Here is a 57,671-nt window from a genome sequence, read left to right on the forward strand (position 1 = left end):
GGCAGCGAGCCGAGGCCGGCGATCTGCAGGCTGGTCCGCAGCGGTACCCGGTCGAGAAGATCCTCGGTCGCCGAGGCCAGCCCCCGTTCCACCAGCGAGGCCGGCATGACGGCGTGCACCAGGGCGCGCAATTCGGCCGCCGCCGTGTCGATGCCGCGGCGCAGGTCCACGGCCTGGCCCCGGACCGGATCGGTCGGGTCGAGGCCGATGGCGAGTTGCTGGGCCCGCATCGCGAGCAGGACGAGTTGCACCTGGATGCCGTCGTGCAGGTCCTGAGCGATGCGTTTGCGCTCCCGATCGGCCGTCTCCACCAGCCGCTCTCGGGACCGTCGGAGCGACTGTTCGGACGTGCGCAGCGCCGCGGTCAGCCGCTCCCGGTCGACCCCGAGCGCGACCACCCGACCGGCGGCCGCGACCAGTTCCGGGTCGGCGATGAGTTCGGCGTCGTAGACGATCGCGCCGATCGGCTGGCCGGACAGCTCGATCGGCACCGACGATCGCGGCTCGCCCGGCCCGGGCAGCTCGGCCGGTCCGCCGGCCGCGTCGACGTAGCGGCTTTCCTCGGGCACCCAGAAGACCAGCTCCAGCGAGCCGTCGCCGAGCACCGACGCCAGGGCGATCGACAGGTCGGACCGGTCCCCGGGCGCGCCCAGCCACGTCGCCAACTCCTCCAGTTCGCCGGTCCGGGCGAACCCACCGCGCAGGACGGCCAGCGCGAATGCGACCGGAATCGCCGCCACCACGACGATCTGGCTGGTTGCCAGGAATACCGGGTCGAGATCGAGCCACGGCCGCAGCACCGCGGACGACAGCGGGATGTACAGGACGGCGAGAATGCCGTAACCGAACAGCGGGATCAGCACCCGCCGCTGGTACGGCAGCGCCCGGCGCAGCCGGCCGATCAGGATCACGGCCGTCGCGATCATCACGGTCGCCCCGGCGACTTGCTGAACGGCCCGGCCGGTGGCCAGCAGATCGGGCCGGTCCGCGACGAACACCGGTAGGGCGACATCCACCGCGTTGAACGCGTAGAGCGGGACCTGCAGCACGAACACCACGAGATAGCCCGCGACGACGGTGATCCGGGACGCCCGGCCGCGGATCCGGCCGGCAGGGAACGCGTGCAACAGGTGCACGGTCACCGCCAGCGGCGCGGTGGCGAACACCGCACCGACCGCCGCGACCGCGGGAATGACGCTGCTGGACGCCTCACCCAGCACCAGCGTCAGGCACCCGAGTACCAGCAGGGCGCCGATCCCGTTGGACGGCCGGCGCCACCAGGCGAGCACGCCGGCCAGCAGCCAGATCCAGCTCGCGGCGCTGAAGAGCAGGTACGCCCAGGGCGGGTTGGACCGTTCGGTGATCAGCGCGACCAGCAGCAGGGCACTACCGCCCAGCACGGCGGCGGCCAGGATCAGCAACGACCGGCGCAGCGAGCGGGCCAGCGCGGACCGGATCGTCACCGGCTCGGGCATTGTCGGCTCCCCCGGCCCGTCAGGCCGGCGAGGAGGTGCCGGCGAGGTACTTCAGCACCGCTTGCACCCGGCGGTGGCCGTCGTCGTGGGCGGGCAGCCCGAGGGCGTCGTAGATGCGCGAGGTGTGCTGCACCACGGCCTTGTCGGTGATCACCAGCTCGGCGGCGATGTACCCGTTGCTGCGGCCCTCGGCAACCAGCTTGAGCACCTCGTGCTGGCGCGGGGTCAGCCGGCCGATGATGCCGTCGTCCAGCCGGGCCCGGTCGACCATGATGGCCACGACCTCGGGATCGATCACCGCTCCCCCGGCGGCGATCCGGCGCAGATCATCACAGAACGTCTCCACATCCGCGATCCGCTGCTTGAGCAGATAGCCGATTCCCTGGCGCTTCTCGGCCAGCAGCTCGATCGCGTAGCGACGCTGCACGTGCTGGGACAGGACCACGACGGCAATGCCCGGATGGTCGTGGACGATTCTCAACGCGGCCACCATGCCCTCGTCGGTGTGCGTCGGCGGCATCCGCACATCGGTGATCACCAGGTCCGGTTCGTGCTGCCGGGTCAGCTCCAGCAGGCCGGTGGCATCGGCGGCGGCACCGGCGACCTCGATGCCGGCACTGTCGAGCACGAGCACGAGACCCCGGCGCAGCAGCGCCTCGTCCTCGCCGATCACCACCCGCATGCCTGCCACCCTTCCGCTTCCCGGCCGGTCCCGCCCGGTTGGGTGCGCGGGTCGGATGTCATCGCATTGTCGCCCCCGGGCCGACCGGCGGGTATGGGCCCAGGTCGCCAGCCCGGATTGGCGACCTGGGCCTATACCCCCGGGGCTGTGCCGGGCGGCAGCATTCAGGGGCCGCACGACCGATCGCGAGGAAGACCGATGATCCGACGACTGCGCCCGCTGGCCGCCGTGCTCGGCGCCGCCCTGCTGCTGTCCGCCTGCACGGGCGGGTCCCCGGCCGCCTCCACGGGCAGCTCGTCCGGGGCGCCGTCCGGGGCCGCGGCGACCGGTTCGGAGTCCGGCTCGGGTGCCGGTTCGGTCGCCGCGTCCGGCACCGCGGACCCGCTGCCGGCGCCGCCCGGCAACCCGGCCGGTCTGCCGGGGGTGCCGACCGACGACGCGCACATCGCCCGCGCCATCGATCAGGTCGACGCCATCGCCCAGGACGCGATGGACCGCAGCGGCCTCCCGGGCATGGCGGTGGCCGTGGTGCACGGCGGGAAGATCGTGTTCGCCAAGGGCTACGGCGTCCGCGAGGTCGGCCGGCCGGGTGCGGTCGACGCCGACACATCGTTCCAGCTCGCGTCGGTGTCCAAGCCGATCGGCGCCACGGTGGTGGCGGCCGAGGTCGGCAAGGGCACGGTCGACTGGACCACCCCGGTCGTCGACCACCTGTCCGGCTTCACCCTGGCCGACCCCGGCGTGACGCAGAACGTCACCATCGCCGACCTGTACGCGCACCGCTCCGGCCTGCCCAACCACGCCGGGGACGACCTGGAGGACCTGGGTTACGACCAGCAGCAGATCTTCGACCGGCTCAAGTACCTGCCGCTCAACCCGCTGCGCGCGGTCTACAACTACACCAACTTCGGCATGACGGCCGGGGCCGAATCGGTCGCCGCGGCGGCCGGCACCGCCTGGTCGACGCTGTCGAGCCGCGACCTGTACGCGCCTCTGGGGATGAGCACCACCAGCTCCGATTTTGCCGCCTTCCAGGCCAACCCGAACCACGCCGTCCTGCACGCGCCGATCGACGGCGGTGGCTATGCGGCCACCTACGTCCGGGACCCGGACAACCAGTCGCCGGCCGGCGGCGTGAGCGGCTCGGCCACCGACGTCGCCAAGTGGATGGCGCTGGTCCTGGCCGGCGGGAAGGCTCCCGACGGTACCCAGCTGGTGGACGACGCGGCCCTGCGCACGGCCCTCACCCCGGTCATCCGCAGCGCGGACGGCAGCCCGACGCCGGAGCAGATCGACGCGCGGGCGGGCTTCTACGGCGAGGGCATCGGCGTCAGCAACGACGCGACGGGCCGGGTCCGGTTGACCCACTCGGGCGCGTTCTCCTCGGGGGCCGGCACGACCGTCATGATGATTCCCGCGCTCGACCTCGGCATCGTGGTGCTGACCAACGGGACCGCCAACGGCACCGCCGAGAGCGTCACCGCCTCGTTCGCCGACGTCGCCGAATACGGAGCCGTGCAGTACGACTGGCTGACCGCTTTCCAGAACGCGTTCGTCGCGATCAACGCGCCGCAGGGCGAACTGGTCGGCCAGACGCCGCCGGCCGCCGCGGCGCCGGCCGCCGCGACCTCGGCCTATGTCGGCACCTACCAGAACGACTATTTCGGGCCCATCACCATCGGCGAGTCCGGCGGCGGCCTGGTCCTGACCGCCGGCCCCAAGCAGGTGCAGTATCAGCTGACCCATTGGGACGGGCCGACGTTCACGTTCGACCCGGTCGGCAACCGGGGCACCGAACCGGGCGGTGAGAATGTCGCCGACGGCAGCATCTCCGAGGTCACCTTCACGATGACCGGTGACTCCGCCTCGTCGGTCACGGTCGAGCAGTGGAACAAGAACGGGCTCGGCACGTTCACCCGCTGAGCCACCCGCGCCGATCCGGGCCGCGCCGATCCAGGTCCGCTCGACCCCGTCCGGCGGCCGGACGCGGGAGACTCGGATCGGCGTCCGCGTCCGGGCCGAACCCCGATCAGGTGTGGCAGTGGTCGCCGGATCCCGGTTGCGGCGGCACGTCCAGCGAGGGATTCCGGTCGAAGAAGCCGAACGGCTTGAGCCAGAACGAGATCGTGTCCACCGGCATGATCGGCCAGTCCTCGACCCGGGTGATGTGGTGAATCCCGAACACATACCAGAGCACGACGTCGGTGTTCACCAACGGCTCGTCGTCGGCGATCCATTTCGTCAGGCCGTCGTCGGTCTCGCTCTGCGTCGGATACGTTCCGGCCGGCCACTTCTCCTCGTCGTGATTGGCCGTCACCCACAGCGTGTGGCCCATCACGGGCGCCCGCAGGTACTGCGCCGTCGACGGATCCATCATCACCGGGAACGCCGCGCCGGGAACCAGTTTGTAGGCCACCGGGGTACCGAAGGCGTTGGTCTTGTTGGGATTGACCACCTTCCAGCCGCGCTGCCGCTCGTAGTTGAAGTCGCGGGCGGACTGCGACTCCGACTCGATGACGGTCGCCTCGGTCACCAACGACAACCCGTACGGGTTGTCCGGTCCGACCGGCAACGCGTACGAGTCGCTCTCCACCACGCTGTTCTGCTGCCCGTCGACGTCCAGGTCGAGCCGGGCGACCAGGAAGTGCTGGTGGAACGGGGCGTAGGTGCGGTGATCGACCAGGGTGCCGGTCCGCGGCGTGGGGTCACCCTCCGGAATCGGCGTGGTGACCATGATCCCGGTGGCCCGGACCTCGCACTCGATGTTGCCGTCCTGGTAGAACCGCCAGTAGACCAGGTACTCGTAGTTGGCCACCGTCGCGTGGATGGATACGACCATCCGCCGGGCCCGACGCACCTCGGCCCGGCCGTTGATCGAGTCGACGTGCTTCCACAGGACCGCGTTGTCCTCCTCATGCAGGCAGATCGCGTTCTTGATCGTCGATGGCTCGCCCAGACTGTCGGTGAGAACGGCGTCCACGTAGCGGATCTCACCCAGACAGTCGCAGCCGAGCTCCAGCGACTGGGTCATGTAGCCGATGCCCCACTCGCCGATGTCGTAGGCGGTGCGGCGGTAGTGGTCGAAACTGGCATCCCGGTACGGCACGATCATCTCGGCGAACGACATCCGGTAGGCGATGTCCCGCACCGTCCCGTGGTCGTCGTAGGTGACCTGATGGATGACCGGGCCCTCCCGGTAGTTGAAGGCCAGCCGGAACGACCAGTTCTGCCACGTGATGACGTTTCCGTCGACCTCGAACGACGGGCCGTCCGGCTGGACGATGTCCAGCGGCTTGATGTCCTCCCGCAGCGTCTGGCCCGGCACCAGGGCCGGCTCGTACTCACCCATCACCGGGGCCGGCGCGGCGACGACGTCGGCCCGGTCGATCTCCAGCAGCTCCATCGTGTTCATGTCCACGATCAGCTTCATCCCGGACACCGGGTTCGCGTAGGGGTTGCCGGTCGGCGTCGACCGCACCCAGATGTCGGCCCAGCCGAGGCGCTTGTCCCGGTACTTCTCCGGCATCAGCGCCTTGCCGTAGGTCCAGACGTCGATCAGCACCAGATCCAGATCGGTCAACCCACGCTCGGCCAGAGCCGCGACGACCTCCGGGTTCGCCTTCATCGCGACCTCGCAGTCGTGCCACTCATCCGGGGTGAAGTTCGGGGTCACCCCCGGGATATGCGTGCAGGAGACGACCCGATCGTCGGCCGAACCGGACTCGGCGAGCTCGACGATCGCCTCGTACGTCTTGTTGTCCGATCGATCCCACATCACCGACAACGACCGGCGCACGATCGGGTCGCCCTCGCGCCACGCCAGCACGTCGGCCTTGGCCGGTTCGTCCAGGGTGATGGAGGCAAACCGTCGCGTCGGGGTCAGGTCGCCGGCTGCGCGCAGCGCCTCGGTCGTGCGACGGAACTCCTCGGCGCTGAGCGAGTCCAGGGGATGACGGGACACTGACCACTCCTCCGTACGTCGGATCGATAATCGCCGAACGGCGCGGCCACAGATCTGACGCCGACCGGACGCGTTGACCGTAGCCTTTGCCGTTCGATCCGGCAGCCGGACCTCTCCGCTATCGGATCGGCCGGCACACGGCGGGGCCTCTTGCACCACTCCGACCCGCCGGAGAGGATGCTGAGATAATCCGGTGCCGATCCGCGGGCGACCATGCCCGGTTCTCGACGGGAGTCTCGCGTTGCCCACTCCGCTGAAGGTGACCCAACAGTTCGACGCTCCGGCGGCGGACGTTTTCGCCCTGTTCAACGACCCCGATTTCATCAAGGGTCGGCTGGACGACTCCGGCGCGCTGGACCCCGAGGTCGTTCAGGTGGTCAGCACCGACACCGGCGTCACGATCGTGACCCGGCAGGCGATCCCGGCCTCCGCGCTGCCGTCGATGGTCGCGTCGATGATCCAGGGCGACCCGTCCACCGAGCGCACCGAGAACTGGCGGCCCGACGGCGACGGCTACACCGCAGACTTCTCGGTCACCGTTCAGGGCGCTCCGGCGTCCTTGAAGGGCACGATGTCCCTGACCAACGCGGGCTCCGGCTCCACGCTCAGCGTGGTCGGCTCGGCCGCCGTACCCATTCCGATCTTCGGCGCCAAGATCGAGGGCGTCATCGCTTCACAGATCTCCGAGCTACTGGCCAGCGAGGAGGCCTACATCAAGTCCCGGTTGGCGGGCTGACCCGACGCCCGGCCACTGGTGTCCGAGCGCGACCGGCCTGGCAGCATGGACCGACGTGTCCGATGACCGTCGTTTCGTCCTGACCCTGAGCTGCCCCGACCGCACCGGCATCGTCGCCCGGATCACCACCTTCCTGGCCGACATCGGCGGCTGGATCACCGAGGCGGCCTACCACTCGGACGAGGAGTCCGGCCGGTTCTTCACCCGGCAGGAGATCCGGGCCGCCTCGGTGGCGTTCCCGGTCGGCGAATTGCGCCGGCGATTCGGTGCAGTGGCCGGTGAGCTGGCCGCGGACAGCTGGCAGGTGGTGGACAGCGCCGACCGCAAGCGCATCGTGCTGATGGTCTCGCGGGAGGGGCACTGCCTCTACGAGTTGCTGTCCCGGTGGCATTCCGGCGAACTACCCGTCGACATCGGCGTGGTCATCGGCAACCGGACCGATCTGGAGCCGGTGGCCCGGCTCTTCGGTCTGCCCTTCCGGCACATCCCGGTGCCCACCGACGAAGCCGGGAAGGCCGCGGCGTTCGAGCAGGTCCGGGCGGAGGTGGAGCGGCACGATCCCGACGCGATCGTGCTGGCCCGCTACATGCAGGTGATCCCGCCGTGGCTGTGCCAGGCCTGGGACGGCCGGCTGATCAACATCCACCACGGGTTCCTGCCCTCGTTCCGCGGCGCCCGGCCCTACCACCAGGCCTACGTGCGCGGCGTGAAGATGATCGGCGCCACCTGCCACTACGTGACGCCGGAGCTGGACGCGGGGCCCATCATCGACCAGGACGTGATCCGGGTGGACCACGCCGACTCGCCGGCCCACCTGGTGCGGCTCGGCCGGGACATCGAGAAGTCCGTCCTCGCCCGCGGGCTCACCTATCACCTCGAGGACCGCGTTCTCCGGGATGGGATGCGCACCGTCGTCTTCACCTGACCGCGCGGATCAACAAGGCCGGCGCGGATCAACTCACCGGCTTTGTGACGGGCGAGGCGCGAGTCGACGATGTCGGCCGCGCCGCGATGTGGACAGCTCGGGCTGCATGGTGGGGACACCCGCGCGGATCAACTGACGCGGAATGTGACGGATGGGACGGAAGTCGACTAGTTCAGCCGCGCCTGCGAAGTTGATCCGCGCGGCGGGGGTGGTCGGGGGTACCGGCAGGTAAATCCGCGCGGCCGGGGGGGGTGGTCGGGGGTACCGGGTAGGCAAGTCCGCGCGGCACGAGGGGCGGTCGACGGGGCTGGGAATGCCGGCCGAGCCGATCACGTTGCCCCGCATGGACGAGCGGGCGACGATGGACCGGCAGACTGCCGGGGACGGGCGAGCGGCCCGGCCGGCATCGCGACGAACCGACGAGACGACACGGAGCAACGCAATGGGCAGCGAACCAGGCGAGCTGTACGAGCTGCACCTGGAGCGGGACGAAATCGAGGCGCTGCACAACCCGGTGCTGATCGTCGCGCTGGACGGTTACATCGACGCCGGGTCCGGAGTGCGGCTCGCGGTGGAGCATCTGATGTCCACCCTGCCGAACACGGTGATCGGCACGTTCGACGTGGACCAGCTGATCGACTACCGGGCGCGCCGGCCGATCCTGACCTACCAGCAGAATGCGTTCACCGACTACCAGCAGCCGGAGCTTCAGATGCGGGCGCTGACCGACGCCGATGGCACCGCCTTCCTGCTGCTGTCCGGCCCGGAGCCCGACGGCCAGTGGGAGCGGTTCATCGCCGCGGTGGGGCAGATCGCCGATCGGTTCGCGGTCCGCCTGACCGTCGGCCTGATGGCGATTCCGATGGGCGTGCCGCACACCCGACCCACCGGGATGTCTTCGCATGCCACTCGCAAGGGACTGCTGCCCGAACAGGAGGACTGGATGGGCGTCATCCAGGTCCCCGGTCACGCGGTCGGTCTGCTCGAGTACCGGTTCGGTCGGGCCGGCCGGGATGCGATCGGATTCGCCGCCCACGTGCCGCACTACATCGCCCGCTCCGACTACCCGGAGACCGCCCGGACGCTGGTCCAGGCCACCGCCGACGCCACCGGCCTGCTGCTGCCGACCACCGGGCTGGACGAGGCCGCTGCCAAGGTGCGCACCGAACTGGCCAAGCAGATCGAGGAGAGCGCCGAAGTCGCCGAGGTCGTCAAGGCGCTGGAGCAGCAGTACGACGCTTACGCCGCGGCCACCGGGCAGAGCCTGTTGGCCCACTCGGCGCCGCTCCCCACCGCGGACGAACTGGGCGCCCAGTTCGAGGCATTCCTGGCCGACCGGGAGCCGCCCGCTCCCTGAGACCCCGCCACCAGCCGCACCCGGGCGGGTCGCCGGCGCCGCCCCACGGCCCCGACCACCTGCGGCTTCGGCGTACTGTGCGGCCTTGTGGTGCACGAGAATCCCACCTTGTCGTTGCCGGTCAAGGAACACGGCCCGGTCCGGGCGATCGGCCTGCGCATCTTCGTCGCGGTGATGTGTGTGGTGATCACCACGGTCGTGGTCTACGTCGAACGGGCGGACTACCGCGATCTCGAGGGCCAGATCGACACCTGGCTGGACGCGCTCTACTACGCGACCGTGACCCTGTCCACGACCGGCTACGGCGACATCACCCCGGTCACCGAAACGGCCCGGCTCACCAACATCGTCGTCATCACCCCCTTGCGGTTCATCTTCCTGATCGTCCTGGTCGGTACCACCATCGAGGTGCTCACCGAACGGAGCCGGCAGCAGTTCCGCACGAGTCGCTGGAGAAAGCGCGTGAAGAAGCACACGGTCGTCATCGGCTACGGCATGAAGGGCCGGTCGGCGGTCGGAGCGCTGATCGACCAGGGGTACCCGGCCGACCACATAGTGGTGGTGGACAGCGACGGCGCCAACATCAAGGCCGCCACCGGCGACGGATGCGTCGGCGTGCTCGGCGACGCCCGCCGTGAGGAGGTGCTGCGGCAGGCCGCGGTCCCCAGCGCCACCCAGGTGATCGTCGCCGCCGACCGGGACGACACCAGCGTGCTGGTCACCCTGACCTGCCGACGGCTGGCCCCGAACGCGACGATCGCCGCCGCCGCCCGCGAGGAGCAGAACATCGAGGTGCTCCGGCAGGGCGGGGCCGACGTGGTGATTCCCACCGCGGAATCGGCGGGCCGGATGCTGGGCCTGTCGATCTTCGCACCGAACGCCGGCGAGGTCATCGAAGATCTGCTGGAACCCGTGGCCGGCCTGCAGATCACCGAGCGGGAGGTGCGCCCCGAGGATGTCGGCCTGGCGCCCGCCCGGTTGCAGGCCCGCGGCGAGATCGTGCTGACGGTGATCCGCAACGGGGTCTCGCATCGTTTCGACTCGGGCGGCGTCAAGGTGTTCCAGCCGGGCGACCGGATCGTGGTGATCAAGGCGAACGCCGAGCACCCGGACTCGTCGTCGACCCGGTCGCCGCGAACCCGGCGCGCGTCCGAACCGGACATGACGGGCATCGGCGATCGTTCCCGGCTGCCACCCGGTTCCGAACCACGGGACGCTGCACCGCCGCCCATCCGCCCCGCCGTGCGGGACCTGCGCTGAGCGCGCCCGACCCAGACCGCGACCCGACCGCAATCGGACAGGAACGATGTGACGATGCCCGCTGACGACACCCCGATCGATTCCGACGTCGAATCGACGTCGGAATCGTCGATGGCCGAGGCCGCCCGCGAGGTCGCCGCGAACCCGGGCGTGCAGGACGCGCTGCAGTCGGTCGTCGACCTGGCGATGGCGTCCTGCGAATGCTTCGGGGCCAGCGTCACCCTGGTCCGGACCACCGGCGGCGCGGAGACCACGGCGACGTCGGGCGAGCTCATCGAGCAGGCCGACAACCTGCAGTACGAGTTCGACGAGGGTCCCTGCCTGCGGGCGGCCGAGCAGGGCGGCGCCTACCTCATCGTGGACACCGAGACCGACCCGCGCTGGCCGACCTGGGGTCCGGCGGTGGCGGCGATGGGGCTGCACAGCGTGCTGAGCATCCACCTGTTCACCGATGCCCGGGTGCTCGGTGCGCTGAATCTGTACTACAAGGGCATCGAGGAGTTCGCCGACGACGAGGTGGAGACCGCGAAGGTGGTCGCCGCGCATGCCTCGGTCGCGCTCGCCCGGCTTCGCTCGGAACGGGACCTGTGGCGGGCCATCGACTCACGACACCTGATCGGCCAGGCCCAGGGCATCCTCATGGAGCGATACCGTCTCACCCCCGAGAAGGCATTCGCCGTGCTTCGCCGGCACTCGCAGGAGCACAACATCAAGCTCCACGAGGTCGCCGCGACCCTGGTCCGCACCGGTCAGCTGCCCGACCGACCGGTCACCGCGAACTGATCCGGATCACCGGACCAGGCCGCCATCGGGTCGCCGATCCGGCCGCCACCCGGCCGGCCGGAGGCGCCGCCGCGGGCGCGGCGGCGGCCCCGGGGCAGCGTGCGCGGACGAACGGCGCGCCGCACAGGCGGCCCGTCGCCTACCGCTCCAGGCAGGACCGCAGCTTGTCGGTGATGACCCGCAGCCAGCGGGACACCTGCATCTGGCTGACGCCGATCTCCCGGCCGATCCTCGATTGGGACCACCCGTTGTCGAACCGCATGTGCACGACGTCCCGTTCCCGGTCGGTCAGCGCGTCGAGCAGCCGCTCCACCGTCGCGCGGTCCTCGACCCGCCCGATCTCGCGATCTTCCTCACCCCAGGACAGGGCCAGCGCGAGGCCGGGACCCTGTTCCTCGTCCAACGACCGCGGACGGCAGCAGGCCGACGCGGCGCGGGCCTCACCGATGTCCTCCGCCTTGGCGCCGGTGGCCGCGGCCAGCTCGGCATCGCTGGGCGCGCTGCCGTCCCGGTGCCGGTACAACTGCTCGGCCTCCGAGATGGCCGCCCGCAACTCCTGGATCCGCCGCGGCGGACGGACCAGCCACGAGTGATCGCGGAAGTAACGCTTGATCTCACCGACGATCGTCGGGACGGCGAACTGCAGGAAGTCCTCGCTGCGACCGGGCTGCCACCGCTGCACGGCCTTGACCAGGCCGAGGCAGGCGAGTTGCTCCAGATCGCCGCGTTCGACGCCACGGCCGGCGTACCGGCCGGCCAGCGACCGGGCGACCGGCAGGTATTCGGTCACCACCTGCTCCCGGCACCGCTGCAACTCGACCGGGTCCGTGCAGGTGGACGTGTACTCCAGAAGGGCACGGACGCGTTGGGCCCGCTCGCCGGTAGGCGCCGACGCGATGGTGTGCCCGGAGGACGGTCGGCTCGGCGCCGCAGGGGCAGACGAGGTGAGCGGTGCCGTGGGCAGGGTGAGAGGTTCGAAGACAGCGGTCACAAGGAACTCCTGAGAATTGCAGGACATTCCTGGCGCCTCTGCTGGACCAGTAACCCCATGACATCACAGCTCGCCGATGGTTTCAACGCGGGAACGGGTTAACGGGCGGAAACTCTTCGTGATCGGCCGGCCGGACGTCGGCCGGGTGACGCGCTACCGTGTGGCCGCCCGGTCGGGGAGGATCCACCGGGCTCGGCGCCGGCGACAGGAGGACGGATGGCCCAGCACGACCAACCGATCGGGGGATCGGCCCGCACCATCGTGCTGATGCGGCATGCCGCGGCGGGCGGGGCCGCTCGGGATCACGACCGGCCGCTCACCCCCGACGGCGTGCGCGCCGCGACCGAAGCCGGGCGCTGGCTGCGGTCCAACCTGCCCCCGATCGACCTGACGATCTGCTCCACCGCCACCCGTACCCGGCAGACCCGGTCCGCGGCCGGCGTCGCCGGCGACGTCCGGTACTCCGAGGAGCTTTACGGCGGTGGGGTCGACGACATCCTCGCCGAGGTCGCCGCGATTCCGGAGTCGGTGACGACGCTGTTGGTCGTGGGTCACGCGCCCACCATTCCGTCGACCGCGTGGGAGCTGGTCACCCAGTCCCGGCTCAGCACCGGCGAGGCGCCCGAGGCGGACGGCGACGACCTGCGCCACTTCGCCGCCGGCACCTTCGCGGTGCTCACCAGTGCGGCGCAGTGGGCCGACCTGGCCCAGGTCGGGGCGTCGCTCCGCACCGTCCGCCACCCGTCGCGCTGACCGGTCGGGCGCGTCGGTCGGCGACCCGGGACGCCCTCACCCCGGGCCGGGTGTGGGCGGGTCCGGTGCGGCCGGGTCCGCTGCGGACGGGTCCGGTGCGGCCGGAACGGGCGGGTGCGGCAGTCAGCCGGCGACGCGGGCATCCCGGAACTCGGTCAGCACGGCCGTGAACTCGTCGAACAACGCCGGCCCGGCCACCAGCAGCCCCGGCTGCCCGGCGATCGGCGGCGTGCGGATCGCCAACGCACCCGCCTCCTGGGCGATCAGGCCACCCGCCGCGATGTCCCAAGCCTTGACGCCCTCCTCGAAATAGGCGTCGACCGACCCGGAGGCCACCGCACACAGGTCGAGCGCGGCCGAGCCGATGCGCCGGATATCGCGGATCCGGGGCAGCAGCGCAGCGACCAGCGCTCCTTGCCGGCGGCGGTTCTCCGGGTCGTAGCCGAACCCGGTGGCGACCAGCGCATGCCCCATCGGGACCGGGTCCCGCACCTTCAGCGGCCGCCCGTCGACACTCGCCCCGACGCCCCGGATGGCGTGAAAGGTCCGTTTGGTCAGCGGGTTGTGCACCACGCCGACGATCGGGCCGTCCGCGTCCTCCGCGGCGATGCTGACCGCGAAGTTGTCCAGGCCGTACAGGTAGTTCACGGTGCCGTCCAACGGGTCGATGACCCACCGGATGCCCGTCGCCGACTCCCGCTCGGACCCCTCCTCGGCCAGCAGACCGTCGTCCGGCCGCTCCGACATGATCAGCTTGACCAGCATGGACTCGGCGCAGCGGTCGGCGTCGGTGACCGGGTCGGTCGCCGACGACTTCGCCGTCAGGCCTTCGACTTTGCCGTAACGGTTCATCAATTCACGCCCGGCGGCCCGAGCCCCGCGCATGGCGAGGTCCAGCAAACGGGCGGGGTCGACGGCGGGCTCTGCGGGGGCCATGGCCCAATCCTGCCCGGCCGCCGACGATCATGCCGCGCCGATCGGCGCCGGACGCCATCCGTCGGGACTGTCCTCTACTGGCCGAGCTGGCGAGGCCACCATGGAGGCAGTAGGACCGGGCGCACGCAATCTGGCGAGGCAGGAGTGAGCCTGCTTGTTCAGCGCGGTCCTACGCTGCCGGCATGGATCTGCGTATCTTCACCGAGCCGCAGCAGGGCGCCGCCCACGCCGACCTGCTGGCGGTCGCCCGGGCGACCCGGGACGGCGGCTTCTCCGCCTTCTTCCGCTCCGACCACGTCCTCGCGTTGGGCGCCGGCGGGTTGCCCGGGCCGACCGAGTCGTTCGTCAGCCTCGGCGCCATCGCCGCCCTCGTGCCCGACATCCGGCTCGGCACCCTGGTCACCTCGGCGACGTTCAGGCACCCGTCGATGACGGCCATCGCGGCCGCCACGGTGGACGACATCTCGGATGGCCGAATGGAACTCGGTATCGGGACGGGCTGGTTCGAGCGCGAGCACCGTGCCTATGGACTGGACTTCGGGGCCTCGTTCGGCGAGCGATTCGACCGGCTGACCGAGCAGTTGGAGATCATCAGCGGGCTGTGGGCCACGCCGACCGGCCGGACCTTCGACCACACCGGACGCTTCTACTCGCTGACGGGCGCACCCGGCCTGCCCCAACCGCGCCAGCGGGATGCCGACGGTCGACCGCACCTGCCGATCATCATCGGCGGCAAGGGACCGAAGCGGACGCCGGCCCTGGCCGCCCGATTCGCCGACGAGATCAACGTCGCATTCACCGATCTGGCCGAGATCACCGCGCAGTACGCGCGGGTCCGCCGGGCGGCCGAGGCGATCGGTCGCGATCCGAGCACGCTGGTCTATTCGACCGCGCACACCACGTTCGTGGGCGCGGACGAGACCGAGTTCGCCCGGCGCGCCGCGGCCATGGGTCGCACGCCCGAGCAGGCCCGGCTCAGTCCGCTGGCCGGCACGGCCGATCAGGTCCGGGACACCCTCGTCGAGTTCGCGGCGGCCGGCGTGCAGCGGGTGTACCTGCAGATCCTGGATCTCGCCGACCTGGACCACATCGCGCTGATCGCGCGGGAAATCTTGCCCGCCGTGCGTGATCTCCAGCAGGTCCTCCGGACGACGGTCGGCGACGCGGGCGCCGACCTGTTCAGTGCCCGCCGAGCGCGATCAGACCGGGGTCGCCAGGTCCTTGATCACCTCGGCGCCGGGCAGGGCGGCGAGCAGTGCACCGTCCAGGACGATCTTGGCCCCCCGAATCCCGGCGCCGATCACCACCGGTCCGGCCGCGACCACCGCCGCGTCGATCAGGATCGGCCAGTCGGCGGGCAGACCGATCGGGGTGATCCCGCCGTACTCCATCCCGGAGCGCTCGACCGCCTCTGCCATCGGCGCGAACGACAGCTTGCGCACGTCGAGCCGGCGACGGATCGCCCCGTTGACGTCGGCTCTGGTGGTCGCCAGGATCACCACCCCGGCCCACCGCGACTCGCCCGCCCGCTTGCCGGTGACGACGACGCAATTCGCCGACGCCGCCAGGGGCACGCGGTAGGCAGCACAGAAGTCGGCCGTGTCGGCCAGGCGGGGGTCGATCGGGGCCACCGCGACACGGTCCGCGGAGCCGAACGCCGCCAGCGCGTCCGCCACCGGCCGGGCCACCAGATCGGCTCGGTCGAGCGCTCGCTCCACCGCCAGGGTGCCCAGGGTCGGGAATTGCACCATGGCTCAGCACCCTCCCACAACCCGATCCCGACCTCGGCGCCGCAGCCCCTCCAGCCGCGTCGATCATGGAGTTTGCGCCCCCATGCCCGGCCCGGGGCGGGCAGCCATGATCAATCACGAGGCGGCCGGGTGGATTCGCCGCCGAGCGGGCCCGCGGCGCTCCCGCGAGGCGGGACAATGGTCGCCGTGAACTTCCCGACCACGATCACCACGGCGCCCGCCGGCGCACCGCCGGCCGGGGCATCGCCCGCCGGCGCACCGCCGGCTGAGGCATCGCCCGCCGAGGCATCGCCGGCCGAGGCATCGCCGGCCAGGGCGACGGCCCAGGCGGGCGCCCTACGGATCGGGCCGTACCCGGTCTGGCCACCGGTCGTGCTGGCGCCGATGGCCGGCGTCACCAACTCCTCGTTCCGGGCGCTGTGCCGCGAGTTCGGCGCCGGCCTCTACGTGTGCGAGATGATCACCACCCGCGCCCTGGTCGCAGGCGACCCCAAATCCCGGGCGATGATGCGGTTCGGCCCCGACGAGCATCCCCGCTCGGTCCAGCTCTACGGGGTGGACCCCACCGTGGTGGGCCAGGCCGTCCGGCTGGTCGTCGAGGAGGACCTGGCCGACCACATCGACCTGAACTTCGGCTGTCCGGTGCCCAAGGTGACCCGCAAGGGTGGCGGGTCGGCCCTGCCCTACAAGCGGCGACTGTTCGAAGCCATCGTCCGGGCCGCCGTGCAGAATGCCGCCGATCGCGGCGTGCCGGTCACCGTCAAGATGCGGGTCGGCATCGACCCCGACCACATCACCTACCTCGACGCCGGCCGGATCGCCGAGGACTGCGGGGTCGCCGCCGTCGCCCTGCACGCCCGCACCGCCATCCAGCACTACTCGGGCACGGCCGACTGGGAATTCATCGGACGGCTCAAGCAGGTGGTCACCTCGATCCCGGTGCTCGGCAATGGCGACATCTTCGCCGCGTCGGACGCCCTGGCCATGATGGCGATGACCGGCTGTGACGGCGTCGTGGTCGGCCGAGGCTGCCAGGGGCGGCCCTGGCTGTTCGCCGAACTGGCCGCGGCATTCACCGGCGAGCCGTCGCCGACCCCGCCCGATCTGCGGGCCGTCGCCACGATCCTGCGTCGGCACGCCGAGCTGCTGGCCGACGAGATGGGACCCGACCGGGGCATCCGCGAGCTACGCAAACACATCGCCTGGTACCTGCGCGGCTTCTCCGTCGGTTCGGAACCCCGGCGGCAACTCGGGATGGTGTCCAGCCTGACCGAGCTGGACGACCTGCTGGGCGAGCTCGACCTGGATCAGCCTTATCCGGAGGCGGCCGCGGGGCCGCGCGGGCGGCAGGGGTCCCCGCAGCGGCGGGTCGCATTGCCGCACGGCTGGCTCGACGACCCCGAGTCCGACCTGGTGCCGCACGAGGCGGAACTGGACGACGGCGGCGGATGAGCCGGCGGACGGCCCGCGGGCGGCCTGACCGGAATCCCGGGCCCCTCCGCATGGCCCTGATCGTGGCCGCCCTCAGCGGTCTCGCCGCCTGCCAGGCCTCCACGCCGGGACCGGAGTCCGCACCCACGTGGAACGGTGCGCCGGCGCCACCGGCGGACGTCGACGCGATCCGGGCCACCATCGATGCGGTCAACGCCACCGCCGGCGGCCCCGTCGCCGATCAGCAGGCTCAGCTGTTCGCCCACGTCGACCCGGCCCGCCGCGACGAGGCGCAACGCTGCCCGACCGCGACGACGACGGTCCGGCTGGCACCGGTCGTGCAGGGTCTCCGGGAACTGGCGGGACCGCCGGTCGCGAGCGCCGCAGCCGACTCGGCGGTGAGCATGGCACCGGACCCCAGGGCCACCGTCTACGGGCTGCCGACACTGATCCGGATCTTCTCCGGCGATCGGCTCATCGGCACCGACCTGACCACGCTGCGACTGATCGTGCGCGACGCCGGTGCCGGTCCTGAGGCGTTCCTCACACCCTTCTGCGTGAATTGAACCAGCAGCATTCGGCTGCGTCATTCAGGGTAAAGCGGCGATATTTGCCGACGCTGCTGCCTGCATTCGTGTGAATGCGGTGGGAGGGTCACGCCGAACGACACATTCCGTTGGAATGGTGGCGACCGTCCGTACCATGGACAATCGTCGAACACCGGTTACGAAACGCCGCAATCACCGGCGTGAGGCACAAGGAGGTCGCGTGGGCGCAGGCTCTGCGGACGGGCCCGCCAGCAGCGACGCCATGCCGCCGGACCCCGCCGCCGGATCGATCGAATCGGGCGCTCGCCGGCCGTCGAACCACCACGTCTGGCGCAACGCCGGTCGGGTGTCGGTCGCTCTGCTGGCCGTGCTGGTGCTGGTGGCGACCGGCCTGGAATGGACGATCAAGTCCCGGGCCGACTCGGGCATCCTGTCCCGCAGCGTGCAGGCCATCGTCACCGACGACACCAACCTCTCCACGCCGACCGCCGCGCCCACCGCGCCGGGCTCGTTCACCCCGGAGAACATCCTGTTGCTCGGCTCCGACACCCGGGCCGGGGCGGCCAATGCGGCCGCCGGCGGAACCGACGACAGCACCAATGACGGGGTGGCCAACTCGGACACGCTGATGATCGCGCACATCAGCAGCGACCGGCATGTCACGGTGCTGTCCATCCCCCGCGACACCATGATCGACGCCCCGACCTGCAAGGTCTGGGACGGTGCCACCGGGCAGCTGTCCGACCAGACCCAGCCGATCAGCAACGGCGAGAAGTGGCACATCAACTCGGCCTACTCGGTCGGCGGGCCGCAATGCACCGTGCGAGCGGTCCAGGACCTGACCGGGCTGAAGATCGACCGGGTCATCGGCATCGACTTCGCCGGCTTCCAGAACATGGTGGATGCGCTGGGCGGCATCACCGTCAATGTCTGCCGGCCGGTCATCGACGGGGAACTGGGCACGGTCATTCCCAACGGTGGCGTGCAGACAATCCATGGGGACACGGCGCTGAGCCTGGTACGCGCGCGCAAGGTGGAAGGTGACACCGACTCCGATCTGGCCCGGATCCGTCGCCAGCAGATCGTCCTGTCCGCGATCCTGCAGCAGGTGACCAGTGCTGGCACGCTGCTCAACCCGGGCAAACTCGACGGGTTCCTCCAGGCCTTCGTGCAAAACACCTACACCGACAACGTCACGATCGACGATCTGGTGGCACTGGCCCAATCGATGGGCAACCTGGACCCGAGCAAGGTCACGTTCTACACGCTGCCCACCGTCCCCAGCGTGGACAACCCGGAGGCGCTCGACCCGGCGGAGCCGGCCGCGAGCGCCGTGTTCGACGCGCTGCTCAACGACCGGCCGCTGCCCGGTGAGGAGGGTCCGGCGAGCCCGTCCCCGACCCCGGACCTGCCGACCCCGTCCGGCGAGGCGGGGGTCGGCCTGGCCACCGGCAAGACCGTCGACCCGAGCACCGTTCAGGTGACCGTGGTCAACGTGAGCGGGCGCAGCGGGGTGGCCACGCAGGCGATGGACGAGCTGAACAACATCGGCTTCGAGATCTCCGACGAGGACCTGCAGGCCCGGCCGGATCAGATGCAGGCGGACGTCACCGTCGAATACGACCCGACGAATCTGAACGCCGCCCTGACCGTGGCGGCCGCGGTTCCCGGCGCCACCGTGGTGCCGGTGAACGGCCTCGGCCGATCCGTTCGACTGCTGCTCGGCAAGGACTTCGAGGGCTCGGTCGACGCGGTGCGGTCCGGCAGCAACGCCACGGCCACCATGGGCACGGCCACGCCGGCCGTCACATCCACCCAGGACAGCGGATCGCTGGTCGACACCAGCGCACTCACGTCGATCAACGCCGGCGCGGAGCTCTGCGCCTGACCGCGTGCGTCCCGCGGGTCGGGCGCGATCGGCCGCGATGTCCGGTCGCGGGGTTCTTCTCGCCTGGCGTTCATCCCCAGTTCACCGGGCTCGTTCTTGGCGTGTGGGCGATGGACTTACGCTGTCATCATGCGTGAGGGATACCATCTGCGGCTCGCGGAGCTGGGCGAACACGGTTCTTCGATGTGCCAGGTCGCCAGTGACGCGCTGCGCGATGCCACCCAGGCCCTGCTCGATGCGGACCTGGCGCTGGCCGAACAGGTGATCGCCTCCGACGTCCAACTCGACGACATGCGCGCCAACGCCGAGAAGGTCGCGGTCGAGCTACTGGCCCTGGAGGCTCCCGTTGCACGGGATCTGCGCATCGTGGTGTCCGCGTTGTGGATCGTCGCCGATCTGCAGCGGATGGGTGCCCTGGCGATCCACGTGGCGAAGGCCGCTCGCCGACGGCATCCCGCGCACGTCATCCCGGCGGACGTCCGGCCGATCGTCGAGCGGATGGGCCGGGTGGGCGTGCATCTGGCCGACCAGGCCGGGGTGGTACTCCGCACCCGGGACGTCGAGTTGGCCCGCCAGCTCGAGGTCGAGGACGATCTCATGGACGACCTGCAGCGCGACCTGTACAACTACCTGCTCGCCCCCACCTGGCGGCACGGGGTGGCGCCGGCGGTGGACATCTCCCTGCTCGCCCGCTTCTACGAGCGGTTCGCCGACCACGCGGTGTCCATCGCCCGCCGGACCGTGTACCTGGTGACCGGCGAGAACGTCGGCGGCGACACGACGCCGGCCTTCGCCGCCCGCGACTGACCCCCTGCCCTTGCGCGGGCCCCCGCGCGCCGCGTTTGTCGCCGCGCGCTGTCCGGCGCGCCCGCATGGTCACCGCGCCCCGCCTTCCCGCGCGGATCATGTACGTCGGCGCGGATCAACTCACCCCGTATGTGACGGGTGAGGCACGAGTCGACGACTTCATCCGCGCGGCTGTCCACACCGATGCTGCGCGGCTGAAAGTGCACCGAAAGTGACCGGTGGGACGGAAGTCGGCTGGTTCAGCCGCGCCGGGCTTGTTGATCCGCGCGGGCACGGGGGCACGGGCAGCACCACGGACCCCGTCACGACGAGCGCCCCCTCCCGGTCGGGAGGGGGCGTTCATCGTTCCCGGGCGGCGGGTCGGAACCGCCGCCCGGGCCGGTCCGGGGCTCAACCGAAGCGGCCGGAGATGTAGTCCTCGGTCGCCTTCTCGGTGGGGTTGGAGAAGATCTTGGCGGTGTCGTCGTACTCGATCAGCCGACCGGGCTGCCCGACCCCGGCGAGATTGAAGAAAGCGGTCCGGTCCGAGACCCGGGCCGCCTGCTGCATGTTGTGCGTGACGATCACGATCGTGTAGCTCTGCTTGAGCTCGGTGATCAGATCCTCGATGGCCAGGGTGGAGATCGGGTCGAGCGCGGAGCAGGGTTCGTCCATCAGCAGGACCGATGGCTCGATCGCGATGGCCCGGGCGATGCACAGCCGCTGCTGCTGACCGCCCGACAGGCCCGCGCCGGGCCGGTTGAGACGCTGTTTGACCTCTTCCCAGAGATTGGCGCCCTTGAGCGAGCGCTCCACGATGTCGTCCATCGTGCTCTTGTTCTTCTTGGTGCCGGCGATCTTGTACCCGGCGATCACGTTGTCGTAGATCGACATCGTCGGGAACGGGTTCGGCTTCTGGAACACCATGCCGACGGTGCGGCGCACGTTGACCGGGTCGACGCCCGGCCCGTACAGGTCCTCGCCGTCCAGCAGCACCTTGCCCGAGACGCGACCGCCCGGGATCACCTCGTGCATCCGGTTGAGGACCCGCAGGAAGGTGGACTTGCCGCAGCCGGACGGGCCGATGAAGGCCGTGACCGACAGCGGGGCGATGTTGATGGAGGCGTCCTCGACGGCGAGGAAGTCACCGTAGAACACGTTGACGTCCTCGACGTCGATGCGCTTGGCCATATCGATGTACTCCCGGAACTAGCTGGTCTTGGGCTTGGCGAGACGGGCGAGCAGGCGGGCGCCGATGTTGAGGATCAGCACCAACAGCACCAGGGTCAACGCCGCGCCCCAGGCCCGGGCCTCGGTCAGATCGTTGGAGGTGGTGCCGGACCGCTTGCCCAGCTGGTCCCAGATCATCATCGGCAGGGTGGCCTGGTCCCCGGAGAACGGGTTGAAGTTGATCGACGCGGTGTAACCGGTGAGCAGGATCAGCGGAGCGGTCTCGCCGGCGACCCGGGCGACGGCCAGCAGCGACGAGGTGATCAGGCCGGACATCGCGGTGGGCAGCACCACCCTGACGATGGTCCGCCACTTGGGCACGCCAAGTGCGTACGAGGCGTCCCGCAGGTCGCGCGGCACCAGTTTGAGCATCTCTTCCGATGCCCGGACGGAGACCGGAACCATCAAGATGGCCAGCGCAAGCGCACCGGCGGCACCGAACGGCCGCATCCCGAAGCCCAACAGCAGGAAGGTGTAGACGAACAGGCCGGCGACGATCGACGGCACGCCCGTCATGACGTCGACGAAGAACGTCACGGTCTTGGCGAACTTTCCCCGGCCGTACTCGACCAGGTAGATCGCGGTGAAGATGCCGATGGGCAGGGCGATGATTGCGGCGATCGCCACCGTGATCAGCGTGCCGATCAACGCGTGGTAGAGCCCGCCGCCGGCCATCCGGCTGGTCACCCCGTTCATCGACCGCAGGAAGAAGTCGGCCGAGAACACGCTGAATCCCTTGATCCCGATGTAGGTCAGGATGAGCACCAGCGGCACGATCGCCGCCAGGAACGAGGCGTAGATCAGGGTGGAGGCGAACCGGTTCTTGGCTTGCCGGCGCCCCTCGACGGCGAACGACCAGGTGGTGAGGACCAGGACGAACAGCGCCGCGGCGGCGAAGAACGTGGTGGACCAGCCGGTCCATTCCAGCAACCAGCGGAGCAGGACGGCCAGGCCGACGGCGGCCACCGCGCTGCCGTAGGGCGCCCAGGACGGCAGCCGGGCCCCGATCAGCTCGGACCGGATGGACCCCGAGGACGCCGGGGCGGTCGCCACACTCATGTGAAGTCCTTCTTCCGCGCGATGACGATCCGGGCCGCGGTGTTGACGACCAGGGTGATCACGAACAGGAACAGGCCGGCCGCGATGAGGGCCGCAATGGCTACCGGCGAGCCGCCGGCCTCACCGAACTTGAGCGCGATGGTCGAGGCGAAGGTGTCGCCGCCCGGCTCGGTGATGTGCCAGTTGATGCGGAACCCGGAGTTGAGCACCAGCGCGACCGCGATCGTCTCGCCCAGCGCCCGGCCCAGGCCCAGCATGGCCGCCGAGATGATGCCGGCGCGGCCGAAGGGCAGGACCGCGGTGCGGATCATCTCCCACTTGGTCGCGCCCAGCGCCCACGACGCGTCCACGGTCTCCCTCGGCACCTGCAGGAAGACCTCGCGGCAGACCGCCGAGACGATCGGGATGATCATGATCGCCAGGACGACGCCGGCGATCAACAACGACTTGCCGAACTGGTCGACGGTGGTCGCCGTGGTGTTGTCGAACAGCGGAATCCAGCCGAAGTACTCACTCATCCAGGCCTGGAAGCCCTTGGTCTCCGGGATGAGGAAGTACAGCCCCCACATGCCGAACACCAGCGACGGCACCGCGGCCAGCAGGTCGACGGTCGCGCCCAGGGCGGTGGCCGCCCGGCGCGAGGCGTAGTGCGAGATGAACAGCGCGATGCCGATGGCGATCGGCACGCCGATGATCATCGCGATGAACGCCGACATCACCGTGCCGAAGAACACCGCGGCCATGCCGAAGATCGGCGGGCTGCCCTGCGGGTTCCAGGTCTGGGTGGTGAACAGGTTGCCGGTGTTCTGGGTGAACGCCGGGATCGCCTTCCAGACCAGGAAGATGGCGATCGCCGCCATCACGATCAGCAGGATCGCGCCGGAACCGGCGGCCAGACCCTTGAACACCCGGTCGCCCGTGCGCACGGACCGGCCCGAGATGCCCGCCTCGGGGCGCCCGTCGGGCAGGATCGTGCCGGGCGCGTCGACCTTGTCCGCGCTGTCCGGCTGCGGGCCACCGATCAGCGGGTTCGCCCCGGGCACGCCCTGGGCGGCAATCTCGAACGGATCGTCCGTTCGCGAGTCGTCTCCGGCCGTCTGAACCATCGCTCCTCGGCTTGGCTTCTTGTGCGTGGAGTCAGCCGCACATCACGATGATGACGCTGACCGGGTCACGTTGTCGCGGGTCCGGTCGACCGAAGCCGGCCCGGACCCGCTGGGCGGATTTCAGCTGATGGACGAGACCGAGGCGATGACCTTCTGCTGGATCGATGCAGGCAACGGGGCCGCGCCCAGCTCATCCAGCGAGGCCTGACCGTCGGTGGCGGTGTAGCCCAGGAAGGACTTCACCAGCGGGGCGACCTCGGCGGCGTTGCCGGCCGAGCAGGTGATCTCGTAGGTCACCAGGATCAGCGGGTAGGCGCCCGGCTCCTTGGTCGCGTAGTCCAGCTTCAGGGCCAGGTCCTGGCCGGTGCCGACGACGGTCGCGGCCTCGACGGCCTTGCCCGCGGACGCGGCGCTCAGTTCGACCGCGCCGCCGCCGTTGTCGACCTTGGCGACGTCGAGCCCGTCGTCCAGGGCGAAGCCCCACTCGACGTAGCCGATCGACCCGTCGGTGCTCTTGACCTGCTTGGACACCCCGTCGCTGCCCTGGGCGGCGACACCGCCGGGGGCGGCCCAGGCCTTGGCCGGGTCGAAGGTCCAGACGCTGGGGGCAGCGGCCTTGAGGTACTTGGTGAAGTTTTCGGTGGTACCGGAGTCCTCCGCCCGGTGCACGGCCTGGATGCCGGTGGCCGGCAGGGTCACGCCCGGGTTGACGGCCGCGATCGCCGGGTCGTTCCAGGTGGTGATGGTGCCGGCGAAGATGCCCGCGATCACCTCGGGGGTCAGGGTCAGCGAGTCCACCCCGGAGACGTTGTAGGCCAGCGCGATCGGCCCGGTCACCATGGGCAGGTTCAGCGCCGGGTTGCCCGCGCAGCGCTGGGCCTGGGCCTGGGCGGCCTGGTCCTGCTTGAGCGCCGAGTCGGAGCCAGCGAAGTCGACCTGGTTGGCGATGAAGTCCGAGATGCCCTTGCCGGAGCCGCCGCCGCCGTAGGCGTTGATGTTCGCCCCGCACGTGGCGTTGTAGTCGGCGATCCACTGCTCCATGACCTTGCCCTGGGCGGTGGAGCCGGACGAGCGCAGGGAACCGGTGGCGCAGGTGAAGCCGGCGCCCTCGAAGCTCGTCCCGCTCCCGGCCGCCGCCGAGCCACCGGCCGCAGCGGACCCACTCGCGGCCGCGGAACCGCCGGCCGCGGCCGAGGTCGTCGTGGTCGAGTTGTTGTCGCTGCCGCAGGCGGCCAGCACCAGGGCACCGGCAGCCAGCAGCGCCACCAGGCCTGTCCGTCGCGCGATCTTCACGCCATTTCCTCCATCACGTCTTCGTTCGTCTCGGGCCGGTCCGGTGCGCACGGCGGCGCAGGCCCGACGTTCCGGACGGTAGGGCGCGGGACGGAACGCAATCCGCCCCCACGGTGAACGGGAGGTGAATCACGAGGTCGGGGATTGTGACGGGAGGCACCCCGACCCATGCGCACGCATCAATGACACCGGTGCGTCACCGGTCGGTCTCAGACGGTGGCGGACGACCGGCGATACACCACGTTGGTCAGATGCACCGTGAAGCCCGCCCGCTGGTAGAGCCGCAGGGCCCGCTCGTTATCGGCCTCGACGTAGAGCATCACGGTGGGCAGCCCCCGATCGGCGAGGTGCCGCAGCCCCACATCGGTGAGCACGGAGCCCAGGCCGCGCACCCCGGCATCGGGGTCGACGCCCAGGACGTAGATCTCGCCGATCGGTGCCGTCGTCCCGGTCGCGCCGGCGGCGCGCGGATGGACCTTGGTCCAATGGAAACCCAGCATCCGGTCCCCCGGATCGGTGACGGCCAGGAAGAAGCCGGCCGGGTCGAACCAGTCCTGGCTCATCTCGTCGCGCAGGCCGGCCAGATCCAGCCGGCCCTGCTCGGGGTGGGTGGCGAAGGCGCGGGCGTTCACCCGGAGGAAGGCCTCGTCGTCCCGACCCGGTTCGAAGGCGCGGATCCGGACGCCGGGCGGAGGCGGCCCCCCGGCGGGTTCGGCCGGCAGTGGGCGGCGCATCTGCAGCAGCACCCGGGTGCGCTCCAGGTGCAGCCGGTCGGCGATGGCGCGGGCGGCCGGCAGGTCGCCGTAGGCCCAGACCGCCCCCTGACGTTCGATGGCGGCCTGCACCAGGGCGCGACCGGCGCCCTGCCCGCGGGCGTCCGGATCCACCGCCACCTCCGCCGGGTCACCGGCGATCGCCACCGCGTAGCCGGCGGCCGCGCCATCGGGGACATCGGCCCGCAGGACGTCGGCAGTGCCGGCGCGGACGGCCGCGAGGACGTGACCGGAGATCGCGGCCACCCCGTCGGCGGCGGCGACCCGGTCGGCCAGTGTGAGGACGGGACCGGCCGCATCGGTGCCGCGAATCCACCCGACGGCGTCACTCATGCCGGCCCCGTGCCGGGGCGGCGTGCGCGCTCGATGCGTATGCGGGGCGGTCGGCGCCCCTGACCTGCGCGGCGAGTCCGTCCGTCCACGCTGCTCACGCGGGCGTGCCGGCCGATTCGTCCCGCAGTGCGGATCGGGCCGGCGGCACCATCTTGTAGCCGACGTTGCGGACGGTGCCGATCAGCGCCTCGTGCTCGGAGCCGAGCTTGGCCCGCAGCCGGCGGACGTGCACGTCAACGGTGCGCGTGCCGCCGAAGAAGTCGTAGCCCCAGACCTCGGTCACCAACTGCTCGCGGGTGAACACCCGGCCCGGGTGCTGGGCCAGGAACTTGAGCAGCTCGAACTCCTTGTACGTGAGCTCGAGGGGCCGGCCGCGCAGCCGGGCGGTGTAGGTGTCCTCCTCGATGGTCAGATCACCGAGGCTGATCATCCCGGAGTTGGCGGCGTTGCTGGTGCGGGCCGCCAGCAGGCGGAGCCGGGCATGCACCTCGGCCGGCCCGGCCGAGGCCAGCACGACGTCGGAGACGCCCCATTCCGGGCCGATCGCGACCATGCCACCCTCGGTGACGATGGCCAGGATGGACACCGCCAGTCCGTCGGACCCGAGCAGCCGGCACAGCGTCCGCGCGGCGGCCAGGTCGTGCCGGGCGTCGAGCAGCAGCAGATCGTACGGTCCCGAGGTGACCAGGGACGCGGCCTCCGGTGCGGCGGACCGGACACGAACGGGAAGCAGGTCGACCGCGGGCAACACCGACGCCGGACTGGGGTCGGTGGTGAGCAGCAGGAGCTCCATTCGTCTTCTCCTTACCTGCGGTTCACCGGGCTTCGAGTCTAACTTTTGCAAGGTTGCAACATCGTGGTCGATCGGGCGCGCCGTACCTCACAGTCCTGGACGGCGACTGTGAGGTTTCAGTTACGGAAATACCAGGCCCGTATGACACGCAGGTAACGCCGGTCACGTTCCTGCAGGTCGGAGCGGGCCCATGTGACATGATCCGCAGAATGCCCGACAACGTTGGCGCAGGGTCACGGACCCTCGGAGGCGAACGATCCGACCGGCCGGCACGGCCGGTGACCCGTCGACCCCTCGGCAACGACGGGGACACCGCCCGCCCATCACTGCGCGGGAGTGATCGCTGATGCGATCGTTCACCGTCGCGAGGACGCCTGAGGCGGGGGTCGGGTTCCATTGCACGACCGATGACGACGTGTCGTTGACCGGCGTGCACGTGTCGGGCCCTGCCGACGCGGGCGCGTTCGTCCTGGCCCACGGCTTCACCCACGGCATCGCCAAGCCGGCGACCCGGGCCGCGATCACCGCCTTCGCGCAGCACGGCGCGGTCGTCGCGGCCGATTTCCGCGGCCACGGTCGGTCCGGCGGCCGCTCGTCGGTCGGCCGGGACGAGGTCCTGGACCTGGATGCCGTGGTCCGCTGGACCCGGGCGGCGGGCTACCCGACGGTCACCGTCGTCGGGTTCTCCATGGGGGCGGCGGTCGCCGTCCGGCAGGCCGCGTTGGGCGTTGATCCGCCGGATGCCGTGGTCGCCGTGTCCGCGCCGTCCCGCTGGTATGTGCGGGAGAGCGTGCCGATGCGCCGCCTGCACTGGCTGCTGGAGCATCCGCTCGCCGTGCAGATGGGCGTCGCCCTCGGGGTTCGGCTCGGCGAGCCGTGGCCGGACCTGCCGCCCAGTCCGATCGAGGCGGCCGAGCGGATCACCGTACCCCTGCTTCTGGTGCACGGCACCGAGGACGACTACTTCGGCCCGCCCCATGCGATCGCCCTGCAGGACGCTTCGCGGTCCGGCGACCTGTGGATCGAGCCGGGCATGGGGCACGGGGAAACTGCCCTGACGCCGGAGCTGGCGGCCCGGATAGCCGACTGGTCCGCCACCCCGACCCCCGCCGAGGTTCCGGCCTGACCCGGGCGGCCACCTGACACACTCGATCCGTGCGCAAGCTCCTGATCACGCTGGTCGTGCTGGCCGTGCTGCTGGTCGCGGCGGACTTCGGCGGCCGCGCCTACGCCGAGTACCGGGCCGCGTCGGCCATCCAGACGGAACTGGGACTGACCCAATCCCCCGACGTGTCCATCGAGGGATTCCCCTTCCTATGGCACGCGGTGCAGGGCTCCTACCCGCAGGTGATCGTCAGCGCCGGCAATGTCGACGCCGGACTGCTGCCGGGCACCCAGGCCCGGGTCACCCTGACCACGGTGGCCATGCCGCTCCGCGACGCGGTGGCCGGCGACACCTCGCACCTGACCGCCCAGGCAACGAACCTGCAGGTCGTTATCCCGATCTCGTCCCTCCAGGCGGCCCTCCCCCGTCCGGACGTCACCCTGTCGGCCGGACCGAACGGCACCCTGCAGGCCAGCAGCACGATCACCGTGCTGGGCGTTGCCGTCCCGCTGACCGGCTCGGCCAAGCTCTCGGTCGCCAACGACGCGCTGACGCTCACGGTCGACAACCTGTCCGCCGCGGGGATCGACCTGACCCAGACCGCGCAGCAGGCCGCATCCGCGCTGGCCTCGGGGCTGACCACGACCATTCCGTTGGCGGGGCTCCCGTTCACGGTCACCGAGGGCGACGTCCAGGCGTCCGGGAGTGACGTGGTGATCACGGTCAACACCGGCCCGGTCACCTTTCAAGAGCTGCGGCGCTGAGACCGCGCAACAATCAGGCTCCCGCGTCGCCAGATTGTCTGGGCCCGGACCTCTCCATGGCGGCCTCGCAAGCTCGGCCGAGTTGACGATGCGGCGGGCCCGGATCGGCGACCGCGGGAGCACCGCGGGACGCGGGATCCGGTCAAAGCGGGACGCCGCGGGCTGCTACCGTTGAATCCATGGGCCCGTTGCTGACCAGCCGGCGCGCCGTCGACCTCGTGCGCGTCGGCAGTGCTCTCTGTTGCAGCGCAGCCGGGTGCCCGACTACCTGCCGCTGACCGTTCCGGTCTTTTACTGGCAGCCGCACACCCTATTCCTCGATCCGCCCGCTCGGTGCTGCCGACGGGGCGTGGATCGTCCCAGGTGATCGCCCGACCCTGATTTCCCCGGAAGTCTCCCGACCCGCCAGCACCACCCGATCGCACCACCCTGCAAGGAGCAGCCGCATGAGCCGCGAGGACTCCCTCGTCACCACCGAATGGGCAGAGCAGAACCTGTCCACCCCCGGCATCGTTCTCGTCGAGGTCGACGAGGACACGTCGGCCTACGACGCCGGCCACATCCCCGGCGCGGTCCGGATCAACTGGAAGACCGAGCTGCAGGACCCGGTTCGCCGCGATTTCGTCGACCGGGTCGGCTTCGAGAAGCTGCTGTCGGCCAAGGGCATCTCCAACGACGACACCGTCGTGCTCTACGGCGGCAACAACAACTGGTTCGCCGCCTACGCGTACTGGTACTTCAAGCTCTACGGGCACCAGAACGTCAAGCTGGTCGACGGCGGCCGCAAGAAGTGGGAGCTGGACGGCCGCACCCTGACCAGGGACGTGACCGACCGGGTCGAGACCACCTACACCGCCCAGGAGCAGGACTCCTCGATCCGCGCCCTGCGGGACGAGGTCGTCGCGGCCATCGGGGTGCAGAACCTGGTCGATGTCCGCTCCCCCGACGAGTTCTCCGGCAAGCTGTTCGCCCCGGCGCACCTTCCGCAGGAGGCCGCGCAGCGGGCCGGTCACATCCCGACCGCACTGAACGTGCCGTGGTCCAAGGCCGCGAACGAGGACGGCACCTTCCGCTCCGACGCCGAGCTGACCGAGCTGTACGGCAACCTGGACGACGAGAAGGACACCATCGCCTACTGCCGGATCGGTGAGCGTTCCAGCCACACCTGGTTCGTGCTGACCGAGATCCTCGGCAAGCGCAACGTCAAGAACTACGACGGCTCCTGGACCGAGTACGGCTCGCTGGTCGGCGTGCCGGTCGAGCTCGGCGCCTGACCCGCCAGACCTAGGAAAGGACAACAGTCATGTCGTGTGCTGCCCCCGATCAGACCGCCGGCATTCCGGTGGGCGTCGATGTCTCCGGCCAGGCCGTCGTGCAGGGCAAGGTCTGCAAGGACAACCAGCCGGTGGCCGGTGCCTTCGTCCGGCTGCTGGACTCCACCGGTGAGTTCACCGCCGAGGTCGTCACCTCCCCGGGTGGCGACTTCCGCTTCTTCGCCGCCCCCGGCTCGTGGACGGTCCGCGCGCTGTCCCGCGCCGGCAATGGTCAGGCCGACGGTGTGGTGAGCCTGGGCATCAACCAGCTGGACATCGTCGTCGCCTGAGGTTCGTGCTGCCCGGAGGCGGGGTTCGGCTGCGGCCGGCCCCGCCTTCGCCGTTCCGTCGGGCGGGTCACCCGGCGGCCGGATGGCGTCGTCGGGTGTGACGTCGTTCGCGACGGGGGAACCCGACGGCCGGCTCGGGTTAGGCTGCCCGGGTGGAAATCTTCTTCACCGGACTGCTCATCGCGGTGGCCCTGCTGATCACGTGGTTCGCGTTCTACGTGGTCTACCGGTTGCTCCAAGAGGACAGGTGACCGGTCCGGACGGCCCGGCACCCGACCCGAGCGGACCGGACCCGCGGGTGCCGCATTCCCATCAGGGCCCCACCGCCGAGGAGATCGCCGGCCTGGTCGGAGCCGAGCGAACCGCGGGTGAGTATGTGCGCGCACCGGACATCGTCCCGCCGCCGGGACACTCGCCGGCGACCCCGATCCCCGGCAGCGGGGACGCGGCCATCGTCGCCGCCGAGATCCGGGCCGAGGCCACCCGCGCGCTGGACATCGCCGATGTGCCGCCGCTGCCCATTCCCGCGGACACCGCCAACGTGCGCGCCCGGCCCGGTCTGCACCCCGACTGCCAGCCGCTGCTCCCGCTGCTCGGCGTCTGGCGGGGGGTGGGCCGGTTCGGCAACGAGCCGGGCGAGAACGATCCGCAGTTCGGCCAGCAGGTCGTCATCTCCCACGACGGGCGGCCGTTCCTGCGCTACGAATCGGTCAGCTGGCTCCTCGACCCCGACGGGTCCGTGCGCGGGCTGGGCAGCCGGGAGCTGGGCTTCTTCCGGCCGCAGCCGGACGGGTCGATCGAGCTGATGGTCGCCCACGCCGAGGGGCGGATCGAGCTGTTCTACGGCCGGGCCCGCTCGGCGGCCGCCTGGGCCCTGTCCACCGATGCGGCGTTGCGCACCCCGACCGCGCCGCCCGTCGTCGGAGCAACCCGGCTGATCGGGATCACGCCCGACGGCAAGTTGGCCTACGTCGAGGAACGCGCGCATTCCGACATCGAACTCGCGCCCCACTCGTCGGCCGCGCTGGACCGCATCGCCGGCTGACGGCGGCCGGCGCCGATCAGCCGCCGGCAGCGCCGCGGCGGGCGCGTCAGTCGATCGCCGTCTCACCGCTGCGCAGGTCCAGTCGGTACCGCCGGAATCGTCGGGCCGCCGGATCGACGTACACGTCCAACAGCAGGGGACGGAGATCGCTCGAGCCCGACCCGGGATCGCGGCGGGCCCGTGGAACGGCCGGATCCGGGTGGCAAAGAAGCCGTCGTGGCCCTTCGGACAGGCGGGCCGGGCCATCCCATGGCTGGCCAGGTACATCCGCTCACCGCTGGGCAGGGTGAGGACGGCGTAGGCCGTCGGATCCTCCCGGTGCACCCGATCGACCAGCCCGTCGACCAGCAGCCGGACCCGCTTGCGCCACGATCCGGCCGTCAGCCGGTCCTGGTCGGACGTGCGCCGGACGACGATCGGGTCGTCGAACGTTCCCGCCTCCTTCATGAGCATGGGGCCCACCGCATCACCGCGGTGCGAAGGACCGGGCAGCGCGGGGTGTCCGGGGAGCAACCACCCGGCGACGTCCGGCCGAACATGGCCGGCGAGTGTGCAGGAAGGGTCCGCACAACCGCGCCGAAGGGGCCGATTCTGCACACTCGGCGAGTGGGATCGGCGTGATTCACCCCGATCGGACATCGGCACCAACCCTGACCAAGTGTGATGATCGAGCAATCGACAAAGATGGGTCTGGTGACGAGTTGGGTGCGATGAAGCCCTGGCAGGCGTTACGGCACGCGAAGGACTCGCTCGGCCCGATCCACAGCCCCGAGTTGAACGAGTTGCTACGGGCGCCCTGGTTCGCCGAGCGGCTGGACAATCTGGCCGGGCAACTGGACCGGCGACCGTCCGACGTGCGGGACGAGGCGGTCGGCTACCTGCGGGAGATGGCGGCCACCCACGACCCGCGGGCGACCGACGCCTGGCGCGCGTTCGGCCGGTGGTTCCTGCGGGCCTACGACTTGTACGTCGACGACGACCAGGTCCAGCGGCTGCGTGAACTGGACCGCCGCTCGTCGCTGGCGTTCGCCTTCTCGCACCGCTCCTACCTGGACGGGTTCGCCGTCCCCGAGGTCATCGCGGCCAAGCGGCTCACCCCGGTCTACACGCTCGGCGGGTCGAATCTGAACCTGTTCCCGTTCGGGCAGTGGGCGAGCCGCTCCGGTGTCATCTTCATCCGCCGCAACATCCGGGAGCTTCCGGTCTACCGGCTGGCCCTGCGGTCCTACATCGCCGAGCTGGTCCGCAGCCGGGGCAACCTGGCCTGGTCGATCGAAGGCGGCCGCACCCGCACCGGCAAGCTCCGGCCGCCGACGTTCGGCATCCTGCGGTACCTCGTCGACGGACTGGACGAGGCCGCCCGCACCGACGAAGGCCCGATCGCCACCGATATCCAGCTCGTCGGGGTGTCCATCGTCTACGACCAGCTGCACGAGGTGCAGTTGATGACCGGGGAGGCGCGGGGCGCCGGCAAGCGACCGGAGGACCTGCGCTGGCTGGTGCACCTGGCCCGGCAGCAGGGCCAACGGCTGGGGCGCGCGTACCTCGATTTCGGCGAGCCGATCCCACTGTCGCAGCGGCTGGCCGAACTCCGGGCCGACCCGGCCACCGGTGAGCACGAGGTGGAGCGGATCGCGCTGGACGTGTCGCACCGGATCAACCGCGCCACCCCGGTCACCGCCACGGCGGTGGTCAGCCTGGCCCTCCTCGGCGCCGACCGGTCGTTGACCCTGGACGAGCTGCTGGCCACGGTCCGGCCGCTGGCCGGCTACCTGACCCGGCAGGGCTGGGCGGTTGCCGGCGCGCTGAATCTGACCGACCGCGCGACTATCCGCCGCACGCTGGACGAGATGGCGGTCTCCGGCCTCGTCGCGGTCTTCGACGAGGGCACCGAACCGGTCTGGCAGATCGCCCCCGGCCGGCACCTGGTCGCCGCGTTCTACCGGAACACGATCATCCACGCGCTGGTCCAGCGCGCGATCACCGAACTCGCCCTGCGGGCCGTGGCCGACAGTTCCGGTGCGCCAGCGGAGACCGACGTCTTCGCCGAGGCCGGCCGGTTGCGGACGCTGCTCAAGTTCGAGTTCTACTTCCCGTCCAGCACGCAGTACGGCGCCGAGGTGTTGGCCGAGCTGCGCCTGCTCGGCGCCGGCGTCCATGACGAAGACTGGCGGTGCGACCCGGAGACCGCGGCCGCGCTGCTGGAGAAGTCCGACCTGCTCGTCGCCCACCTGGTGTTGCGGCCCTACCTGGACGCCTACCTGGTGGTCGCCGACCGGCTGGCCGCGGAGCCGTGCGATCCGGAGCCGGTCGACGAGCCGCGACTGCTCGCCGAATGCCTGGCGGTGGGCCAGCAATGGCTGCTGCAGCACCGGATCACCAGCGCCGAATCGGTGTCGCTGGAACTGTTCCGCACCGCGCTCCGGGTGGCCGGAAAGCGTCACCTGCTGATCGCGAACGCCGCGGCGCAGGCGCGTCGGGAGTTCGCCGCCGAGGTCGCCGCCGACGTCGAACGGGCCGATGCCATCGCCGAACTCGCCAGGAAGGGCACCCCATGACAGCCGGCACCCCTGCGGCGTTGACCGCGGACGCGCAGATCAAGGCGGTGCTGGCCGGTCCGAGCGGGCCGCACATCGGCGCATTCTTCGATCTCGACGGCACCCTGGTCGAGGGGTACACGGCCCACACGTTCTTCACCGAGAGCATCCGCAGCCGGGACATCGCCCCGGGCGACGTCGCCCGGTCCCTGTTCTCGGTGGTCGACGGGAAGTTGGGGGGCGACCCGACGGCGATCGGCCGGTACGGCGTGGCCGCCATGGCCGGCCGCGAGGCCGATACCGTCATGGAACTCGGCGAACGGCTGTTCGCCCAGAAGATCGCGGCGCTGGTCCGCCCCCAGGCCCGCGACCTGGTGCGCGCCCATCAACGCATGAAGCACACGATCTCCATGGCGTCCGCTGCCACCCGCTTCCAGATCGAGCCGCTGGCCCGAGATCTCGGCATCAGCAACATTCTGTGCACCGAGGTCGAGGTGGTCGACGGGGTGATCACCGGCGAGCTCGCCGGGCCCATGCTCTGGGGTGAGCCGAAGGGGGCCGCCGTCCGCGCCTTCGCCCGCGACAACGGCGTTGACCTGACCGCCAGCTACGCCTACGGCAACGGCGACGAGGACGTCGCCTTCCTCAGCTCGGTCGGCCATCCGCGGCCGCTGAACCCGTCCCCCGGCCTGGTGGTGGCCGCCACGACCTTCGGCTGGCCGATCCTGACGCTGCAGGAACCGCGCACCGCGGGACTGCGTGCCCTGGTCGGCACCACGGCCGCGCTGGGCGGTTTCAACGTCGGGATGGTGGTGGGTGCGGCAACCGGCCTGCTGTCCGGCAGCACCCGCGCCGGCCGCAACATCGGCATCCCGCTGGCCTGTGACCTCGCACTGGCCCTCGCCGGGGTCAAGCTCGACATCGTCGGCGAGCACAACCTGTGGGCGGCCCGGCCGGCCGTCTTCGTCGCCAATCACCAGAGTTCGCTGGACGCCCCGCTGATGGGCGCGTTGCTGCGGAAGGACTTCACCGGGGTGGCCAAGAAGGAGGCGCGGTACGACCCGCGGATGGCGATCGCCGGGCTGTTCGTCGACCCCGCCTACATCGACCGGTCGCACCCGGACTCGGCCAAGCGCGATCTGGCCGCCCTGGCCGAGCGGGTCCGGGCCGGTACCTCGGTGGTGATCATGCCGGAGGGCACCCGGGCGCCGACGCCGAACGTGTTGCCGTTCAAGAAGGGGGCATTCCACCTGGCCATGCAGGCCGGCGTGCCGATGGTGCCCATCGTGATCCGCAACGCCGGCGAGCTGATGTGGCGCAGTTCCAAGCTGTTGAACCCGGGCACGCTGCAGATCGCCGTGCTCGAGCCGATTTCCACGTCCGGGTGGACGCCCGAGACCATCAACGATCACGTGCGGGAGGTGCGCGACACGTTCGTCGCCACCCTCGCCGACTGGCCGGAGAAGAGCGCATGACGACAGCTGGACCGCCTCGCTCGCACCCCCCCGCGCCCACCCCCGCCGAGCTGAACCAGCAGGCCTGGACGGCCGCCGGTCAGTGGGGCCTGGACGGCTCGATGAGCGAGCTCGAGACGCTGATGTGGCGGTCCGAGCGGCACCCCGAGCTGTCGTCGACGATCACCGCGGTGATGCTGCTGGACACCGCCCCCGAGTGGGACCGGTTGTGGGCCGCCCATGAGTGGGCCATCGGTCTGGTCCGGCGCACCCGGGAGCGGGTGCAGGAGCCGGTGCTGCCGGTGGGACCGCCGGTGTGGGTCGAGGATTCGTCGTTCACGCTGGAGAACCACCTCCGCCGCACCCGATTGGATCCAGCGGAACGACCTGGCGGTGACATGCCGGCGCTGCTCGGGTACACGGAACGATTCGCGCTCGCACCGCTGAACCGCAAGCGCCCCCTGTGGGAAGCCGTGCTGGTCGAGGGACTGGCCGACGGCCGGGCGGCGTACCTGCTCAAGCTGCACCACTCGGTGACCGACGGCCTGGGCGGGGTGCAGCTGCTGTCGCTGGTGCAGAGCCGCACCCGCGAACACACTCCGGACAAGCCGTCCTCGCGGGCCGGGGCGTCGCCGGCGGGCATCAACCCGGCCGTGCTGGCGTCCCGGCAGCTTGCCTCCCGGATCGGGCAGGCCCCCGACATGCTGTGGCGGTCGGTGAAGTTCGGCGGCACCGTGCTGTCCGACCCGCTGCAGGCCGGCGACGACGCGGTGCGGTTCACCGCGTCGCTGCGCCGGATGATGCCGCCCCCGCCCGCTCCGGCGTCCCCCCTGCTCAAGGGCCGCAAGGGCCGCAACTGGCGGTTCGGCGTGCTGGAGTGCGAATTCAAGCGGCTGCGGGCGGCGGCCAAGGCGGCCAGCGGTTCGGTCAACGACGCCTACATCGCTGCCCTGCTCGGCGGCCTGCGCCGGTACCACGAACGGCACGGCAGCCCGATCGATGCCCTGCCCATGGCGATGCCGGTGTCGCTGCGCCGCGGCGACGATCCCATGGGCGGCAACAAGTTCGCCGGCGCGCTGCTGGCCGGCCCGATCGGCGTCAGCGATCCGGTGGAACGCATCGCGGTCATCCGGGGCACCGTCCTGACCCTGCGCACCGAACCGGCACTCGACTCGTTCGGGCTGCTCGCCCCCTGGGTGAACATGCTGCCGTCCGGGGTGGGCGCCGCCGCGTGGCGGCTCGGTGCCACCGCGGACATGTCGGCGTCGAACGTGCCCGGGCTGCCCTACCGGTCGTTCCTGGCCGGCGCGCAGGTCGACCGGATCTTCGCGTTCGGCCCGCTGCCCGGGGTGGCGATCATGGTCGCCATGACCACCCACGCCGGCGCCTGCTGCATCGGCTTCAACATCGACGGCGACGCCGTCGAGGACGTCTCCGTGCTGATGGACTGCTTCGCCGATGGGCTCGACGAGGTCCTGGCCATCGCCTGACCCGCACCGTTCCCACAGGGACCAGGGGGCGGCGTCGGACGACCGGGTGCTCCCCGGCGAGCGTCCGGTGAGGGGACCAGGCGGGCGAATCAGGCGGCGGGTCGGCGCAGCCGTTCGATGGCGGCCCGCTCCACGAACACGGGGACGAAGTCGCGGATCGGGCGGCCGTCGAACGCCCGGTGCTCCTCCTCGACCACGCCGCGGATGCGCTCCGCGCCGACGGTCGGAAACCTCTCCCGCAGCCGCGCCATCACCTCATCGATCTCGCGAGCCTCGTGGGCGGTCGCATCGACGTTCTGCATCCGGCCATGGTGCCAACGATTCCGGTCGCTTGGCTTCCGACCCGTCCGGAATCGTTCCTCTCGGGTGAACCGGGAAGGCGCCGTGGCCGCATCGGTTCCGCTCGGGCTGTGGTCGGCCGCACCGAGCCGGGGATGGCCCCGCAGTGGAGCCGAGCAGCCGGCGTCCAGGCCCGGCCGCGCCGCCGGCGACGATGACCGACCGGCCCGCATCCCGACCGGATGCGGGCCCGACGGGAGCCGGCGATCAGGCGAACGCGTGGCCGATTGCGATCACCCCGTCCGGGTCGTAACGACGGATCGTGTGGCGCAGCTTCGCGCGCGTCCACTCGTCGTAGGCGGCCGGCAGCAGGGCCGCGTCACTGGTGAAGTTCGGCAACCGCCGGGAGCCGAACCACGGCCGCATGGCGTCCACGATCCGCTGCCCGTGCTCGACCGCCCCGGGGATCATCGGGATGCTGACCACCAGCAGCGAGAACGCGGCGTCCCGGGCGGCGAAGGCACTGTCGTGCTCGCCGGGGCGGGCGGTCGCTCCGCCCAGCTGGCGCACCTCGACCAGCACCTGCGGGGACCCCGACCCGGGTCCGGCCAGCCGCAGGAGCTCGTCGACCGCCGCGGCCGGGAAGTCGCGCAGCACCATCGCCGACTCGTGCGCGGGCAACGGCTCGACCGGATCCGTGTGCACGGAGTCCACTGCGGTGTAGGGCTTCTCGGCCACGTCGTCGAGCAGGACCGGGGCGGCGGTGCGCATCGTTCGGAAATGCCGCTCGCCGTCCACGGCGTCACCGGTCCACAGGTACCGGACGGACAGGGTCAAACGTCCGGCCAGCATCGGCGGCACACCCGGCATCTCGGGAAGATTGAACAGGCCGAACGAGGTGGTCGCTGCCTCGGGCAGGTCCTTGATCCACTCTCGCCAGGCGGCGATGACCGCGGGCGCCTGCTCGCCGTCGAACCACAGCGAGCCTCCGTAGAACCGCGGCTGGCGGACCAGGTCGAACTCGATGGCCGTGACGATGCCCAACGCCCCCTTGCCACCGCGCAGCGCGAAGAACAGGTCGGCGTGCTCGGTCGGCGTGGCCCGGCGCAGCTCGCCGTCCCCGGTGACGACCTCGATCGCCCGGACCCGGTCACTGGCCAGTCCGTAGGTGCGGGCCATCGGGCCCAGGCCGCCGCCCGTGATGTAGCCGACGATGCCCACATCGGTGACGGATCCCGACAGCGGCGCCAGCCCGTACGGCGCGGCCGCCTCCACCACCCGCAGCCACTTGACCCCGGCGCCGACCCGGGCCCAGCCATCGGGGTGCACCACACATTCGTCCAGACCCTTGGTGTTGACCAGGATCTCGCCGATGAAAGCGGTGATGGCACCGTGTCCGGTGGCCTGTGGAGTGACCTCCAGCCCGTGTGCGCGGGCAAAACGAACCGCCTCCAGGACGTCCTGCGCGCTCGTCGCGGCGACCACGGCATCCGGCCGGACCTCGATGGCCAGGTTCCATGGCGTGACGAGAGCCTCGTACTCGGGTTCGCCGGCCACCGCGACGGTCCCGGCCGTGCGGGCCCGGAGCTCGTCGTACGGGGCGGCCGGGATATCGGCGGTGAAAAAGGTATCGGCGGCGGTCATGTCGGTGGTTCCTCCGGTGGTCGGGCGCTCTGCTTGCTGCCACCACCGTCACCCGGAGGCCTTGAATCGGCCTTGGCGCGGCCTGACCGCGGACCGGTCGCCCCCTTGAGCCGCGCTTGCGGCCGTCCGCCGTCGTTGCGGGGCGACGCCGCTGCGGCTGCGGCACGCAGGCCGACAGTTTCGGGCGCGCCGACTGTCCGCCCGCCCCGGGCCGCTGCGCTGATCAAAATCCCAGCAATCCCGACACAACCGGAGCGGACATGGGACTTCGATCAGCGCGGCCAACCGGACCGGGGCCGGGCGGGCCGGGCCAGACGGTCCGGCGTCAGCGGGTGAGGGGGCCGGGTCAGCGAGAGGCGCTGTGCGGCAGCACGAACAGCCGGTCCGGGTCGGCGGCGGCGCGGATGGCGGCGAGCCGCTCCCAGCTGCCGCCGGGGACGGCGCGCCGCTCATCGACCCGATCGTCGAGCATGGACAGGTACAGCGAGCCGCTCCCCCATGGCTGGATCGCCTCGCGCACCCGGTCCGCGTCCTCACGTTGACCGGCCCACCCGCCCGGTCGGCCGTCGGTGCCGAGGGTGAGCACCAGGAATTCGCCGTCGATCCGGTCGAGCGCACCACCCCGCGGCGCCGGACGGCCCATCGCGCCGCCGAGTTGTCGCGCCTCGACGGACAGCAACCGGGTGCCCGACCCCGGTCCCGCGGCGGCGACCAGTGCGTGCACCGCGTCGGTCGGCAACTCGGCGACCAGGGTGCTGGCGGCATGCGCCGACATCGGCTCCTCCGGCTCCAGGTGGAGGCGGGCCAGGGACGCCGCCGGCCGGAGTTCGAAGGTGTCCAGGTCGGGACCCAGCGCGCGCAGCGGCGCCAGCAACTCGGTCGCTGTCCGGACGTCGGCGAGCACGGCCGCGTCGATCGCCACGACGCTGCGCCCGCGCACGGCATCGGGCAGCCAGGGCAGGTCCGGCGCCTCGATCAGCCGCATGATGCTGGTGACCGCGTCGGGTGCGTCGAGCGCCCAGCGCGCCCAGACGTTGCCGACCTCGTCCGCGTGGTGCCAGTCCCACACGAACATCCCCGCGTAGGACGTCGCGACGGGGATCAGGTCGAATTCGATCGCGGTGACGACGCCGAATCCACCACCCCCGCCGCGCGCCGCCCACAGCAGGTCGCTGTTCTGCTCATCGGTGGCCCGCACGAACGAGCCGTCGGCGAGCACCACCTCGACCGCGGTGACCGCGCTGCACTGCAGCCCATGGGCCCGCCCGTACCAGTTCAGGCCGCCGCCCAGGGACGAGCCGACGACGCCGACGCTCGGGCTCGACATGTGCCGGCTGGCCAGCCGGGCGGCCCCGGCCCGGCTGATGACGTCACCCCAGAGCACCCCGGCGCCGACCCGCGCGGTGCGCGTCGCCGCGTCCACCTGCACCTCGGTCATCGCCGAGGTGCGCAGCAGGACGGCGTCGCCGAGCTGTCCGGACAGCGGTGGCGCCCCATGCCCGGTGCCCTGCGGCGCGATCCGCAACCCGGCCGCGGCGACCGCCCGGACCAGGTCGGCGACCTCGTCCGGGAAGGCGGGGTAGGCCACCGCCGCGGGGTGGTCGTCGGCGCGGGTGTTCCACGGCCGGCGGGCGTCGTCGTACTGCGGGTCACCGGGCAGGTAGACCGCGCCGCCGCACAGCCGGCGCAGACCGGCGAGGCCCGCGGCACTCGCCGTGGGGGTGGATGCGGTCGGCGGGATCACGACGGTCCTTTCAGTGAACTCTCAACAACACGTCACGACCAGAGTGGCTGCGCACGCTTGAGGCTGACTTGAAGCCGGCGCACCCGGTCCATCCGGTCCGGTCCGGCGCTCCCGCACCGATCGCTTGACCGTCCGTCATGAGGGCTCCCGAGTCTTCCCGGCGGCACTGATCAACGCCTCGTGCACGGTCCCCGGGGTGAGGAACAGTCGCTGGGCGACCTGGTGAACGTCCAGGCCGCCGGCGGTCAGGTCGAGGACCTGACGCTCCCGGGAGGTCATCCGGTGGGCCCGCTCCCCGTTGACGATCGACTCACCGCGATCGGCAAGGGCGGCGACCGCCCGCTCGTACACCGGTTGCGCTCCACAGTCCCGGGCGGTGTCGGCCGCCTGCCGCAGCATCGGGACGGCCTCGGCGTCCGACACCTCGGGGCGGCGACCCAGCGCGAGCCGGGCCCGGGCGAGCGTGAGGACGGATTCGGTCGTCTCGAGAATCTCCAGCGCCTCGCGCAGTTGCGGCAGGCCGTCCGGACCCCGCAGTTCACCGGCCAGCACCAGTCCATCACCGAGCCAGGACGGCGCGCCCCAGCGCCGGAGCAGGGCAACGTGCCCGTCGGCGACCTCCAGCGCCCGGTCGAGCCGGCCGAGCGCGGCGTACGCCCGGGCCGCGGGCTCGCGCCAGTTGTCCCACGCCGGATTGACGATGTCGAAATGGCCGACATCGTCGGCCAGGGTGGTCAGGGCCGCTTCCGGCCGGCCCTGGGCCAGCCGCAGCTGGGCGGTGACCAGACGGATCACCCGGGCGCCGTCGCCGACGGCGACCAAGGTCCGGGCATCCCGAATCACCCGGTCGGCCGCCTCGATGTCGCCGCGGCCCAGATGCACGCCGGCCATGAATGCGGCGACGTAGCTGCCGCCGATGGCCAGCCGGCCCCACACCGGCATTTGCTGCAGTGCGTCGCCGAGGAACTGCTGGGCGTCGTCGAGCCGGCCCCGCCGCCATTGCTCGTAGCCCTGCCAGGTGTTGACGGCCAGCATGGCGAACAGGCTGCCGGCCACCCGCGCGTGCGACCGGGCGTGCCGCCACAGTTCGTCGACCGGACTGTCGCCCATCAGCAGGACGTGCACCGCCGGGATCCACAGCAGCATGTGATCGTCGTCCAGCAGCCGGTCGTCGGCGACCGCGAAGTGCGCCAGGTCCACGGCTCGCGCCCGGTCCTCGCCGGCGATCATTAGTTCCATGGCCCGGGCGGCGGCCAGCATCCGCGCGCCGTTGCCCGTCCCGGAGATCGGTGGGTCGGCCGGCGTCCGATAGCTCTCCGGCGGCAGGGCGTGCATGTACCCGGTGATCCGGACCAGCGACTGAAGGCCCTGTCGTTCATCGTCGTAACCGGCGGGCACAGCCTCGGTCGCCGCGGCGGCGAACCCGGTGGCCGCTCCGCGCCGGCCGACGAACGCCTGGGTGCGGGCGATGACCATGGCCAGCTCTGCCCGCGCGGCCGGGTCGGTCAGATTCGTGTAGGCCTCGGTCAGGTGCTCGACGGCGGCGACGCCGTCGACCATCGATTCCAGCCGGCCGAGCTCGACCAGCACATCGACCCGGTCCCGCGGCGGCGGCGGTTCGTCCAGGGCCCGGCGGAGGAAGCCGACCGCGCTGTCCGAGGCCCCCCGGCCGGCCGCGAGCAGCGCGGCGGTGCGCAGCACGGCGACGGTCGCGGCATCCCCGCGGGCCGGGGACAGCAACAGGTGTGCGGCGATCCGCTCGGCCGGAGCCCCGCGCTCGTGCAGGATCCGGGCCGCCCGCTCGTGGCGCAGCGCCCGCTCCCCCGGCGAGACGTCCTGGTACACCGCGTCTCGCACCAGTGGGTGGACGAAGCGCAGCGGCCGGTCGTCGGCCAGGATCTCGCTGCGGCTGAGCAGGTCCAGCGCCTCCGCGGCCTGCTCCTCCGGAAGATGGGCGAGCGTCGCGATCGACGGTAGGTCGACGTCGGCGCCGATGAAGGCCACCGCGCGGGCCGCCTCCACCGAGGCCGGTGGCATCCGGCGCAGCCGGAGCATGACCAGGCTGGCCACCGCACGCGAGCCGACGGCCCGCACGGTATCCGCGTGCACCACGTCCGGCGGCACCCCCTCGGACTCGAGCGCGCGGACCAGTTGGCGCAGCAGCAGCGGGTTGCCGGAGGTGGTCCGGTGGCACGTCGCCACGAAGCCTTGGTCGGCCGCCGCCAGCCGGGTGCGCACGACGGCACCGGTAGCCTCGACGGACAGCGCCTGCGGCCGGAGCACGGTGGCCGTCGGTTCCAGCAGCAGGTCGGCGAGCAACCCGTCGGCGGGCTGCGGTTCACCCGAGCGCACGGTCATCACCATCAGCACCGGCAGGCTTTCCAGCCGCTTGACCAGGTAGGCCAGGAACCGGAGCGACGCGCCGTCGCACCACTGCACGTCGTCGACGCTCAGCAGCACCGGACCATCCGCCGTCAGGTTGACGGTGAGCCAGTACAGCCCGTGCAGCACGGCGAAGGAGTTTTCCACCAGCTCGTCGCCCACCGTCTCGAACACCGGCCGGGCGCCCTGTCCCGCACCGGCGAGCAGCGACCCGACGCGGCTCGGGTCCTGCAGCTGCGGTTCGAACAGCTGACGCACCGTGCCGAAGCCGAACGCCCGTTCCATCTCGCTGGCCCGGGCGGACAGCACCCCGACCCCGGCGGCGCCGGCGAGCCGACCGGCCTCGACCAGCAGGCTGGTCTTGCCGATACCGGCGGAGCCCTCGATCAGCAGCAGGCCGCCGACGCCGGCGCACAGGTCGTCGACGGCCCGGGCCAGGCAGCCGAGCTCCCGCTCACGATCGACCAGGTCGGGGTGGGCGCCTCCGCTCGCCGGCGCCGTGGCGCGGGACCCGCCGCCGGGTCCGGCGGACGGCCCACCAGCCGCCGCGGTGGCCGCCGGGGTGGCCGCCGGCAGCATCCGGGCCGGGCCGTCCAGGGCCGGTGACTGGGCCAGCACGTCGCGCTCGAGCGTCCGCAGGGCCGGCCCCGGCTCGACGCCCAGCTCGTCCGCCAGGGTCTGCCGGGCCCGCCGCAGCGCCGCCAGCGCGTCACCCTGCCGGCCGGCGCGGTACAGCGCGAGGACCAGCAGCCGCCACCGTTCCTCGCGCAGGGGGTCGTCGCCGGCCAGTGCCTCCAGCTCCGGCACCACCAGCGCCGACTCGCCCAGGGCCAGCCGCGCATCCATCAGCCGATCGCGGGCGACGGCCCGGAGCTCGGTCAGCCGGGCGACCTCGGGTCCGGCCCAGGGCTCGTCGGCATACTCGGTGTAGGCGGGGCCACGCCACAGGTTCAACGCTGCCCGCAGCCGCCGGGCCCGTTCGGTCGGCGGCAGGTCGGTGGCCGCCTCCAACTCGTCCTCGAACCGCCAGGCATCGACCGAGCGCCGGCCGACCGACAACTGATACCCGGCACCGACGCGGACGATCACGTCGGTCCGCACCCGTGCACCGGCCTCGGGCTGCATGCGTCGTCGCAGGTGGCTGACGTAGGAATGCAGCGGCCCGCCGGACCGGGCGGCCGCACCGTCGCCCCACACGCACTCGGCGAGTCGTTCGGCGGACACCACGTCACCGCGGGCGATGACCAGCGCGGCGAGGACGGCCCGCTGACGGCGGCCACCGAGATCGATGACGGTGCCGTCCCGGACGCCGTCCAGCTCACCCAGCACCCGCAGTTCCAGTTCGGGAGGTGTCAACCCGCCGGCTTCGTTCACCACCGCTCCTACCGCCCACGTTCGCCCGGTCGGAGCCTACGGTTTCGCGATCCGGACACAAAGGGTCACCCACGACGCGCGCGGAAGCGGTGCCTGAGCCCGCCGGCACCCGCCTGCGTCGACGACGATTCCATCGGCGCTTCGTTTCGCTGAGTGATCCGAGCTGACGTAGAGTAGTCATCGCCAGCTGGGGGTGACCTGCGATGTCATGGACGACGCAGCTCCAGTCGATCGCGTCCGACCGGGAGCGACGAGCGAAGTGGTTGTGCTGGATCGTGACCGGGGGCACCGCCGTCGGGTTGTTCGCCACCCTCGACCCGGCGACGATCAGACCCCACTGGACGGCCGCCTTCCTGTCGGTACTCGGCTGCAGTGCCCTGATCGCCGTCGCCAGCTGGCGCTGGGGCGCACGCTGGTCGGACCGCACGGTGATGGTCGTGCTGGTGGCCATCGACCTGCTGGTCCTGATGTCGGTCGTGGCCAGCCAGGACCGGGTCGGCGCCATGCTCAACCTGGTGCTGCTGGTACCGGTCAGCCTGTTCGCCGCGGTGTCGCTTCGCGGGCCGTACCCGCGCGTGCAGGAGGCCGTCGTGGTGGTCGCCTGCGGCGGCGCGACGGCGATGATCGCGCCCACCGTCTTGTTCTGGGCGACCACGACGGCGCTGCCCGCGGTGGCGCTGATCGCGTGCACGGAGACGGCACTGGCCCAGCGACGGCACCTTGACCTGACCCTCGATGCACTGGAACAGCAATCGATCACCGACCCACTGACCGGCCTGCTCAACCGGCGCGGCATGGATACCCGGTTGTTCGGCCCGACCGGCCTGCCCACCCGGCACATCACCGTGCTGGTCCTCGACATCGACCACTTCAAGACGATCAACGACCAGCACGGCCACATCACCGGCGACGAGGTTCTCCGCGCCGTCGGCAAGGGACTGCTCCGGGAGACCCGTGGGGACGACGTGGCCGTCCGGATCGGCGGCGAGGAGTTCGTCGTCGTCACCCCGGCCGGTCCCGAGGACGCTCGGCTCCTGGCCGAGCGCCTGCGGGAAAGCGCCATGGACTGGATGGCGGCGTGGTCGGGCACGGTCAGTGTCGGCGGTGTCACGTCCGAGCTGTCCAGCGCCGAGCAGTTGGACCCGGATCGACTCGGCCGCCTCATCGAGGCCGCCGATCGATGCCTCTACCAGGCGAAACGAGCCGGACGGAACCGGGTGGTGATGGACCACCCGGCCGCCGGGTGACGAGCCGGGCCGGTCAGCCGGCGAGCGCGGCCGAGACCACCTCGCGCGCCTCTTCCTGGACCTGCTTGAGGTGCTCGGGGCCCTTGAACGACTCGGCGTAGATCTTGTAGACGTCCTCGGTGCCCGACGGGCGGGCGGCGAACCAGGCGTTCTCGGTGGTCACCTTGAGCCCGCCGATGGCGGCGCCGTTGCCCGGCGCCGCGACCAGCCGGCCGGTGATCGGCTCGCCGGCCAGCGAGTCGGCCTTGACGTCCTCCGGGGCCAGCTTGGCCAGCTTGGCCTTCTCCGCCTTGCTGGCCGGCGCGTCGACCCGGGCGTAGGCCGGGTCGCCGTACTGCGCGGTCAGCTCCTTGTACCGCACGCTGGGCGACTTGCCGGTGACTGCCGTGATTTCCGAGGCGAGCAGGGCCAGCAGGATGCCGTCCTTGTCGGTCGTCCAGACGGTGCCGCGCTTGCGCAGGAACGACGCACCGGCCGACTCCTCGCCGCCGAAGCCGATCGATCCGTCGATCAGGCCGGGAACGAACCACTTGAACCCGACGGGCACCTCGACCAGCCGCCGGCCCAGCTGCGCGACGACCCGGTCGATCATCGACGACGACACCAGGGTCTTCCCCACACCCATGTCGGCGGCCCATTCCGGGCGGTGACTGTAGAGGTAGTCGATGGCGACGGCCAGGTAGTGGTTCGGGTTCATCAGGCCGGCGTCCGGGGTGACGATGCCGTGCCGGTCAGCGTCGGCGTCGTTGCCGGTGGCCACATCAAAGCCGCCGCCTTTCGCCTTCTCCACGACCGAGGCCATGACGTTCGGCGAGCTGCAATCCATCCGGATCTTGCCGTCCCAGTCCAGCGTCATGAACCGCCAGGTCGGGTCGGTCTGCTTGTTCAGCACGGTCAGGTCGAGACCGAGCCGCTCGCCGATGGCCTCCCAGTAGGCGACGGACGCCCCACCCAGCGGGTCGGCGCCGATCTTGACCTTGGCGGCCCGGATCGCGTCGATGTCCAGCACGTTCTCCAGGTCGCCGACGTACCCGGACACGTAGTCGTAGTAGCCGGTGGTGTCGGCGCTCTTGGCGGACTCGTAGCTCATCCGCTTCACGTCCTTGAGCCCGCCGGCCAGGATGTCGTTGGCGCGGGCGGCGATCACGGAGGTCGCGTCGCTGTCCGCCGGCCCGCCGTTCGGCGGGTTGTACTTGAAGCCGCCGTCCCGGGGCGGGTTGTGGCTGGGGGTGACGACGATGCCGTCGGCCAGCTTGCTGGTGCGACCGTGGTTGGCCTTGAGAATGGCGTGCGAGACCGCTGGCGTCGGCGTGAAGCCGTCGGCCGAGTCCAGCATCACCGTCACGTTGTTGGCGGCCAGCACCTCCAACGCGGTCGCCTGCGCGGGAAAGGCCAGAGCGTGGCTGTCGGCGCCGATGAACAGCGGCCCGTCGGTGCCCTGCTCGGCCCGGTACTCGCAGATGGCCTGGGTGATGGCCAGGATGTGGTCCCGGTTGAAGGCCGTGTCCAGACTCGACCCGCGGTGCCCGGAGGTGCCGAACACCACCCGCTGGTCGGGGTCGGAGACGTCGGGATGCAGGTCCTCGTAGGCGGCGAGCACCGCGTCGACGTCGATGAGATCGCTTTCCTGAGCAGGCTTGCCCGCGCGTGGATCCATAGGCGTCATTGAACCGGACCCGGTCCCGGTCCGCAGGGCGGCCCGGGCCTCGAACCGGGGTCTACCAGTCCGCAACGACCGGGATCACCCGCTCGCCGTACACGTCGAGCACGCGGCGATCCCACATCCCCGCCGGCCGGCCGTGCACGTGCGCGATGCCCAGGTCGGCCAGCCGACGCAGGGTGGCCAGGAAGTCGTCGACGCCCGCGCCATCGGGTCCGACGTCGAACGGCGCCATGACCGTCTTCTCGATGTCGTCGTAGTCCCGGCCCTCCCGCTCGCAGTGCGCGCGCAGCACGTCGAGCTTGTGCGGCAGCTCGGGTGTGTCGAACAGATTGCAGGCCTGGGCGTACTTGGCGACCAGCCGCAGCGTCTTGCGCTCGCCACCGCCGCCGATCAGGATCGGCGGGGTGCGCAGCGGCTGCGGCACGTTGAGCGTGCGCTCCAGGGTGTAGTGCGTGCCCCGGTACGGGCCGTCGTCGTCGGACCACATCTGCCGGCAGATCTGCAGGGCCTCCTCCAGGCGCTCGAAGCGCTCCGCGGTCGGCGGGAACGGCAGGTCCAGCCCCCTGGACTCGGCCTCGTTCCAGGCGGCGCCGATGCCGAGCATCGCCCGCCCGCCGGAGAGCACATCCAGGGTGCTGACCTGCTTGGCCAGCAGGCCCGGCGCGCGGTAGACCGCGGCGGTGACCCAGGCGAGCAGCTCCACCGTCGACGTGCGGGCGGCCAGGTAGCCCAGCGTCGTGTACGCCTCGAGCATGTCGTGGTCCTCGGGCCCGACCACCGAGATCTGCCAGACGTGGTCCATCACGCTGACCCGGGCGAAAGCGTTCTGCTCCGCCGCCTGCGCGATCCGGGCGAGGTCGTCGGCCAGCGTCCGCGGGCCGCCGGGAAAGGTGAAGTCCGCGATGTGCACACCCAGCTTCATGGCTCGCTCTCCTTCGGATCGGCGCCGTCGGCCAGTCGGCCGAGCGTGCGAGGCCGTCATGTCACGCAGCAGGACCGGGCGCAGGCACTCTTGCGCCGCAGGAGCCTGATCGATTGCGCTTTCCCTGCTGAGCCAGGCTAACCTTTCCGGCCGGCCAGGTGCTCCCGCCAGGAGCCGGTCCCGGCGAACGCGCATCGCCGCGACGCGATCCGCGCCGCCCGGTCCAGCTGCCCGGCAAGATCGGCCCGGCCGGTGCTGGAGGCGCTGCCGGTGCTGGGGGCGCTGCCGGTGCCGCGGCGGGCCCGCTCGAATGCGAACGCTCCGTGCAGCACATCCCCGGCCCCCAGGGTGTCGCGCACCTCGACCTGGGGCACCGGCACCTCGCCGGACCCGTCGCGGGTCCACCAGCTCAGGGGCTGCCCACCCCGGCTGACGGCCACCGTGGCGACCCCGCGGTCGAGCAGCTCGACCGCAGGATCGTCGGCGCCCGGAACGGCGAAGTCGGCCGAGCAGACGGCGATGTCCACCAGCGGCAGCAACTCGTCCAGGACCGGCTTCCAGCTCCCCGCGTCCAGGACGACGGGCACGGTGCGGTCCCGGGCGGCCCGGGCGGCGGCCAGGGCCAGGTGTGGGTGGTGCCCGTCCAGCAGCAGCACGTCGGCGTCGCCCAGCACCCCGGGCAGCCAGTCCGGTGCGACGACCGTGCGGGCGGCGGCATTGACCGAGACGACCGATCGCTCGCCGGTGCCGTCGAGCACCCGGATGCTGCTGACCGCCGGCGGCGCCGGGCTGTCCGGCTCGACGGCGCGCACCCGGACGCCGTACGACATGAGGTCCTGCCGGGCCAGTTCGGCGAGCGGGTGGCGGCCCAGGTCGGTGATCAGCTCCGCATCCCCGCCGAGCAGCGCGAAGGTCACCGCGGCGTTCGCGGCCGGGCCGCCGGCGACGATCTCCTGGGTCAGCGCCGGCTGCTTCTCGTCGACGCCGACCGGGCGGGCGACGCGGTGAATCAGGTCGACGGTGGTCAGGCCGACGAACAATCCCCGCGGCCGTGTCACCCTGGAGTCATGTGCCGCAACATCAGAACCCTGCACAACTTCGATCCTCCGGCCACCACCGACGAGGTGCACGCCGCCGCGCTGCAGTACGTGCGCAAGGTCAGCGGGTCCACCCGGCCGTCCGCGGCGAATCAGGAGGTGTTCGACCGGGCTGTCGAGGAGATCGCGCACATCACCCGCCACCTGCTGGCGGACCTGGTGACGTCGGCGCCGCCGAAGGATCGCGAGACCGAGGCGGCCAAGGCACGGGCCCGGGCCGAGCAGCGGTACGGCCGCGTCGCCGGCTGACCTCGCGTCTGCCCGGCGTCGGGCGCGTCCCGAGACCGGTGTCGATCATGGCGACAACGCCGCATCGGCACGATCAGCAGCGCGGCCGAGCCGTCATCGACTACGGGTGGGCTGGACGGCGAGCCCGGGTCCCGGGCCGACACCAAGGCCGGCCGTAAGGCACCTCAGACCCGGATGAGGTGGCTTCTGAGGTGGTCGAGCGGCCAGGAGTGCGCGTCCTCCCGATCCGCGGCCCACCCCCTTACCGACATCGTGGAACGTGCCGGCGCCAACGGGCCCGGCACTGCCAGTCGGAAGGAAAAGGCCATGACTGCACCGTGGGGGCCGGGATTGGACGCCGAGGTCGCCTACCGTCAGGAGCAGGTTCGGTCGCAGTTCAGGCGGCGGAACCGTCGCTGGTTCCGCCGCACCGCGCCGGCCGCCTCGCCGCCCGCGGCCGTCCCGACCGCCGCGCCGGCGCCGGCCGCGGTCCCGCTGCAGCGCGCCGGCGTCGACGCGACCGACGGTGCGCCGGCCAGCACCCTCCCGACGACGGCCCGAGCCGGGTCGCCGGCGGCTCGACGGGCCGCCTGAGCACGGCCCGGCGGGCGGCCGTCGACCTGGCGGACCGGGGGCGATCGACCCGGTCGGCACCGACGCCCTCAGCGGCACCGGCGGCCCGGTCGTCGGCCGGCCGCCCGAACGAGCCATCGACCCGATCGACGCCGACGGCACTGTCGTAGCCGGCTGCCACTATGGACGACGTGGCAGCGACCGTCGACCTCCCGTTCGTGGGCCGTGTTGATCAGCTCTCGCTGTTCCGCACGGCGCTGGGTCGCGCCCGCACCGGCGAGCCGAGCGCGATCCTGGTCTCCGGTGACGCCGGCGTCGGCAAGACCCGGCTGCTCGCCCGGATGGCCGAGCTGGCGGACGCCGACGGCGCCTGGGTGGTCATCTGCCATTGTGTGGATCTCGGTGACGTCGGACTGCCCTACCTGCCGTTCACGGAGGCGCTTGGCCAGCTGCACGGCCGTTCCGACCGGGTCGATGCGGCGATCGCCGGCCGCCCGGCACTGGCCCGCCTGCTCGACGCGGGCCTGGTCGAACCGGAGACGGGAGCGGCCGGGCAGGCCGCCCGCGGCCAGCTGTTCGACGGCATTGCCTCGGCGATCGGCGCCGGCGGCGGCGCCGACCGACCGCTCGTGCTCATGATCGAGGACCTGCATTGGGCCGACCCGTCCAGCCGGGACGTACTCAAGTTCCTCGTCGCCCGGATGCGGGCCGAGCACCTGCTGCTGGTCGCCAGCTACCGGACGGACGATCTGCATCGCCGGCATCCGCTCCGGCCGGTGCTGTCCGAACTCCTGCGCCATCCGCGGGTCGACCACATCGACCTGGCCCCGTTCAGCCGCGACGAGCTGGCGCAGTTCGGTGCCGCGATCACCGGCCGCCCGGTCCCGGAGCCCAACCTGATGCAGGTGTTGCGCCGCTCGGAGGGCAACGCCTACTTCGCCCAGGAGTTGCTCGAGAGCCAGGACGGCGGCGGCCTCGGACTCCCCGGTTCGCTCGCCGACGTGCTGCACGCCCGGCTGGAACGGCTCGACCCGGCGGTCCAGGCGCTGGCCGGCATCGCCTCGGTGGCCGGCCGGCGCGTCTCGGGCGACCTGCTGTCCGCCGTCGCCCGGGACGAGCCCGACTTTCCCGACGACGCCGCCGTCGACCACACCCTGCGGGAGGCGATCGCTCACCACGTACTGGCCATCGAGGACGCGCGGTGGATCGTGTTCCGGCACGCGCTGCTGGCCGAGGCCGTGTACGGGGACCTGCTGCCCAGCGAGGTGAGCCGGCTGCACCGGGCCTACCAGCGGCGGATCGCGGCAGATCCGTCGCTGGGGTCCCCGGCCGAACTGGCGCATCACGCACAGCGCGCGCACGACCTGCCGGCGGCCCTCGCGGCCGGTTACACCGCCGCCCAGGAGGCCGCCGACATGCTCGCGCCGATGGAGGCGTTGCGGCATCTGGAGACGGTCATCTCCCTCTGGGAGGCCGTGCCGGACGCCGCCGACCGCATCGGCCGGGACCTGATCGACGTCCAGATGACGGCCGCGCTGGCGGCCAGCCGGGCCGGGCAGCCGGCCCGCGCCGCCGGCCTCGCGGTCGCCGCGCTCGACCGGAGCGATCCTGCCCGGGCCGCCCGGCTCACCCCGGCGGCGGCCTCCTACCTGATCGACGACCAGCGGGAGCGCGAGGCGGTGCGCCGGGCCGAACAGGCCCTCGCCGTGCTGGACGCCGATGGACCGTCGGCCGACCGGGCCCGATTGCTCGCCGCCTACGCCCGGTCGGCGCTGAACTGCGACCGCGACGACGAAGCCCGGGTGATCGCCGAGCGGGCGGTCGCCGAGGCCCAGCAGTTCGACGTGCCCGAGGCGGCATCGGACGCGTTGACCACGCTGGGCGTGCTCGCCGTCAACGAGGCCGACCTGGCCGGTGATCTGTTCGGCCGATCGTTGGCGCTGTCCCGGGCGGCCGGCGACCTGACCGCCGAGCTCCGCGCCACGCACAACCTGGCGGCGAACCGGTACTACGCGGGCGACCTGACCCGGGCGGCCCGGATCTGTGCCGACGGGATCGACCGGGCCCGGTCGGTCGGCGTGCTCTGGATGGGGTACGGCGTCGGGCTGCTGCTGTACCGCGAGCTGATCCGGTTCGTCTCCGGCGACCTCACCCCGCCCCCGCCGAGCCGGGATTGGGTACCCGGGGCCGCCGGCACGGTGCTGGCGACCATCGACCTGTACGCGGCCGTCGCGCGCGGTGACGAGGACGCCGTCCACCGCGGGCGGGTCGACGAGGTCGAGTGGCAGCGCGACCCGATGCTGGCCCTGGTGTCCGGCGGCTGCACCATCGACGCCCTGACCTGGGCCGGCGACCACCAGGCCGCCATCGACCTCACCGTGCGGTTGACCGACTTCATGAGCCAGGCCTGGAACGACTACTTCCTCGGTGGCATCTGGCTGTCCGCGCTGGGGCTGGCCGCGGCCGCGGACCGGGCCGAGGTGAGCCGGCTGGCCGGCGGGGCGACGGCCGACCTTTCCGCCGATCTGGGCGTCGGCCGGGCATTTCTCGACCGGATGGAGCGGACGGCCGCCCGCGGGCGCCCCCGGGGCGGCCGGCTGGGGCCGGAGGGTCGGGGGTGGGTGGCCCGGGCCCGGGCCGAGTTCGGCCGGCTGACCGGGCAGAACGAACCCGAGCTGTGGCGGGACGCGGTGGCCGAGTTCGGTTACGGCTACCGCTACGAGGTCGCGCGGTCGCGGTGGCGGCTGGCCGAGGCGCTCGCGGGCCGCGGGGACCGACCCGCCGCGGCCGCGGAGGCGGCCGCCGCGCTGACCGACGCACAGGCGATCGGCGCTCGCCCGCTGGTCGCGGCCGTGCGCGAGCTCGGCCGGCGGGCCCGGCTCGACCTCCCCGGCACCGAACCCGCGTCCGGGGTCGTGCTGACCGGCCGCGAGACGGAGGTCCTGCGGTTGGTCGCGGACGGCCTGACCAACCGGCAGATCGGCGAACGATTGTTCATCAGCGGCAAGACCGTCAGCGTGCACATCTCCAACGTGCTGGCCAAGCTGGGCGCCGGCGGCCGGGCCGAGGCGGTTGCGGTCGCACACCGCCAGGGGCTGCTCGCCGACGGAGAATGAGCCTGTGCCCTCCGACACCGCCGACGAGCTGGTCGCTTCTGCCGTCGACGAGTTGTACGGCGCCGACCCCGAGACGTTCCTGGACCGGCGCACCGCCCTGGTCAAGCAGGCCCGCGCCGACGGCGCCGGCACGGCGTCGAAACAGATTGCCGCGCTGCGCAAACCGACCCGCTCGGCATACGCGATCAACCTGCTGGCACGCACCGACCCGGCCGCCGTCCAACGGCTGCTCGACCTGGGCGAGCAGTGGCGGGCCGCCGAGATGTCGGCGAAGTCGGTCGATGCCGACCAGATCCGCGAGCTCACCCGCACCCGTCGCCGGCTCATCGACGAGCTCACCCGGGCCGCGTTCACCGCGACGGATGAGCGCAACCCCAGCAGCGCCGTCCGCGACGAGGTGGTGGCCACGTTGACCGCGGCCCTGTCCGACGAAGCGGTCGCCGGCGACGTCGAACGCGGCGTGCTCGTCAAGCCCGCCCGGTGGGAGGGCTTCGGCTTCGGTGGGCCCGAGCTGACGCTGGTCCCGACCATCGGCGACGGGCCGGCGACGGCCGCACGCCCGAGCCGTGACCGGCCCGCCGGACGAACCACCGGGCGGCCCGCCGACCGGCCACCGGACCCCGAAGCTGGGGACGGCCGGCCCGCGAGGCCGGTCCGGCTGTCCCCGGCCGAACGCCGAGCGGCTCGCGAGGCCCAGCAGCAGGCGCAGGCACAGGAACTGGAGCAACGCCGAGCCCAGGCGGAGCGGGACGCCGCGCAGGCGCTGGCGGACGCGCGGCACGCCGTCGACGAGGCGCAGGACAACCTGGTGCTGGCCACCGACGAGGAGCAGGCCCGGGTCGACCGGGTGCGCGAACTGGAGGAGGAGATCGCCGAGGCCCGCCGGGCCGTCGATGGTGCCCGTCGGGATGTCCGGCGGGCGGAGATCGCGCAACGCCGGGCGCAGGATGCGCTGCGGCGGCTGGAACGGTCCGACGACCGGGCCTGACCCGGGCCGAGCGCCCTCGGGCGACGCGGTCGCGGCCACCAAGCCGCGCCGGGCACGACGCGAATCTCGTCGAGGCCGGGGGCGCCCGGGGCTCGCCGGCGAGCCGACCGCCGACATCTTCGCCGCGCCGGCCGATGACGGCGCGGCGTTGATGGCTGCGACCGGCCAGCGGCCCTGGCCGGCCCAGCCGCCCGGCCCGCCCAGCGGGCCGGGTCAAGCGGCGGGCATGTCCAACAGCTCGGCCAACTCGCCGGTCAGCCCGCCGTCCGACCGGGGCCGACCGTCGATCGCGACCACCGGCGCGAGCAGGCGCGCGCTCGAGGTCAGCCACACCCCGTCGGCGGCGTGCAGGTCGGCCGTGCCCAGTCGCTCCGTGCGCACCGGCCAGCCGGCGGCGGACGCCGCCCGGAACAATCGCCGCACGGTGATGCCGGCCAGGATCGCCTCGTCCGGCGGGGTGATCAGGGTTCGCCCCCGGGCGACGACCACCGACGAGGTCGGCGCCTCGAGGACCGCACCGTCCGTGCCGATGAAGATCACGTCATCGGCACCGTTCGCCCGGGCGTGCCGCAGGGCCGACATGTTGATCCCGTAGGACAGAGTCTTCGCCCCGGCCAGCAGCCAGGGCGCCGACGCGCCGACGTCGACGGTGAACCCCCGCTCCAGCAGCAGCACCCGTACCCCCGACCGGCGCTGCCGCCGGCTGGACACCGGCAGCTCGGTGCCGAGCAGGTAGCAGACCGGCTCCCCGTGTTCCGGGCCCCGGCTGGCGATCAGCCGCAGCACCATCTGCGACCCGCCGGCCCAGGCCCCGACGACGGCGGCCACCGCCGCCCGCCAACGGTCCGGCGCCGGCACCACCAGGCCGGTGGCCTGCGCCGAGATGGCCAACCGCACCAGGTGCACGTCCAGGTCGCGCGGGTGGCCGTCGACCACCAGCGTCGTCTCGAACACACCCTCCCCGCGCAACACCCCGAGATCGTCCGGCCGGAGCAGCGGCTCCGCCGGGTCGACCAGGGTGCCGTCGAGCAACGCCGCGATGCTGCCATCGGTCACAGCGATCCACCCTAGCGAGCGGGCGCGGACGGACGCCCGGTCCGACGCCCGCAGCGTCCCGCGAGAAGGACCCGTCGGCGCTCGCGTCCCCTGCCCGGGCCGACGTCGCCGGTCGGTTGCCGGTCAGAGACGCCGGTTCGCGGCGACCTGCCGCAGGTGCACTTCCAGCCATCTGGTGATGCCGGGCTCGGGCTTCTGGTCGGCGCTGATGTCGACCACGCCGGAGACGACGAAACTCGCCCCCGGCAACACCAACCACTCCTTCTCGATCTGGTTGACCGAGAGCATGCTGATGTCCCGCGCGTCGGTGACGTCGAACTGGCAGAACACGCTGAGGGTCTGGTCCTTCCGGTTGGGCAGCCGGGTGGCGAACCCCCGTCCGACAGCGGGGTCGGTGGTCAGGCTGGCGAACGTCTTGAAGTTCATCGTCGCGCGGCCGTACTTCTGGTCGAACTCGCGCTGGGTCAACCGCTCACCGCGATACACCGTGCCCACCTTGGGCTCCAGCTTGGCCACCGCCTGCATCATCACCCCGGCGTGCAGGACGCCTTCGGCCTTGAGCTTGCCCAGGTCGGTCTGCGCGTCGCCCTGCCGGCCATAGCTCGACGCCGCCTGATTGTTGAACAGGAGTTGCAGGGCGGGCCGCTGGTCACCCATCCAGGCGTCGTCGCCGGCGACGGCCGGGTTCAAGTACTTGTAGTCCTCATTGGTGAAGGTCTTGATCGCCAGGATCTCCGCCTCGGTCAGGCCGAGGCCGGCGACCAGGTCGACCACCGGCGCCCGGTACTGGTTGGCGGCGCGCGGCGCGAGGGCCGCGCCGGCGAGCGTGCCGGCCTGTTTCGAGGGCTGGTCGCCCACCTGCATGGTCAGCGGCGTCGACGACACCCGCGGGTCGGCCGGCCCACCGAGACCGCTACCCGCCCGGGCGTCCGCGACGTAGCGGCGCTGCGCGAGCAACTGGGCGTGGTCCCGGCTGGCCTCGGCGACGATCGTCTCGACCAGATCGATCTTGGCCCGGTCTCCCTCGCCGCGGTGCCGGTCCAGCCAGTGGTGGCCCAGCGCCCCGATGGTCAGCAGGCTCTGGATGATCTCCAACTCGTCCCGCCGGGCCGGATGCCGGTCGAGCAGCCGGCCGATCTTGTCCAGGGTGTCCTTGGTGCGGGCCCCCTTGCGCACCCCGGCCTTGGACCGCAGCGCGTTGACGTCACCGGAGGTCACCGAGAACCGCCGGCGGACCGCGCCGCCGGCCTGCTCGGTGGCGTCGGGATGCGGGGCGGCGGCCGAGTGCGGGGCGGCGGCCGGGTGCGGGGCCGCGTCAGGATGCGGGGCGGCGTCAGGATGCGGGGCGACGTCAGGAGGCGGGGCGGCCGAACGACGCAGCAGCGGCGCGACCCGGTCCGCCACCCGGTCGGCCATCGCCTCGGCGGGGTCGTCGGCCCGGCCGATGATCGCCGGTGAACCGGCCGCGTCCTGCCCGACATGAGCCAGCTCGTGCGCCAGCAGGTGGCTGCCGCTCGGCGTGGACGGCCGGTAGGCGCCGCGACTGAAGTAGATGTCCGACCCCTGCGTGAAGGCGATCGACTGCACGCTCCGGGTCAGCCGGTCGGCCGTGGGGCCGGTGTGCACGCGCACCGCGGACAGGTCGCGCCGCAGCTCGCGTGCCATCGGCGCGGCCACCCCGGGCGGCAGCGGCTCGCCGCCGCCGCGACGCGCACCCAACGTGGCCAGCACGTCACCCGGCACCCGAGCACCGCCCCACGGGTCGGCCGGCTCGGCGCCACCGCCGGCCGCCGGGCGGGCCAGACCCGGGATCGGTCGGACGTCGACCGGCGCCGGTTCGGGTTCCACATCGGGACCGGGGTCGACGGCCTGCTCCGCGCGGCGCGCGGCGGCCAGCACGGCCGGCCGGGACCGCAGTGTCGACCGCCTCATCGCGCACGCGTCATGGGTCGCGGCGCCGGCTCGGGCGGCTGGCCGGCCCTGGTGCTGATCACCCGCAGCTCCTGCCTCGTCTGCCCCCTGACCAGCATAAAGTCCGGATCGAGCCGGCGCCAGGGCCGGACGCGATCAGAGCTTGCGCAGCCGGATCCGGCTGACTGAGTGGTCCGCCCCCTTGGTCATCACCAGGGTCGCGCGGCCGCGGGTCGGCTGGATGTTCTGAACCAGGTTCGGCTCGTTGATGGTCGACCAGATCCGGTTCGCGGTCTGGATCGCCTCGTCGTCGGTCAGGTCGGCGTAGCGGCGGAAGTACGAATCCGGGTTCGCGAATGCCGTCGATCGCAGCCGGAGGAACCGCTCGATGTACCAGCGGCGGACGTCCACCGGGTTGGCGTCCACATAGATGGAGAAGTCGAAGAAGTCGGGCAGGGCGAGCACGCTGCGTCCGGTGTCGTCCAGCGAGGCGGGCTGCAGCACGTTCAGGCCCTCGACGATCAGCACGTCCGGCCGGCGCACCACCACCTCCTCGCCCGGCAGGATGTCGTAGGTCAGGTGGGAGTACCGCGGCGCCC

At 71.8% G+C, this 57,671-nt stretch carries 47 protein-coding genes and 1 pseudogene (2 of these 48 running past the window's edge); 26 read left to right on the forward strand and 22 right to left on the reverse strand.

Translation table 11 applies throughout. The annotated features are described in order from the left end of the window. Together ACILSK_RS04950 and ACILSK_RS04955 are read right to left on the reverse strand one after the other, a co-directional pair. Positions 1-1,475, reverse strand: the 5' portion of a protein-coding gene (locus tag ACILSK_RS04950) for a sensor histidine kinase (protein ID WP_395726017.1). It extends 280 nt beyond the left edge of the window; the window shows 1,475 of its 1,755 coding nt (coding positions 1-1,475); it begins with the start codon at positions 1,473-1,475; its stop codon lies off the left edge, out of view. A 19-nt stretch (positions 1,476-1,494) separates the two neighbouring features. Next, on the reverse strand, positions 1,495-2,157 hold the full coding sequence (locus ACILSK_RS04955) for a response regulator (RefSeq protein ID WP_395726018.1): 663 nt from the start codon (positions 2,155-2,157) through the stop codon (positions 1,495-1,497). Positions 2,158-2,355: 198 nt separating this feature from the next. On the opposite strand from ACILSK_RS04955, the gene ACILSK_RS04960 reads away from it, so the two are divergent. Further along, positions 2,356-4,080 (forward strand): serine hydrolase, encoded by a 1,725-nt coding sequence (locus ACILSK_RS04960; RefSeq protein WP_395726019.1) that lies wholly within the window; start codon positions 2,356-2,358, stop codon positions 4,078-4,080. Positions 4,081-4,186: 106 nt separating this feature from the next. Here the strand turns inward: ACILSK_RS04960 and ACILSK_RS04965 are convergent, their stop codons facing one another. Continuing rightward, entirely contained in the window at positions 4,187-6,142 is a 1,956-nt protein-coding gene (locus tag ACILSK_RS04965; RefSeq protein ID WP_395726159.1) for a primary-amine oxidase, read from the reverse strand. Positions 6,143-6,359: 217 nt separating this feature from the next. Here ACILSK_RS04965 and ACILSK_RS04970 point away from each other — a divergent pair, with 217 nt between their 5' ends. From ACILSK_RS04970 to ACILSK_RS04990, 5 genes are all read left to right on the forward strand, one after another. Beyond that, positions 6,360-6,854: a DUF2505 domain-containing protein gene (locus ACILSK_RS04970; RefSeq protein ID WP_395726020.1), complete on the forward strand. Its 495-nt coding sequence runs from the start codon at positions 6,360-6,362 to the stop codon at positions 6,852-6,854. A gap of 55 nt (positions 6,855-6,909) precedes the next feature. Then, complete coding sequence (gene purU / locus ACILSK_RS04975) at positions 6,910-7,779, forward strand: formyltetrahydrofolate deformylase (protein ID WP_395726021.1); 870 nt, start codon at positions 6,910-6,912, stop codon at positions 7,777-7,779. 442 nt (positions 7,780-8,221) lie between these two features. Continuing rightward, positions 8,222-9,136 (forward strand): PAC2 family protein, encoded by a 915-nt coding sequence (locus ACILSK_RS04980; protein WP_395726022.1) that lies wholly within the window; start codon positions 8,222-8,224, stop codon positions 9,134-9,136. Between the two features lie 87 nt (positions 9,137-9,223). Then, on the forward strand, positions 9,224-10,396 hold the full coding sequence (locus tag ACILSK_RS04985; protein ID WP_395726023.1) for a potassium channel family protein: 1,173 nt from the start codon (positions 9,224-9,226) through the stop codon (positions 10,394-10,396). A gap of 54 nt (positions 10,397-10,450) precedes the next feature. Then, complete coding sequence (locus ACILSK_RS04990; RefSeq protein WP_395726024.1) at positions 10,451-11,179, forward strand: ANTAR domain-containing protein; 729 nt, start codon at positions 10,451-10,453, stop codon at positions 11,177-11,179. Between the two features lie 139 nt (positions 11,180-11,318). On the opposite strand, the gene ACILSK_RS04995 is transcribed toward ACILSK_RS04990, so the two are convergent. Continuing rightward, positions 11,319-12,170: a sigma-70 family RNA polymerase sigma factor gene (locus ACILSK_RS04995; RefSeq protein WP_395726025.1), complete on the reverse strand. Its 852-nt coding sequence runs from the start codon at positions 12,168-12,170 to the stop codon at positions 11,319-11,321. A 216-nt stretch (positions 12,171-12,386) separates the two neighbouring features. On the opposite strand from ACILSK_RS04995, the gene ACILSK_RS05000 reads away from it, so the two are divergent. After that, positions 12,387-12,923, forward strand: a complete 537-nt coding sequence (locus tag ACILSK_RS05000) for a SixA phosphatase family protein (protein ID WP_395726026.1) — start codon at positions 12,387-12,389, stop codon at positions 12,921-12,923. A 123-nt stretch (positions 12,924-13,046) separates the two neighbouring features. Here ACILSK_RS05000 and ACILSK_RS05005 read toward each other — a convergent pair whose 3' ends face one another. Continuing rightward, complete coding sequence (locus ACILSK_RS05005) at positions 13,047-13,859, reverse strand: inositol monophosphatase family protein (protein ID WP_395726027.1); 813 nt, start codon at positions 13,857-13,859, stop codon at positions 13,047-13,049. A gap of 182 nt (positions 13,860-14,041) precedes the next feature. Between ACILSK_RS05005 and ACILSK_RS05010 the strand changes: the two are divergent. Further along, positions 14,042-14,800, forward strand: a pseudogene (locus ACILSK_RS05010) (LLM class F420-dependent oxidoreductase); the annotation flags it as partial. A gap of 258 nt (positions 14,801-15,058) precedes the next feature. On the opposite strand, the gene ACILSK_RS05015 reads toward ACILSK_RS05010, so the two are convergent. After that, positions 15,059-15,610 carry a YbaK/EbsC family protein gene (locus tag ACILSK_RS05015; protein ID WP_395726160.1) on the reverse strand — a complete coding sequence of 184 codons (552 nt, stop codon included), beginning with the start codon at positions 15,608-15,610 and terminating at the stop codon, positions 15,059-15,061. A gap of 342 nt (positions 15,611-15,952) precedes the next feature. Between ACILSK_RS05015 and dusB the strand changes: the two genes are divergently transcribed. From dusB to phoU, 4 genes are all read left to right on the forward strand, one after another. Continuing rightward, the gene (gene dusB / locus ACILSK_RS05020) at positions 15,953-17,062 is read left to right on the forward strand and encodes a tRNA dihydrouridine synthase DusB (protein ID WP_395726161.1); all 1,110 of its coding nucleotides are present in this window, start codon (positions 15,953-15,955) and stop codon (positions 17,060-17,062) included. A 50-nt stretch (positions 17,063-17,112) separates the two neighbouring features. Then, the gene (locus ACILSK_RS05025; protein ID WP_395726028.1) at positions 17,113-17,607 is read left to right on the forward strand and encodes a hypothetical protein; all 495 of its coding nucleotides are present in this window, start codon (positions 17,113-17,115) and stop codon (positions 17,605-17,607) included. 202 nt (positions 17,608-17,809) lie between these two features. Beyond that, positions 17,810-19,477, forward strand: coding sequence for an LCP family protein (locus tag ACILSK_RS05030; protein WP_395726029.1), 1,668 nt, complete (start codon positions 17,810-17,812; stop codon positions 19,475-19,477). A gap of 129 nt (positions 19,478-19,606) precedes the next feature. Then, a complete protein-coding gene (phoU, locus tag ACILSK_RS05035; protein WP_395726030.1) occupies positions 19,607-20,284 on the forward strand; it encodes a phosphate signaling complex protein PhoU in 678 nt (225 codons plus the stop codon). A gap of 390 nt (positions 20,285-20,674) precedes the next feature. On the opposite strand, the gene pstB is transcribed toward phoU, so the two are convergent. The 6 genes from pstB to ACILSK_RS05065 all read right to left on the reverse strand — a co-directional run bounded on the left by pstB (position 20,675) and on the right by ACILSK_RS05065 (position 26,850). Continuing rightward, positions 20,675-21,454: a phosphate ABC transporter ATP-binding protein PstB gene (pstB, locus tag ACILSK_RS05040; protein WP_395726031.1), complete on the reverse strand. Its 780-nt coding sequence runs from the start codon at positions 21,452-21,454 to the stop codon at positions 20,675-20,677. Positions 21,455-21,472: 18 nt separating this feature from the next. Next, positions 21,473-22,552 carry a phosphate ABC transporter permease PstA gene (gene pstA / locus ACILSK_RS05045; RefSeq protein ID WP_395726032.1) on the reverse strand — a complete coding sequence of 360 codons (1,080 nt, stop codon included), beginning with the start codon at positions 22,550-22,552 and terminating at the stop codon, positions 21,473-21,475. Continuing rightward, entirely contained in the window at positions 22,549-23,658 is a 1,110-nt protein-coding gene (gene pstC, locus ACILSK_RS05050) for a phosphate ABC transporter permease subunit PstC (RefSeq protein ID WP_395726033.1), read from the reverse strand. The genes pstA and pstC overlap by 4 nt, the downstream gene beginning before the upstream one ends. Positions 23,659-23,778: 120 nt before the next feature. After that, on the reverse strand, positions 23,779-24,951 hold the full coding sequence (gene pstS / locus ACILSK_RS05055) for a phosphate ABC transporter substrate-binding protein PstS (RefSeq protein WP_395726034.1): 1,173 nt from the start codon (positions 24,949-24,951) through the stop codon (positions 23,779-23,781). A 209-nt stretch (positions 24,952-25,160) separates the two neighbouring features. Then, entirely contained in the window at positions 25,161-26,057 is an 897-nt protein-coding gene (gene mshD, locus ACILSK_RS05060; protein ID WP_395726035.1) for a mycothiol synthase, read from the reverse strand. 94 nt (positions 26,058-26,151) lie between these two features. Further along, positions 26,152-26,850: a winged-helix domain-containing protein gene (locus tag ACILSK_RS05065; protein WP_395726036.1), complete on the reverse strand. Its 699-nt coding sequence runs from the start codon at positions 26,848-26,850 to the stop codon at positions 26,152-26,154. A 346-nt stretch (positions 26,851-27,196) separates the two neighbouring features. Here ACILSK_RS05065 and ACILSK_RS05070 point away from each other — a divergent pair, with 346 nt between their 5' ends. The 9 genes from ACILSK_RS05070 (at position 27,197) to ACILSK_RS05110 (ending at position 36,848) form a co-directional block, all read left to right on the forward strand. Beyond that, the gene (locus ACILSK_RS05070) at positions 27,197-27,976 is read left to right on the forward strand and encodes an alpha/beta hydrolase family protein (protein ID WP_395726037.1); all 780 of its coding nucleotides are present in this window, start codon (positions 27,197-27,199) and stop codon (positions 27,974-27,976) included. 29 nt (positions 27,977-28,005) lie between these two features. Beyond that, the gene (locus ACILSK_RS05075; protein ID WP_395726038.1) at positions 28,006-28,719 is read left to right on the forward strand and encodes a DUF2993 domain-containing protein; all 714 of its coding nucleotides are present in this window, start codon (positions 28,006-28,008) and stop codon (positions 28,717-28,719) included. Between the two features lie 179 nt (positions 28,720-28,898). After that, on the forward strand, positions 28,899-28,997 hold the full coding sequence (locus tag ACILSK_RS05080) for a putative leader peptide (protein ID WP_395726039.1): 99 nt from the start codon (positions 28,899-28,901) through the stop codon (positions 28,995-28,997). 168 nt (positions 28,998-29,165) lie between these two features. Beyond that, on the forward strand, positions 29,166-29,993 hold the full coding sequence (locus tag ACILSK_RS05085; RefSeq protein WP_395726040.1) for a sulfurtransferase: 828 nt from the start codon (positions 29,166-29,168) through the stop codon (positions 29,991-29,993). Positions 29,994-30,022: 29 nt separating this feature from the next. Continuing rightward, positions 30,023-30,322, forward strand: coding sequence for a DUF1416 domain-containing protein (locus ACILSK_RS05090; RefSeq protein ID WP_395726041.1), 300 nt, complete (start codon positions 30,023-30,025; stop codon positions 30,320-30,322). A 391-nt stretch (positions 30,323-30,713) separates the two neighbouring features. Further along, positions 30,714-31,367 carry an FABP family protein gene (locus tag ACILSK_RS05095; protein ID WP_395726162.1) on the forward strand — a complete coding sequence of 218 codons (654 nt, stop codon included), beginning with the start codon at positions 30,714-30,716 and terminating at the stop codon, positions 31,365-31,367. A 710-nt stretch (positions 31,368-32,077) separates the two neighbouring features. Continuing rightward, positions 32,078-33,925, forward strand: a complete 1,848-nt coding sequence (locus ACILSK_RS05100; RefSeq protein ID WP_395726042.1) for a lysophospholipid acyltransferase — start codon at positions 32,078-32,080, stop codon at positions 33,923-33,925. Further along, the gene (locus ACILSK_RS05105; RefSeq protein ID WP_395726043.1) at positions 33,922-35,379 is read left to right on the forward strand and encodes an HAD-IB family hydrolase; all 1,458 of its coding nucleotides are present in this window, start codon (positions 33,922-33,924) and stop codon (positions 35,377-35,379) included. Before ACILSK_RS05100 ends, ACILSK_RS05105 begins: the two co-directional genes overlap by 4 nt. Then, a complete protein-coding gene (locus ACILSK_RS05110; protein WP_395726044.1) occupies positions 35,376-36,848 on the forward strand; it encodes a wax ester/triacylglycerol synthase domain-containing protein in 1,473 nt (490 codons plus the stop codon). Before ACILSK_RS05105 ends, ACILSK_RS05110 begins: the two co-directional genes overlap by 4 nt. Before the next feature lie 89 nt (positions 36,849-36,937). On the opposite strand, the gene ACILSK_RS05115 is transcribed toward ACILSK_RS05110, so the two are convergent. The 4 genes from ACILSK_RS05115 to ACILSK_RS05130 all read right to left on the reverse strand — a co-directional run bounded on the left by ACILSK_RS05115 (position 36,938) and on the right by ACILSK_RS05130 (position 44,271). Then, on the reverse strand, positions 36,938-37,150 hold the full coding sequence (locus ACILSK_RS05115; protein WP_395726045.1) for a three-helix bundle dimerization domain-containing protein: 213 nt from the start codon (positions 37,148-37,150) through the stop codon (positions 36,938-36,940). 244 nt (positions 37,151-37,394) lie between these two features. Continuing rightward, the gene (locus ACILSK_RS05120) at positions 37,395-38,771 is read right to left on the reverse strand and encodes an FAD-binding oxidoreductase (protein ID WP_395726046.1); all 1,377 of its coding nucleotides are present in this window, start codon (positions 38,769-38,771) and stop codon (positions 37,395-37,397) included. Positions 38,772-39,117: 346 nt separating this feature from the next. Further along, positions 39,118-40,515 carry an FAD-binding oxidoreductase gene (locus ACILSK_RS05125; RefSeq protein ID WP_395726047.1) on the reverse strand — a complete coding sequence of 466 codons (1,398 nt, stop codon included), beginning with the start codon at positions 40,513-40,515 and terminating at the stop codon, positions 39,118-39,120. 135 nt (positions 40,516-40,650) lie between these two features. Continuing rightward, on the reverse strand, positions 40,651-44,271 hold the full coding sequence (locus tag ACILSK_RS05130; RefSeq protein ID WP_395726048.1) for a BTAD domain-containing putative transcriptional regulator: 3,621 nt from the start codon (positions 44,269-44,271) through the stop codon (positions 40,651-40,653). 203 nt (positions 44,272-44,474) lie between these two features. On the opposite strand from ACILSK_RS05130, the gene ACILSK_RS05135 reads away from it, so the two are divergent. Then, entirely contained in the window at positions 44,475-45,518 is a 1,044-nt protein-coding gene (locus ACILSK_RS05135) for a diguanylate cyclase (protein ID WP_395726049.1), read from the forward strand. Between the two features lie 13 nt (positions 45,519-45,531). Here ACILSK_RS05135 and pgm read toward each other — a convergent pair whose 3' ends face one another. From pgm to ACILSK_RS05150, 3 genes are all read right to left on the reverse strand, one after another. Beyond that, a complete protein-coding gene (gene pgm, locus ACILSK_RS05140) occupies positions 45,532-47,184 on the reverse strand; it encodes a phosphoglucomutase (alpha-D-glucose-1,6-bisphosphate-dependent) (RefSeq protein ID WP_395726050.1) in 1,653 nt (550 codons plus the stop codon). A gap of 52 nt (positions 47,185-47,236) precedes the next feature. Next, entirely contained in the window at positions 47,237-48,103 is an 867-nt protein-coding gene (locus ACILSK_RS05145) for an LLM class F420-dependent oxidoreductase (protein ID WP_395726051.1), read from the reverse strand. 137 nt (positions 48,104-48,240) lie between these two features. Beyond that, complete coding sequence (locus ACILSK_RS05150) at positions 48,241-49,161, reverse strand: PfkB family carbohydrate kinase (RefSeq protein ID WP_395726052.1); 921 nt, start codon at positions 49,159-49,161, stop codon at positions 48,241-48,243. Positions 49,162-49,170: 9 nt separating this feature from the next. On the opposite strand from ACILSK_RS05150, the gene ACILSK_RS05155 reads away from it, so the two are divergent. The 4 genes from ACILSK_RS05155 to ACILSK_RS05170 all read left to right on the forward strand — a co-directional run bounded on the left by ACILSK_RS05155 (position 49,171) and on the right by ACILSK_RS05170 (position 54,105). Further along, the gene (locus tag ACILSK_RS05155) at positions 49,171-49,449 is read left to right on the forward strand and encodes a DUF2277 domain-containing protein (RefSeq protein WP_395726053.1); all 279 of its coding nucleotides are present in this window, start codon (positions 49,171-49,173) and stop codon (positions 49,447-49,449) included. A gap of 306 nt (positions 49,450-49,755) precedes the next feature. Next, positions 49,756-50,022 carry a hypothetical protein gene (locus tag ACILSK_RS05160; RefSeq protein ID WP_395726054.1) on the forward strand — a complete coding sequence of 89 codons (267 nt, stop codon included), beginning with the start codon at positions 49,756-49,758 and terminating at the stop codon, positions 50,020-50,022. 161 nt (positions 50,023-50,183) lie between these two features. Beyond that, a complete protein-coding gene (locus ACILSK_RS05165) occupies positions 50,184-53,117 on the forward strand; it encodes an AAA family ATPase (protein ID WP_395726055.1) in 2,934 nt (977 codons plus the stop codon). Positions 53,118-53,121: 4 nt separating this feature from the next. Further along, entirely contained in the window at positions 53,122-54,105 is a 984-nt protein-coding gene (locus ACILSK_RS05170) for a hypothetical protein (protein ID WP_395726056.1), read from the forward strand. A gap of 213 nt (positions 54,106-54,318) precedes the next feature. On the opposite strand, the gene ACILSK_RS05175 is transcribed toward ACILSK_RS05170, so the two are convergent. The 3 genes from ACILSK_RS05175 to coaA form a co-directional block, all read right to left on the reverse strand. Further along, positions 54,319-55,161, reverse strand: a complete 843-nt coding sequence (locus ACILSK_RS05175; protein ID WP_395726057.1) for an aminotransferase class IV — start codon at positions 55,159-55,161, stop codon at positions 54,319-54,321. A gap of 123 nt (positions 55,162-55,284) precedes the next feature. After that, entirely contained in the window at positions 55,285-57,093 is a 1,809-nt protein-coding gene (locus ACILSK_RS05180) for a DUF4157 domain-containing protein (protein WP_395726058.1), read from the reverse strand. Between the two features lie 135 nt (positions 57,094-57,228). Continuing rightward, positions 57,229-57,671, reverse strand: partial view of a type I pantothenate kinase gene (gene coaA, locus ACILSK_RS05185; protein WP_395726163.1) — the 3' portion only. The gene runs 529 nt beyond the window's last position; 443 of the gene's 972 nt are visible here — the last part of the coding sequence; its start codon lies off the right edge, out of view — the gene reads right to left on this strand; it ends in the stop codon at positions 57,229-57,231.

This window comes from Nakamurella sp. (assembly GCF_044224575.1).
Lineage (GTDB): Bacteria > Actinomycetota > Actinomycetes > Mycobacteriales > Nakamurellaceae > Nakamurella.

Bases quoted from the DNA above. Each gene is read 5' to 3' on its own strand.
- pgm (WP_395726050.1), bottom strand. From the start codon at position 47,184: ATGACGCCTATGGATCCACGCGCGGGCAAGCCTGCTCAGGAAAGCGAT.
- ACILSK_RS05155 (WP_395726053.1), top strand. From the start codon at position 49,171: ATGTGCCGCAACATCAGAACCCTGCACAACTTCGATCCTCCGGCCACC.
- ACILSK_RS04955 (WP_395726018.1), bottom strand. From the start codon at position 2,157: ATGCGGGTGGTGATCGGCGAGGACGAGGCGCTGCTGCGCCGGGGTCTC.
- pstC (WP_395726033.1), bottom strand. From the start codon at position 23,658: ATGGTTCAGACGGCCGGAGACGACTCGCGAACGGACGATCCGTTCGAG.
- ACILSK_RS05115 (WP_395726045.1), bottom strand. From the start codon at position 37,150: ATGCAGAACGTCGATGCGACCGCCCACGAGGCTCGCGAGATCGATGAG.
- pstA (WP_395726032.1), bottom strand. From the start codon at position 22,552: ATGAGTGTGGCGACCGCCCCGGCGTCCTCGGGGTCCATCCGGTCCGAG.
- ACILSK_RS05070 (WP_395726037.1), top strand. From the start codon at position 27,197: ATGCGATCGTTCACCGTCGCGAGGACGCCTGAGGCGGGGGTCGGGTTC.
- ACILSK_RS05120 (WP_395726046.1), bottom strand. From the start codon at position 38,771: ATGACCGCCGCCGATACCTTTTTCACCGCCGATATCCCGGCCGCCCCG.
- ACILSK_RS05065 (WP_395726036.1), bottom strand. From the start codon at position 26,850: ATGGAGCTCCTGCTGCTCACCACCGACCCCAGTCCGGCGTCGGTGTTG.
- ACILSK_RS04990 (WP_395726024.1), top strand. From the start codon at position 10,451: ATGCCCGCTGACGACACCCCGATCGATTCCGACGTCGAATCGACGTCG.
- ACILSK_RS05145 (WP_395726051.1), bottom strand. From the start codon at position 48,103: ATGAAGCTGGGTGTGCACATCGCGGACTTCACCTTTCCCGGCGGCCCG.
- pstB (WP_395726031.1), bottom strand. From the start codon at position 21,454: ATGGCCAAGCGCATCGACGTCGAGGACGTCAACGTGTTCTACGGTGAC.
- ACILSK_RS05025 (WP_395726028.1), top strand. From the start codon at position 17,113: ATGGCCCTGATCGTGGCCGCCCTCAGCGGTCTCGCCGCCTGCCAGGCC.
- ACILSK_RS05090 (WP_395726041.1), top strand. From the start codon at position 30,023: ATGTCGTGTGCTGCCCCCGATCAGACCGCCGGCATTCCGGTGGGCGTC.
- ACILSK_RS05135 (WP_395726049.1), top strand. From the start codon at position 44,475: ATGTCATGGACGACGCAGCTCCAGTCGATCGCGTCCGACCGGGAGCGA.
- ACILSK_RS05180 (WP_395726058.1), bottom strand. From the start codon at position 57,093: ATGAGGCGGTCGACACTGCGGTCCCGGCCGGCCGTGCTGGCCGCCGCG.
- ACILSK_RS05080 (WP_395726039.1), top strand. From the start codon at position 28,899: ATGGGCCCGTTGCTGACCAGCCGGCGCGCCGTCGACCTCGTGCGCGTC.
- ACILSK_RS05100 (WP_395726042.1), top strand. From the start codon at position 32,078: ATGAAGCCCTGGCAGGCGTTACGGCACGCGAAGGACTCGCTCGGCCCG.
- ACILSK_RS05005 (WP_395726027.1), bottom strand. From the start codon at position 13,859: ATGGCCCCCGCAGAGCCCGCCGTCGACCCCGCCCGTTTGCTGGACCTC.
- ACILSK_RS05160 (WP_395726054.1), top strand. From the start codon at position 49,756: ATGACTGCACCGTGGGGGCCGGGATTGGACGCCGAGGTCGCCTACCGT.
- phoU (WP_395726030.1), top strand. From the start codon at position 19,607: ATGCGTGAGGGATACCATCTGCGGCTCGCGGAGCTGGGCGAACACGGT.
- mshD (WP_395726035.1), bottom strand. From the start codon at position 26,057: ATGAGTGACGCCGTCGGGTGGATTCGCGGCACCGATGCGGCCGGTCCC.
- ACILSK_RS04960 (WP_395726019.1), top strand. From the start codon at position 2,356: ATGATCCGACGACTGCGCCCGCTGGCCGCCGTGCTCGGCGCCGCCCTG.
- ACILSK_RS04980 (WP_395726022.1), top strand. From the start codon at position 8,222: ATGGGCAGCGAACCAGGCGAGCTGTACGAGCTGCACCTGGAGCGGGAC.
- ACILSK_RS05000 (WP_395726026.1), top strand. From the start codon at position 12,387: ATGGCCCAGCACGACCAACCGATCGGGGGATCGGCCCGCACCATCGTG.
- ACILSK_RS05110 (WP_395726044.1), top strand. From the start codon at position 35,376: ATGACGACAGCTGGACCGCCTCGCTCGCACCCCCCCGCGCCCACCCCC.
- ACILSK_RS05085 (WP_395726040.1), top strand. From the start codon at position 29,166: ATGAGCCGCGAGGACTCCCTCGTCACCACCGAATGGGCAGAGCAGAAC.
- ACILSK_RS05015 (WP_395726160.1), bottom strand. From the start codon at position 15,610: ATGGTGCAATTCCCGACCCTGGGCACCCTGGCGGTGGAGCGAGCGCTC.
- ACILSK_RS05105 (WP_395726043.1), top strand. From the start codon at position 33,922: ATGACAGCCGGCACCCCTGCGGCGTTGACCGCGGACGCGCAGATCAAG.
- ACILSK_RS05165 (WP_395726055.1), top strand. From the start codon at position 50,184: ATGGACGACGTGGCAGCGACCGTCGACCTCCCGTTCGTGGGCCGTGTT.